The organism is Duganella sp. Root198D2 (assembly GCF_001428585.1).
Lineage (GTDB): Bacteria > Pseudomonadota > Gammaproteobacteria > Burkholderiales > Burkholderiaceae_D > Rugamonas.
The window spans coordinates 115344-172263 of record NZ_LMIC01000007.1 but is presented as its reverse complement, the minus strand read 5'-3'; the positions used below and the strand labels follow the sequence as shown (position 1 = coordinate 172263).

Below are 56920 nucleotides of genomic sequence, written 5' to 3'. Positions count from 1 at the left end.
ATTCCCGCTGGTGCACATCGACACCGGCCATAACTTCCCGGAAGTGATCGAGTTCCGCGACCGCCGCGTGGCCGAACTGGGCGAACGCCTGATCGTCGGCTCCGTCGAGGATTCGATCAAGAAGGGCACCGTGCGCCTGCGCAACCCGGCCACCGATTCGCGCAATGCCGCGCAAGCCGTGACGCTGCTGGAAACCATCGCCGAACACGGTTTCGACGCCTGCATCGGCGGCGCCCGCCGCGATGAAGAGAAGGCGCGCGCCAAGGAGCGCATCTTCTCCTTCCGCGACGAATTCGGCCAGTGGGACCCGAAAGCCCAGCGCCCGGAACTGTGGGACCTGTATAACACCCGCGTCCACCCAGGCGAGAACATGCGTGTGTTCCCGATCTCGAACTGGACCGAGCTGGATGTGTGGCAGTACATCGCCCGCGAAAACCTGGCGCTGCCGTCGATCTATTTCGCGCACCAACGCCAGGTGATCCCGCGCAACGGCCTGCTGGTGCCGCTGACCGACCTGACCCCGGCCCGTGAAGGCGAGACCGTCGAAACCCAGGTAGTGCGCTTCCGCACCGTGGGCGACATCTCCTGCACCTGCCCTGTGTCTTCCGACGCTGCCGACGTGGGCGCGATCATCGCCGAAACCGCAGTGACCCAGATCACCGAGCGCGGCGCCACCCGGATGGACGACCAGACCTCCGAAGCCTCCATGGAAAAACGCAAGAAGCAAGGATACTTCTGATGAACGCACTGAACGAGAACCTGAACGAACGCAACCTGCTGCGCTTCATCACCGCCGGCTCCGTCGACGACGGCAAGAGCACCCTGATCGGCCGCCTGCTGTTCGACAGCAAGGGCATCTTCGCCGACCAGCTGGCAGCCGTGTCGCGCGCCAAGCATAAGCGCACCGTGGGCGACACCATCGACCTGTCCCTGCTGACCGACGGCCTGGAAGCGGAGCGCGAGCAAGGCATCACCATCGACGTGGCCTACCGCTACTTCGCCACGCCCAAGCGCAAGTTCATCATTGCCGACACCCCGGGCCACGAACAGTACACCCGCAATATGGTGACCGGCGCCTCCACCGCCGATGCCGTGATCCTCCTGGTCGACGTGTCGAAAGTGAAGCTGCGCGAAGACGGCGGCGTAGACCTGCTGATCCAGACCAAGCGCCACTCCACCATCGCCCACCTGCTGCAGATCGAGCACGTGGTGGTGGCAGTGAACAAGATGGACCTGGTGAACTACGACCAGGACGTGTACGAGCGCATCGTCAAGGCATACGGCGAATTCGCGGCAACCCTGGGCATCAAGGACGTGAAGACCATTCCGCTGTCCGCGCTGGCCGGCGACAACGTGGTCGAGCAATCCGGCAAGATGCCTTGGTACCAGGGTCCTACCCTGATCGAGCTGCTGGAAGACCTCCCGGTGTACGACGAATCGCACAACTCCGCCTTCCGCTTCCCGGTGCAGCTGGTGGCGCGCCACAACGGCCACGAAGCCAATGACTTCCGCGGCTACATGGGGCGTATCGAAGCCGGCAACGTTTCGGTCGGCGACAAGCTGGTGGTGCAGCCTTCCGGCCAGAGCGCCACGGTCAAGGAGATCGTCACCTTCGACGGCTCCCTGCAAAGCGCCAGCGCCGGCCAGTCCGTTACCATCGTGCTGGAGGAATACGTCGACGTATCGCGTGGCGACCTGCTGGCCTCCAGCGCGCAGCCGGCAAACCTGCTCAAGCAGGTGAACGCGGACGTGTGCTGGCTGTCCGAAGAACCGCTGGACCTGCGCCGCAAGTACTGGATCAAGCATGGCACCAGGCAGAGCGCTGCAAAAGTGAGCAAAATCGACTCCATCCTTGACATCAACACCCAGCAGCGGCACGATGCGGATGCGTTGAAGCTGAACGACGTGGCGCGCATCGCGCTGACCGTGCAGCAACCGCTGGCGGCCGATGCCTATTCGGATATCCGCGCCACCGGCGCCTTCATCCTGATCGATGAAGTCACGCACCAGACAGTAGCCGCAGGCATGATCCGCCTCGGCGAATAAACTTCGCCAGACAGGAGCCTGCGCATGCCATACGGGAAAGTGTATTTGATTGGGGCTGGACCGGGGGCGCAGGATTTGATCACCATGCGTGGCGCACGGCTGCTGGCGCAAGCCGACGTCGTGCTGTACGACGCGCTGGTGACCGAAGAAATGCTGGCGCTCTGCCCGCAGGCGGAGAAGATCTCGGTCGGCAAGCGCGCCGGCCAGCGCTCCACCGCCCAAGGCGTCATCAACCAGCAACTGGTTGAATGCGCAGCGCGCTACCGCATGGTGGTGCGCCTCAAAGGCGGCGATCCGATGCTGTTCGGCCGCGCCGACGAGGAATTGACGGCGCTCGAGCAGCACGGCATCGAGGTCGAAGTCGTCCCCGGCATCACCACTGCGGTTGCCGCCGCCGCCGCGGCGCAGCAGCCGCTGACCAAACGCGGCGTGGCGCGCAGCGTGGCCTTCTTCACCTCCTCCACTGCTCCGGGCCATCCGGAAGAACTCACCATCCCGTCGACCGACACGCTGGTGCAGTACATGGGCGGGCGCGAAGCGATCGCCACCGCCAACAACCTGCTGTCGCAGGGCCGTTCGCCGGACACCCCGGTGGTCGTGATCGAAAATGTCAGCCGGCCGGACCAGCGCCTCGAACGCATCACCCTGGCCGAGCTGGCGCACGGCCTGCCGGCCGCGCATGGACCGGTACTGGTCATGCTGGGCAAGGCAATGGCGCCGCGGCCGCAGCAAAAAAGGTAAAATATCGTCCTCTTGCAATGAGAGGAACAAGATGAGCCAAGCCCACGAAGTCCTGGAGCGCGCCCGCAATGCGCGCCTGGCAGGCAAATACGAAGATGCCCTGCGCGACCACCTGTGGTTCCACGAACATGCGATCGAGGACGACCCGACCCTGGCCGGCGTTCGCCTGTCCTTTGCCCTGCGCGACTGGATCTACCTGGCCGAGCAATTCCCGCTGGCGCGCCGCGCACTGCAGGCGATCCGCGACCGCGACACCCAGCGCATCCTGAACGGCAGCGCCACGCTGGGCCGCTTCCATGACGTCAGCGCCATCAACAGCGCGCTTGGCGAGGAACGCGCCACCCACGACCTGTTCACCCAGATCGACGCCCAGCTGCCGGAACTGGCCAAGGATTGCGCCGAACTGGCCCTGCCGGCCCTGGTGGCCGTTGAAGATTTCCAGCTGGCGCGCCGCTACCTGCCGGACCCGGTGGCCCGCATCGCCGCCCTGGCCAAACGCGTCAACGACTTCGCCGAAGACCTGGCCAGGCGCGGCAACACCTCTTCCGCCCCGCAATTGCTGGCTTTCGTGCTGAATTACACCAAGGAAGTACGCCTGGTAGTGGAAGTATTGCGCCGCCTGGGTGAAGATGAGGAGCTGGCCAGAGCCAGTGCCGCCGCAATCGAATCGCTGAAGTCGGAAGCCCTGCGCGACGCCGTGCAGCGCGAATTCGACAACCCCGGCAGCACGATTGCCGCCATGGTGGCTCACGCCAAAGGCAGCGACGACAAGCAGTAATCGGTCATCGCGCGCAGCACGGTGGGGTCCTCCCCCACCGCGCCGACGGCGCGAATCGCCACGCCGGGATGCGCCAGGCGCATTTCATCGAGAAGCAGCGGCAGGTCGCGCAGCACATGCCCGCCCTGTCCCAGGAACACCGGCACCACGGTCACATCGTCGATGCCCTGCGCGGCAAGCGCAGCCACCTGCTCCGGCAGGCGCGGCGACATCAATTCCAGGAAAGCCAGCGAAACATCGGCATCCGGCGCACGCGCCGCGACCATGTTACGCAGCTGCTCGAACGGCGCCGCCCAACTGGCGGAGCGGGCGCCATGCGCGAACAGCACCAGAGCGCGGCCGCCCATGCTAGTGGCGCTCCACCCAGTAAAGGGCTCCCAGCGCCAGCATCAGGTAGAGCAGGCTTGGCATCAGCGCCGTCAGGAACGCCGGAAGCGCCGACAGCAGGCCGATATGCGAGAACAGGGTATTCACCAGCAGGAAGCTGACGCCGATCATGATGCCGATGAAGATCTTCAGGCTCACGCCGCCGGCGCGCGTATGCAGGTAGGCGAAAGGCAGCGCCAGCGCCATCAGCACGAAAATGGCCAGCGGGTCGAACAGCTTCTTCCAGAAGGCGATCTTGAAGCGCTCCGTGCCCTGCTTGTTTTCCTGCAGGTGGCGGGTATACACGGCCAGCTCATTGACCGACATGTGTTCAGGATCGGAGGCGGACACCGACAGGATCTTTGGCGTAATCTCCGAAATCAGCTCCTTGCTGGCATGCCGCCTGATCTCAACCAGGCTGGTTGCCTGCGCATAGTTATTGGCCAGGTTGGCTTGCGCCCCTTCCACCGCCAATGCCGGGTTGCTGAAGATATTCTCGGTCACCTCGTTCAGGAGCCAGGTGTTATTGCCCTTGAACGAAGCCGTCTTGGCGTAAGTCAGCGTACGCAGGCGAAAGCGATTATCGAAGTCGTACAGCTTGACATCCGCCAGCTGTCCATCCGAGCGTACTTCGCGCACGTTGAAAAAGCGCGTACCCTGCACCTCGCCGGTCATGCCTTCGCTCTTGATAATATCCTTGGTCCACATGCCGGAGCGGAATTCGGACGACACGGTGGCGCCTCGGCCCATCAGGCGAACTTTTTCCGCCACCGGCGCCAGGCGCGGCGTAATCAGTTCTCCGAAGATGAAGGCAATCAGCACCAGCACCAGTCCGACCTTGCCCACCATGACCGCGGCCATGCGGGTAGACATCGACGAGGCACGCATGATCGTGAACTCGGAAGTCGAGGCGAACTGCGCCATGGTATAGATGGTGCCGATCAAGGCCGCCACCGGCAACACCTCGTTTACGTGCTGCGGCAGCATCGTCAGCGTAAACAAGGCGGCATGCTGCATGCCATAGCCGTTCTTGCCGACCACAGGCAGTTCGCCGGTCAAGTCGAAGAATGCCTGCAATCCAAGCAAAGCCGCCAGCGCAAAAGCGACGGCCTGCAGGATCGAAACGAAGAAGTAGCGTTGCAGAGTGCTCATTTGCGTACCCCTCGCTTGAATGCGGCCCACATCGCGCGAGGATGGTAGCGGTGATTTACGTTAAGGCGCCAGGCGAACAATATCAGCACTGCCAGCGCCATCGCCAGGTGCAGCGGCCACCAGCTCATGCCAAATTTGAAGTTGCCGCGCCGGATACCCGACTCGAACACGTTGATCAGGTTGTTATAAGTGAAGAAGATCAGCACTGCGAGAATCAGGTTGATCGAACTGCCCGCGCGCGGATTGACGAAGCCCAGCGGAATCGCCAGCATCGACAGCGCCAGGCAGGCCAGCGGCAGCGACATGCGCCACATCAGTTCCCCCTTGGCTGGATTGGTGCCGGCGGCGATCAGCTCCGTCGTCGGCAGCGTTTTGGTCTCCTTCTGGCTGTCGGACTCGGACGACTGCTGCGAAACGCGCATGCTGTATCGCTCGAACTCCATGCTCTGGAAATCGGCATCGCCCGGCTTGCCCTGGTAACGGCGGCCGTTCTTCAGTACCAGGTGGCGGTCGCCGGAAGGCAGCGTCTCGATCACGCCCTCGCTCGCCACCACCACGGACGTGCCCTTGGCATCGACCTGGTTAACGAACACGTTGCGCACCACGGCGCTGCTGCCCGTGACGCCTTCCACAAAGAAGATGCGGTTGGCCGACGAGGATTCCTTGAACTGGCCCGGCGAAACTTTCTGCAGGTCTTCACGCTTGGCGAAACGCTCAACGTAATCGGCGCTCTTCGAACGCGCCCACGGCGTCGCATAAAAACTCAGCGCGCCGGTCAGCAGGACCAGCGGCAAGACAAACATGAATACCGGCTTGACGAAACGCGTCAGGCTGACGCCCGCGGCAAACCAGACCACCATCTCCGAATCCTTGTAGATGCGGGTCACCACCATCAACACGGAAATAAAACTGGTGAAAATCAGGACAATTGGCAGATAATTCAGGGCTGCGAACGCGATAAGCGCGATGACATCGCTGGACGCGACCTTGCCGCCTGCGGCTTTGCCGAGGATCGAAATCAAGGTCCACGTCAGGAGGATCGAGAACAGTACCGTAAAGGAAGCCCCGGCAGAGCTGACCAGCTCACGGCGGAGGGCGCGATGGAAGATCATTCGACGTTTATAATTCGTTCTACAAAATTTAGGAGAAACCAAATGGACTTTAGCATAAAAGCACTCGACGCCAAGAACACCATCGCCAGCGCCAAAAGCGGCTGCATCGTGGTCGGCGTCTTCGAAAACAAGAAGCTCTCGAAAGCGGCTAAAGCCCTCGACGGCGCAGGCGAAATCACCGCCGCCCTGAAATCAGGCGACATCACCGGCAAAGCCGGCACCACCCTGCTGCTGCGCGGCCTGAAAGGCGCCGCAGCCGAACGCGTGCTGCTGGTCGGCCTGGGCGCCGACGAAGCTGTCGCCGAAAAAGCCTTCGGTTCCGCCATCAATGCCGCCATCAAGGCGCTGGGCACCGTGGCATCGGCGGACGCTATTATCGCACTGCCTCTGGAAGAAGTGAAAGGCCGCGACGCCAACTGGGCGATCCGCTGCGTGGTGCTGGCCGGCCGCGATGCCGTGTACCGCACCGACGCACAGAAATCCAAGAAAGACCCGGCATGGGCCGGTCCCGGGAAAGTGGCGCTGGCCGTGGCCAACAGCGCCGGCAACAAGCTGGCCCTGTCGCAAGCGCTCGCCACCGCCAACGGCATGGAACTGACCAAGGACCTGGGCAACCTCTCCGCCAACGTCTGCACCCCAACCTACCTGGCCAACGTCGCCAAGAAACTGGGCAAGGACTTCGGCTTTGAAGTCGAGATCCTGGAGCGCAAGCAGATGGAAGCTCTGAAGATGGGTTCCTTCCTGTCCGTGACCAACGGTTCCGAACAGGCGCCCAAGTTCATCGTCCTGAAGCACAAAGGCGGCAAAGCCAAGGATGCACCGACCGTCCTGGTGGGCAAAGGCATCACCTTCGACACCGGCGGTATTTCGATCAAGGCCGGTCCTGGCATGGACGAGATGAAATACGATATGTGCGGCGCAGGTTCGGTACTGGGCACCTTCCGCGCGATCGGCGAAATGGGCCTGAAGTCCAACGTGGTCGGCATCGTGGCCGCATGCGAAAACATGCCTTCCGGCCGCGCCACCAAACCGGGCGACATCGTCACCTCGATGAACGGCCTGACCATCGAAGTCCTGAACACCGACGCCGAAGGCCGCCTGATCCTGTGCGACGCCCTGACCTACGCCGAGCGCTTCAACCCTGCCGCCGTAATCGATGTGGCGACCCTGACCGGCGCCTGCATCGTCGCCCTGGGCCACCATAACAGCGGCGTGTTCGCGCGCGACGACGAAGCCGGCAATGCACTGATCGACGCCCTGATGGCATCGGGCAAAGCGACCGGCGACACCGCATGGCGCCTGCCGATCGGCGAGCAGTACAACGACCAGCTAAAGTCCAACTTCGCGGACCTGGCCAATATCGGCTCGCCAGGCGGCGCGTCCTGCACCGCGGCCGCCTTCCTGGAAAACTTCACCCGCAAGTATCCATGGGCGCACGTCGATATCGCCGGCACCGCATGGAAGTCGGGCGCCGCCAAAGGCGCCACCGGCCGTCCAGTGCCGATGCTGACCAATTTCCTGATCGGCCGCGCAGGCTGATATTTGGAGCAGTCAATAAAAAAGCCGGGGAAACCCGGCTTTTTCTTTAGTAGACCGACGATGTCGGCAGCTGCGGCGGCGCACCGCGCGCAGCAGCACCCTCCCCGCGTTGCAGGACGACCGTAATCGTGGAAGGCAAGTCAAAGCCGGCCCCCGTCTGTTTATCGACGATCTGGCCGGCTCCGAGGGTGAAGACGATATTGCCCCACTTGGAGGCATTCTGGCGCGCTTCGATCTGGTCATAAGCCCAGACATCTTCGCGGCGGCAGTCCACCACGAGCGGCTGGGTGCTCTTGCGCACGGTCACCCGCCCGGGGGAAGTCACGAACCAGCGCCCCCGGTCATTGGAGAGCACACAGCCGATGGCAGACACCTGCTGATGATCCAGCACGGTCTGCACCAGTACCGACTGCTCGGTCGAGTCGAACAAAGTGGCGCAGCCACCCGCCGCCGCTGCGCATAGCGCTGCGGACGCGAATCGACTCAGCCTGGTTGGCATGCAGTCAGGCTCAGTCGGCCGACTGGCCCCGTTTCTGGCGCAGGCCCTGAATGACGTGCATGATGTCGTCCATGCTGTTCGCACCAATGCCCTGGAACGCGTCCAGGACTTCGTTCAGGACTTCATTACGCACTTCGGCGTCAGCGACTGCAATAGCTTGCGGACGCTGGGTCGCTGCGCGTGCGCTTGCCTCGCGGGCGGACTTGCGGCCGGTAGGCGACTTGCCGTGTTCCAGTGCCGCTTGCCAGATCAGCCAACGACGTTGTGTCTCATACACCAGATACTCTTCTGGCTTGTCTTCGCGCCGACGGACGATTTGGCCGTCCTTCTGCGCCCATGCTTCGAATGCAGATCGCATGTGTATTCCTTTAGTTTGCAGTGCCCGTTAAATCGGAATTAGTTTCCCTATATTACCACTTATTTACCTACAACAACATTCAATTCGTTGTATATAAGCAAAAACACCCAGCTTCGCGGAAACAACTTCGATACCAACCGTTTAATTATATTGACGTTTACGGTTGTTGATAGCGTAATTTTAGTACCAATCTGATAACTTTGAAGCACTATTGGAAATTATTTTTACAGTGGCACCTTTTTGCGACAGGAAAGCACAATTTTGATGTCACCACAGAATCATTGTTTGGCTCAAATACGACAGCTTCCCATAGCATAGTGAGTATTGATAAGATCTGCCCCCACGCAACTTGAAAGCCCGACATGAAATTAGCCACTTGGAATGTTAACTCATTGAACGTTCGCTTGCCGCACGTTACGAAATGGCTGGGTGAAAATCCGGTCGATGTGCTGTGCATCCAGGAAACCAAGCTGACGGACGACAAGTTCCCGGTCAAGGAAATCGAAGCGATGGGCTACCAGGTCGTTTTCAACGGCCAGAAAACCTACAACGGTGTCGCCATCCTGTCGCGCCATCCGCTGCAGGACGTGGTCAAGAACAATCCGAAATACCCGGACGAACAGCAGCGCATCCTGGCCGCCACCATCAACGGCATCCGCGTGGTGAACGCCTATGTGCCAAACGGCCAGGCGCTCGACTCGGACAAATACACCTACAAGCTGGGCTGGATGGCCGGCTTCCGCGACTGGCTGGGCGAAGAGCTGGCGAACAACGCGCACCTTGCGGTGCTGGGCGACTACAACATCGTGCCCGATATCCGTGATACGCATGACCCGGCGATGGAAGGCGACATATTCTGCTCGGACAAGGAGCGCGCCGCCCTGCAGGCACTGTTCGACCTCGGCCTGCACGATTCATTCCGCCTGTTCGAACAGCCGGAAAAAAGCTTCTCCTGGTGGGATTACCGCATGCTGGGCTTCCAGAAGAACAAGGGCTTGCGCATCGACCACGTGCTGCTGTCTGCGCCATTGAAAGAACGCTGCCTGTCCTGCGTGATCGACCGCGCACCGCGCAAGTGGCAGCAGCCGTCCGACCATGCGCCGGTCATCGCGACGCTGGGCGCTTAAGCTGCCTGGCGTTCCATCATGAGCTGGGCGCGCACGCCCAGCACGGGTTTCGAGAACAGGTAGCCCTGGGCAAAAGTACAGCCTTGCGCGCGCAAGAGCTGGAACTGCCCTTCCGTCTCCACCCCTTCCGCCACCACCGATAGCTGCAGGCTGTCCGACAGCGCGATGATCGCGGCTACGATGGCGCGGTCTTCCGCGCTTTCTTCCAGGTCCTTGATGAAGGCGCGGTCGATCTTGATCTTGCGCACCGGGAAGCGCTTCAAATAAGCCAGCGAGGAATAGCCGGTGCCGAAGTCGTCGATCGACAGGCGAATGCCCATCGCATTGATCTGGCCCAGGATCTCCAGCGTCTGTTCGCCATGCTGCATCAGCGCCGTTTCCGTGATCTCGAATTCGATCAGGACCGGATCGATACCGGTTTCTTCCAGGGTGCGCCGGATCGAATCGACCAGGCCGCGATGCATGAACTGGCGCGCCGACAGGTTGATCGCCATCGGCACCGGCGCCATGCCTTGGCGCTGCCACTCCATGCTTTGCTCGCAGGCGCGGCGCAGCACCCATTCGCCGATCGGCACGATCAGGCCGTTTTCTTCGATCAGCGGAATGAACTGGTCCGGCATCACCAGGCCGCCGGCCGGGCGCCGCCAGCGCAGCAACACTTCCAGCGTAGCCAGCCTGCGCGTGGCGATATCCATGATCGGCTGGTAGTGCAGCTCGAACTGCCCCAGTTGCAAGGCTGAGCGCAAGGCGCTCTCCATCTCGAAATGCATGGCGGCCGCCATGTTCATCTCTTCGTTGAAGTACTGGTAATTATTGCGGCCGGAAGCCTTGGCGTGGTACATGGCCGCATCGGCATTGCGCATCAGCGTGGCAACGTCGCTGCCGTCATCGGGATAGGTGCAAATGCCGATCGACGGCGTGATATGCAGCAGGCGCCCTTCCAGCGGAATCGGCTCGGACAGCAGGTCGATGATCTTTTGCGCAACGTGGCTCGATTCGTCGGTGCTGTGAATGCCGGGCAGCAGCACCACGAATTCGTCGCCGCCCAGGCGCGCCACGGTATCGCTGGCCCGCACCGCACCCACCAGGCGCGCCGCCACCTCCTTCAGCAGGGCGTCGCCGGTCATATGGCCCAGCGAATCGTTGATGGTCTTGAAGCGGTCAAGATCGATGAACATCACGGCCAGGCGACACCCGGAGCGCTGCGCGGCCAGCATGGCGCGGTCCAGGCGATCTGCCAGCAGTGCGCGGTTGGGCAGGCCGGTCAGGCTGTCGTGGTATGCCATGTGGTGCACACGGGCCTCGGCCTGGCGGCGCTCCACGATTTCAGCCTGCAACTGCGCGTTCGCACCTGCCAGTTCAGCGGTGCGTTCCAGCACCCGCACTTCCAGTTCGTCGCGTGCACGGCGCACCGCCTCGGCGGCTTCACGGCGCGAGGTGACGTCGTCGATCAGCCATACCGAGCGGCCTTTGGGATCGGCCATGTCGAATGGACGTCCCGACAGACGCGCCCAGAAACTGCTGCCGTCCTTGCGCACAAGCCGGTATTCGTAAGCGCTGGCGTGACCGGCCAGGAAGTCTTTTTCGGTCGCCTTGCGGGCCGCGTCCCAGCCCGCCAGGTCGGGATAAAAGGTCTGTACGCTGACGCCGGCCATTTCACCCGGGCCGTAGCCGAACAGTTCCTCCATCTTGGCGTTGCAACGAAGGTTGCGGCCCTTCTCGCAAACGGATATGCCCATTACCGCGCTGTCCAGGATGGCCTGGTTCTCCAGCAGCGCATTGCGCAGCGATTCTTCGTCGTGCTTTTGCGCGGTGCGGTCTTCGATGATCCAGATCGTACCCTGGGTTGGGTCTTCCGGATTGACCACATAGCCGATCAACTGGGCCCAGAAGTCGCTGCCGTCTTTGCGGCGCATCAGCGTCTCGGAGTGGAAGTGCCGGCCCTGGCTAAGCAGCGGGCCGGCAATGGAGCCGACCCGGTGATAGGTTTCGTCGTCCGGATAAATGGCGCGGCCCGGCATGCCCAGCGCTTCATCGCCCTGGTAGCCGAACATGTCGGCAAAGCCCCGGTTATAGCGCGTGATCAGGCGGTTCTTGGTGAACAGGATGCTGATCGAGGCATTGGTCATGATGGCCTCGACTTCCATCTGGGTCTGGCGCGACAAGGTCACGTCCTCCAGGATCCAGATAGTGCCGCCGGCGTTGTGCGCCTGGTCCACCGCCTGGGCGCGCACGCGGCACCAGATGATGGCGCCGTCCTTGCGCACCAGCTGGCACTCGCGCAGTTCGAACAGGCGGCCTGCAGCGAGCAAAGGCCCGGCCTGCAAGCCGAAAGCCGTGTGCTGCGCGGCCTGTTCAAACAGGATCGAAGCATGGCGGCCGCGCAGCTGCTCCAGCGTATAGCCGAACATTTCAGCCATGCGCGGATTGACCGTCAGGATTTCCTGGTTCTTGGTGAAAAGGATGCCGACCGATGCATTGTCCAGGATCGCTTTCTGCTCCAGCAGCAGGCGCCCCATCGCTTCCGTCGCCACCCGCTGCTCATTGATATCTTCCAGGATGAAGACCGTGCCTTCGCGGGCATCGGACGGGTCCAGCGCACGGCCATTGGAGCGGCACCAGAACAGGCTGCCGTCGCGGCGGCGCAATTGCAGTTCCAGCGTCAGCGGCGTGCCCTGCGCCAGCACCGGAAAGTACTCGGTGCGCATGCGCAGCGCTTCTTCCGGGGTCGGGTACAGGATGTCGCTCGGCGCGCCCTCCAGCTCCTGGCGCGCATAGCCGAACATCTCGGCCGCGCGCATATTGCATTCGACCACGTAGCCGTTTTTGGCCAGGATGATGCCGACAGCCGCATTTTCCAGGATGGCCTGCTGCTCCAGCATGGCCTTGCGCAGCGCGCGCTGGTCGCGCTGGGCACTGCTGATGTCATTGAAGATGATGGTGGCGCCGCCATCGAGTCCGCCCGGCAGCGCCTTGACGGTCAGTTGCACGGCGATGTAATTGCCGCTGGCGTTGGTCAGCACGCTGTCCCACTTGGGCGCGGTGCGCGGCGCCATGTTCGGCAAGGCTGCGGAAACCACCAGCGCGGCATTCAACTGCGCATTCGCTTCGGCGCGCACATGGCGGGCAAACATCTCCACCACGTTGCGCCCGCGCGGGTCCGATTGCAGCAAGGCGTCGAATTCGGAGTTGGATGCAATCACCAGGCCGTCGGCATCGCAGGCGCAGGCCGGCATTCCGACCAATTGCAAGGCATTGGCCACAACTTCAACATTGCTCGAAACAGAATTCATGTACGCCTGGACTCCGGGGGTATCCAGCCGATCATAGCGTACAAAACTGGCGCGTCAAAGAAAACGCCGGGTTTGCTGGCCTTGTTACAACAAAGCCATGTGTTTTTGCCGACGCGCAGCATCAACCTCCTCTTTCAACCGTGCGTTGGCTCTCGGCGCAATTTGATATTCTTCGAAACTTTGTAAATTTGATAAGTGCACTCGGCGCACTTGTTCCCCCGGATAATTGATAGGAGTTGCCCGAATGTCGTTTGGTCCATTGGATGGCAAGACAGCGCTGGCGTCATCGCCCCGCGGCGAGGCGCCAGGCGTATCCGCGCTGGCCGGCAAACTGGCCGGCCAGGCACTACCCACCGCAGTAGACATGGCAACCCAGGGCAGGCTGCCGCCTGCTGCTGCGCAGTTGGCGCAAGAAGCGATTGGCGCCGGGCTTGGCGCTATCGGGAGCGCTGAAGCAGTGCCGGCACCGCTGTTGCAGGGCGCGCCCGCATTGGCAGCGCAAGGCCTGGGCGGCGCCCTTCCTGCTGTCAACGCGCTGGCGGCGGAAACGCACGCTGCGCACTCCCGCGCAGTCGAAGAGGCTGCGCCCGCCGCCACACCGGCCCTGGCCAAGGCGCTGCAAATCGAAGAACATCCGCTGGCCGGCCTGGCGATCGAGGACTTCATGTCGCCGGCGCCGGAATATGCGCCGGCTGTCATGAAGCCGCGCCTGGCAGCGCTGCAGCAGGCTGTCGGCAGCGGCCCGTTTGCCGCCCTGCACGAAGGCAGCCGCCTGCTGCGATTCTATTCGCCCCTGGAGGGCGACAAGGCCCTGCTGGTCGAAGCGGTGACCGGCGAATCCGCTCTATCCTCGCCCTACTGCTTCACCTTGCGCCTGCTCTCCAAGAGCTCCAGCATCGACCTGCAAGACCTGCTGGGCAAGAACGTCTGCGTCGGCGTGCGCCTGGCAGACGGCAGCGAGCAATTCATCAACGGCTACGTCAATGTCTTCGGGTTCACCCGTTCGGACGGCGGTTTCGCCTTCTACCATGCCGAAATCGTCCCATGGCTGGCCTTCCTGCAACGCCGCACCAACTCCCGCATCTTCCAGGACCTGAGCGTGGTCGATGTACTGACACAGATCTTCACCACGGACTACGGCAGCCTGGCGGCCTATGAATTCAGGACCGCCAAATCCTACCTGCCGGAAAACTACATCGTCCAATACGACGAAACCGACGAGCACTTCGTCAGCCGCCTGATGGAGAAGTACGGCCTGTTCTACTACTTCGAGCACAGCGAGGAAGGCCACGTCATGGTGATCAGCGACGATTCGCGCGACAGTACTTTCTGCCCGCCGCAGTCGGCCCACGCCGAAATCGACTTCAATGGCGGCAACCGCTGGCACGAGCGCGATGCAGTCACCGCCTTCACTGCGCGGCGCGTGCTGCAGCCGACCAAGGTTGCCCTCAACACGTTTGACTTCAAGTCGCCCAATACGGTGCAATACGTGGAGCTGCCGACTGCCGCGCGCCAAGGCGATGTGCCGACGCTCGAAGTCTACGACGGCAATCCGGCGTTCTCCTACAAAGACCGCGACAGCGGTGAGCGCGAGGCGCAACTGCGCATGGAAGCGATGGAATGGCAGGCCAAGCTGTTTGCCGGCGAATCCGACTGCCGCGGCCTGGTTCCGGGGCACACCTTCAAGCTGCATGGCCACCACTGGTTCGACGTGACCGACGAAAAGGACAACGACTTCCTGGTCATCGGCGTGCGGCTCGATTGCCGCAACAACTTCTTCGCCAGCGACCAGGACGACGTTTATCGCAACAGCTTCAGCGCGATCCGCCGCAAGATCCCGTATCGCCCCGTGCGCGCGCATCGCTCGCCGCGCATGCCCGGCCCGCAGACCGCCACCGTGGTCGGCCCCAAGGGGCAGGAAATCCACACCGACCAGTATGGCCGCATCAAGGTGCAATTCCACTGGGACCGCTACGGGCGCCGCGACGCGGCAAGCTCCTGCTGGATCCGGGTATCGCAGCCGTGGGCCGGCAAGGGCTGGGGCACGGTTTCCATCCCGCGCATCGGGCAGGAGGTCCTGATCGATTACCTGGAAGGCGATCCAGACCGCCCGGTGTGTACGGGACGCCTGTTCAACGCCGACCAGCCGGCGCCCTACGCCCTGCCGGACGGCGCCCACATGATGGGCTTCAAGAGCCGCTCCACGCCGGGCGGCGGCGGTTTCAGCGAAATGGTGATCCACGACTCCAAGGGGTCGGAGCTGATCAACATCCACGCACAGAAGGACATGGTCACGACCGTGCAGAACGCGCACGCGACCACCGTCAACGGCCCGCACCAGACCAATACGGTAAGCCAGGGCTACCAGCGCAACACGGTCAAGCAGCAGATCGAAATAGTGTCGGAGACCTCCTATATCGACCAGCGGGCAAAGCAGCATATCGCGCTGACCGCCGAAACCGAACATATTGCCCTGACCGCGAAGAAGCACGTCGAAGTGGTGGCGGAGACGGAGCACATCGGCGCCACGGCAAAGAAATTCGTGGAGCTGAAGGCGGAGACCGAGCATATCGGTGCCACGGCGAAAAAGCACGTCATGCTCAAGGCAGAAACCGAGCATGTTGAGGTGGGCGCCAACAAATTCGTCGACATCAAATCCGACACCCAGCATATCCACCTGACGGCCAGCACCGACATCACGCTGCAAGTCGGCGCCAGCAAGATCGAGCTGCGCGCCGACGGCACCATCACCATCCAGGGCAAGTATGTCGACATCGTCGGCAGCGACCGTATCGACCTGAACAAGTAGGAGCCTCAACAATGCAATACCACACCAATAGCGCCACGTTCGATCTGCCAGCGCCGCTCAAAGACAAATCGATGCACATGTTCGTGATGCGGGATGATGGGCCAAGTGAATTCAGCGTCGTCATTACCCATGCCGACGTGCTGCCGGAAGAAAGCCTGGCAGATTTCGGCGATCGCCTGCGGCAGGAACTGGGACGCGCCCTGCCCCGCTTCCAGCTGCGTGGCCTGAAGGAATGCCAGGTGGGCGCCTCCCCGGCCATCGAACTGGCCTACAGCTGGCGCAAGGACGGAAACTTCATGCACCAGCGCCAGGCCATCGTGCTGGTTGAGGGGCCAGCACCCGGCACGCGCCAGGCCATGATGATCGCGGCCACCTGCCTGAATGCCTTTACCGAAGAATGGAACGCAGCGTTTGACGGTCTTCTCGCCAGCATGACGCTGCGGAATCCTTTGAGCGTGGCTGCGGCCGCCCCCAAACGGAAAGTGGTGGCAGCTACTCAGCCATACACCTTCGCACTTTCTGCACGCCGGCGCAGCCTGCACGTCTACGCCAACCAAGCCGAGGCCTGCCGCAAGACCGACCCGCGCGAAGTGGAGCTGGAAACCTGGGCCTTCTTCGACGCTGCCGGCAACCGTTTGCAGCCGCATTTCACGGCGCCCAATTCCTACGATCCGGGCTTGCGCAACACGGGCATGTATCAATTGGCGGCCCATCCTGATCCCGACGCCACAAGCCTGCTCGACAACCTGCACCTGGCGGCCATCTACGATCCACCAATGGACGTTCCGGGTCTGCCGCATCTGGACGCGGTGCGCAATTTCCTCGAACAGCAGGCGGCCTAGCCATGGCACAAGCGGCAGCAAGGCTGAATGACCCGATCGGTCATAGCCCCACCATGAGCTGGCTGCTGGGCGGCCTGATCGCCGCCGCGGCTATCGCGGTGGCGGCGGTGGCCGTCGTCGGCACTGGCGGCCTGGCCGCCGCCGCCATCATCGGCGGCGCAGCAGCAGCCGGTGGCGGCATCGGTGAAGTGATGAGTACCATGAGTTGGGCGCCCAAAGAGGAAGTGGGCAACATCACCACCACAGGCTCACCCAACGTCTTCACCAACAGCCTGCGTGCAATCCGCGCCCACCTCGACACAGCGAAGTGCGACAAGCATACGGATACTGAAAAGGTGGCGACCGGCAGCGGCAAAGTCTTCATCAATAGCTGGCCCGCCGCACGCGTCGACGACAAGACCACCTGCAGCGCCACCATCACCAAGGGTTCTCCCAACGTGAATATTGGTGGCGAGACCGTGCAGACCGACGATATGCACGCCGAAGACCTGGTGCCGACCTGGGTGCATGTCGCACTGTTCGTCGTCGGCGCAGGCGCAGCTGTGGTGCTTGCCGGTCCCGTCGTCGCTGCCGGCGGGCTGATTGGCGGCATCCTTGGCGGAATGGGCGGGGGCTGGGTTGGCGGGAAAATATTTGGCGAAGGCTCGGACGGCCAGAAGTGGTCGATGCTGGGTGGCGGCCTGCTTGGAGGCTTCCTCGGCGCCAAAGGTGCCGGTCTGTGGAAGCCGACGTCGGTTTCCCCTAAAGCCGCCGCCCCGGGGGATGATGTTCACCCGAATGCGGACGTTGGCAGAAATCCCTTTACGCGTACGGGGTTACCAAGGAATACGGACCGCCTGGTGCTGAACCAGGGACAAAAGCCAACTTGCGGCCAGAACTCGATGGCCATGATAATGGATACTCTCGGTAAGCCTGTCGAAGTTGGCGCGCTCATTGATCGAGTACCGCCGGCCGGTGGTGGCACTACCATGCCGCGCATGGTCAGTTTGTTCCGCACCGAGGACGTTAAGGCTATGGCATGGACTGGCCGCAACGTGAATGACGTAGCAAAATACACGTCGAAAGGCGTGCCGATCATGGCGGTGATTGCAGATAATCCGAAGGCCAATCCCCCGGGATTCCTGCACTATGTTGTGGTTGACGGCGTAACTACGCGAAATGGCGTACGCGTTGTGGCTATCCGTGACCCGCATGGTAAGCAGTATTTTCAGCCCGTCAGCAAATTTGAACAGCATTTCACCGGCGAAGTCATCGTGCCGCGAAATGTCAGTGTCCCAAGGAGAAAGTAGTGAGTCTGTACCTGCATATTAATCTGCCAAAGAATCTCATTTCGGAAGAAATGATCCGGCAAAAAAACATCCCTTGCTTTTGCAAGGTAGCCAAGGAATTCGAAATCGAATTCCTGGACCCATTACCGGAAGCGACAGGTGTTGTGCAAGGTTGGGATTGGAAGCTGCTCCACGAGCGGGCTATTTCGGGCGTAGGCGGCATTTATACCCACTACACCTTCGGGATGGTGTCACTGGAAGCTGCGCAGCCGGGCGTCTACAAGGTCATCGACCTCGCCATGTTCGACACAAGCTTTGGCTGGTGCCCGGTGTTCCAGAACGGGGAATATAGCCCGCCCGGTAAATTCTATGACGATGACGACGAAGACGACGATATCAGGCGATGATGACGCGGAAGGCCTGCATGCGTCCAGGCGCGCAAGCGTCCGGCCGTCAAGCCGAACGCATAGCCTGGCGCATCAGGCGGCTGGCACCCTCACCCAGCCTTCCATCAGGACCCGCGCGCTGCGGCTCATGATGGCTTTCTTCACGGTCCACTCGCCATTCTCCTGCGTGGCCTGGGCGCCAACACGCAGCGTACCGGAAGGATGGCCGAAACGCACCGCTTCACGTTCGCCGCCCCCGGCTGCCAGGTTGACCAGGGTGCCGGGAATGGCGGCAGCCGTGCCGATTGCCACTGCTGCAGTGCCCATCATCGCGTGGTGCAGCTTGCCCATCGAGAGGGCGCGCACCAGCAGGTCGATGTCGCCGGCCTGCACCTGCTTGCCGCTGGATGCGGTGTAGCCGGTTGGCGGCGCGACGAAGGCCACCTTTGGCGTGTGCTGGCGCGTGGCCGCTTCCGACACGTCCTTGATCAACCCCATGCGCACCGCGCCGTGGGCACGGATGTTTTCGAACTTCGCCAGTGCGGCGGCGTCGCCGTTGATCGCATCCTGCAGCTCCGTGCCGGTGTAGCCGATGGCATCGGCATTGATGAAGATGGTCGGAATGCCGGCGTTGATCATGGTTGCCCTCAGTGTACCGACGCCCGGGACTTCCAGATCGTCGACCAGGCGGCCGGTGGGGAACATCGAACCTCCCGCTCCCTCCTCTTCCGCCGCCGGGTCAATGAACTCAAGCTGCACTTCGGCGGCCGGGAAGGTCACGCCATCAAGCTCGAAGTCGCCGGTTTCCTGCACTTCGCCATTGTTCATCGGAATATGCGCGATGATCGTCTTGCCGATATTGGCTTGCCAGATGCGCACCACAGCCATGCCGTCGCGTGGCACGCGGGCTGGAGCTACCAGTCCGCCGCTGATGGCGAACGCCCCGACCGCTGCGGAAAGGTTGCCGCAGTTGCCGCTCCAGTCGACAAAAGCCTTGTCGATGCTAACCTGGCCGAACAGGTAGTCCACGTCATGGTCGGAACGGGTGGAAGCGGACAGGATCACCGTCTTGCTGGTGCTCGAGGTCGCGCCGCCCATGCCGTCAATCTGCTTGCCATAAGGGTCCGGGCTGCCGATCACGCGCAGCAGCAAGGCGTCGCGCGCCTTGCCTGGCACCTGGGCCGCTTGCGGCAGGTCCTGCAGCCGGAAGAACACGCCCTTGCTGGTGCCGCCGCGCATATAGGTGGCGGCTATCTTGATTTGCGGTGCGTGTGCCATCATGCCGCCTTTGCCGATTCAAGGAAGTCCTGCGCGAAACGCTGAAGCACGCCGCCTGCTTCGTAGATCGATACGTCTTCCGACGAATCGAGGCGGCAGGTGACCGGTACTTCAACGCGTTCGCCGTTCTTGCGGTTAATGACCAGGGTCAGGGTGGCGCGCGGTGAGCGCTTGCCGATGACATCGAAAGTCTCCGTGCCGTCGATGCCAAGGGTCAGGCGGTTCACGCCCGGCTTGAACTCCAGCGGCAGCACGCCCATGCCCACCAGGTTGGTGCGGTGGATGCGCTCGAAGCCTTCGGCCACAATGGCCTCCACGCCGGCCAGGCGCACGCCCTTGGCGGCCCAGTCACGCGAGGAACCCTGGCCGTAGTCGGCGCCGGCGATCACGATCAGCGGCTGCTTGCGCTCCATATAGGTTTCGATGGCTTCCCACATGCGGGTCACCTGGCCTTCCGGCTCCACCCGGGCCAGCGAACCGGCCTTGATGCTGCCGTCGGCATTGCGCACCATTTCGTTTTTCAGCGTCGGGTTGGCGAACGTGGCGCGCTGCGCGGTCAGGTGGTCGCCGCGGTGGGTGGCGTAGGAGTTGAAGTCCTCTTCCGGCAAGCCCATTTTGTGCAGGTATTCGCCTGCAGCGGAATCCATCATGATCGCATTCGATGGCGACAGGTGGTCGGTGGTGATGTTATCGCCCAGCACGGCCAGCGCGCGCATACCGCTCAGGGTACGCTCGCCTGCCAGCGCACCTTCCCAGTACGGCGGACGGCGGATGTAGGTCGATTGCGGACGCCAGTCGTACAGCGGCTCGGCACGTTCGGCGGCTTCTTCGCTGCGCGCGAACATCGGGATGTAGACTTTGCGGAAGTGTTCCGGCTTGACGGAAGAAGCGACGATGGCGTCGATTTCTTCGTCGCTCGGCCACAGGTCCTTCAGGGTGATGGCCTTGCCGGCGGCGTCATGGCCCAGCACATCCTTCTCGATATCGAAGCGGATGGTGCCGGCGATGGCGTAGGCCACCACCAGCGGGGGCGAAGCCAGGAAGGCTTGCTTGGCGTACGGGTGGATACGGCCGTCGAAGTTGCGGTTGCCCGACAGGACGGCGGTGGCGTACAGGTCGCGCTCGACTACTTCCTTCTGGATCACGGGATCCAGCGCGCCGGACATGCCGTTGCACGAGGTGCACGCATATGCGACGACGCCGAAGCCCAGCTTTTCCAGTTCAGGCATCAGGCCCGCTTCTTCCAGGTATAACGTGACAGCCTTGGAGCCTGGCGCCAGCGAGGACTTGACCCATGGTTTGCGCAGCAAGCCCGCCTTGTTCGCATTGCGGGCCAACAGGCCGGCGGCGATCATATTGCGCGGATTGTTGGTGTTGGTGCAGCTGGTGATGGCGGCGATGATCACGGCGCCGTCAGGCATCTTGCCCGGCTCGTTTTCCACCACGCCCGAAATGCCGCGTGCGGCCAGCTCGCTGGTCGGCACGCGCTTGTGCGGATTGGACGGACCGGCGATATTGCGCACCACGCTCGACAGGTCAAACGTCAGCACGCGCTCGTACTCCGCGGTGGCCAGGTCGTCCGACCACAGGCCGGTGTGCCTGGCGTAAGTTTCCACCAATTCGACCAGGTCGTCGTCACGGCCGGTCAGCTTCAGGTACTTGATGGTCTGCGCGTCGATGGAGAACATTGCCGCGGTGGCACCGAATTCAGGCGCCATATTGGAGATCGTTGCGCGGTCGCCCAGGGTCAGCGCGGTCGAACCTTCGCCATGGAACTCCAGGTAAGCCGAGACCACTTTTTCCTTGCGCAGGAATTCAGTCAGCGCCAGCACGATGTCGGTGGCGGTGATGCCAGGCTGCGGCTTACCGGTCAGCTCAACGCCGATAATGTCCGGCAGGCGCATCCAGGAGGCGCGGCCCAGCATCACGGTTTCCGCTTCCAGGCCGCCCACGCCGATTGCGATCACGCCCAGCGCGTCCACCATCGGGGTGTGGGAGTCGGTGCCGACCAGGGTGTCCGGATACGCTACGCCGTCGCTCACCTGAATGACGGGCGACATGCGCTCCAGGTTGATCTGGTGCAGGATGCCGTTGCCTGGCGGGATCACGTCGACGTTCTGGAACGCCTTCTTGGTCCAGTTGATGAAGTCGAAGCGGTCTTCATTACGGCGGTCTTCGATGGCGCGGTTCTTGTTGAACGCATCCGGATCGAACCCGCCGCATTCCACCGCCAGCGAATGGTCGACCACCAGCTGCGTCGGCACCACAGGGTTGACCAGGGCTGGGTCGCCGCCCTGCTCCGCGATCGCGTCGCGCAGGCCTGCCAGGTCGACCAGCGCGGTCTGGCCCAGGATGTCGTGGCACACCACGCGCGCCGGGAACCATGGGAAGTCCAGGTCGCGCTTGCGCTCGATCAGCTGCGACAGCGACGCGGTCAGCATGGACGGGTCGCAGCGGCGCACCAGGTTTTCCGCCAGCACACGCGAGGTGTACGGCAGCGTAGCGTAGGCGCCCGGCTTGATCGCATCGACAGCTTCGCGCGCGTCGAAGTAATCCAGCCTGGTGCCTGGGAGTTGTTTGCGGTATTGGGTGTTCATGATTACTTGCGGTCCTTCAGTGGTACGAAGGCCAGGTCTTCAGGGCCGACGTAGTTGGCGCTTGGACGAATGATCTTGTTGTCGATGCGCTGTTCGATCACATGGGCAGCCCAGCCCGAAGTACGGGAGATCACGAACAACGGGGTGAACATGGCGGTCGGGACACCCATCATGTGGTACGACACGGCGGAGAACCAGTCCAGGTTCGGGAACATCTTTTTGATTTCCCACATCACGGATTCCAGGCGCTCGGCGATGTCGAACATCTTCATCGAACCGGCTTCCTGCGACAGGGAGCGCGCCACTTCCTTGATCACCACGTTGCGCGGATCGGAAATGGTGTATACAGGGTGGCCGAAACCGATCACGACCTCCTTGTTGGCGACGCGGTTGCGGATGTCGGCTTCGGCTTCGTCGGCGTTTTCGTAGCGCTGCTGGATATCCAGCGCGACTTCGTTGGCGCCGCCGTGCTTCGGTCCGCGCAGCGCGCCAATTGCGCCGGTGATGGCGGAGTGGATGTCGGAACCGGTGCCGGAAATCACGCGGCTGGTGAAGGTGGAGGCGTTGAACTCGTGCTCCGCGTACAGGATCAGGGAGGTGTGCATCGCACGCACCCACGATTCGGACGGCTTTTCGCCGTGCAGCAGGTGCAGGAAGTGGCCGCCGATGGTTTCGTCGTCGGTTTCCACGTCGATGCGCTTGCCGTTGGTGCTGAAGTGGTACCAGTACAGCAGCATGGAGCCGAAGGAGGCCATCAGGCGGTCGGCGATGTCGCGCGCGCCGGCGATGTTGTGATCATCCTTCTCAGGCAGGCAGCAGCCGAGCACGGACACGCCGGTGCGCATCACGTCCATCGGGTGGGCCGATGCCGGCAGCGCTTCCAGGGCGGACTTCACGCCTTGCGGCAGGCCGCGCAGGGACTTCAGCTTCTTCTTGTAGCCTTTCAGTTCAGCCAGGTTAGGCAGCTTGCCGTGCACCAGCAGGTAGGCGATTTCTTCAAATTCGCAGGTGGTGGCGACGTCCAGGATGTCGTAGCCGCGGTAATGCAGGTCATTGCCGGTCTTGCCGACGGAGCACAGGGCGGTATTGCCGGCGGCAACGCCGGACAGGGCGACGGATTTCTTGGGCTTGAAGGCTGGGGCTTGTTCGGTCATGGCGGTCTCTCCTCGGATTATTTCTTGGCCGCTGCGAACAGCGCGTCCAGTTTTTGCTCGAAATCGTGATAGCTGATGCGCTCGTACAGTTCGGCGCGGGTCTGCATGGTGTCGACCACGTTCTGCTGGGTGCCATCGCGGCGGATCGCGGTGTACACATTCTCGGCAGCCTTGTTCATGGCGCGGAAGGCTGACAGCGGGTACAGCACCAAACCCACGTCGGCGGACTTCAGCTCTTCCACGGTGAACAGCGGGGTCGAGCCGAATTCGGTGATATTGGCCAGTACCGGCACTTTAACTGCCGCGGCGAACTGCTTGTACATGTCCAGCGAGATCATCGCCTCCGGGAAGATCATGTCGGCGCCGGCTTCCACGCAGGCCACGGCGCGCTCGATGGCCGCATCCAGGCCTTCCACGGCCAGCGCATCGGTGCGGGCCATGATCACGAAGTTTTCATCGGTGCGCGCATCCACGGCAGCCTTGATGCGGTCGACCATCTCGCCTTTGGACACGATTTCCTTGCCCGGACGGTGGCCGCAGCGCTTGGCGCCGACCTGGTCTTCGATATGCATCGCTGCGGCGCCGAACTTGATCATCGACTTCACGGTGCGCGCCACGTTGAAAGCAGAGGAGCCGAAGCCGGTATCGACGTCCACCAGCAGCGGCAGGTCGCATACGTCGGTGATGCGGCGCACGTCGGTCAGCACGTCGTCCAGGTTCGAAATGCCCAGGTCCGGCAGGCCCAGCGAGCCGGCCGCCACACCGCCGCCCGACAGGTAGATCGCCTTGAAGCCGGCGCGCTTGGCCAACAGGGCGTGGTTGGCGTTGATCGCGCCGACCACCTGCAGCGGGGATTCTTCTTGCACGGCCTTGCGAAAGGCGGCGCCTGCGGAATATTGGCTCATGATGTCCTTAACAGTTATGGAGAGTTTGCCGACCATAGTGCAAGTGGCGTGCCAGCCGCGCCGGTCCAGCAAAATCAAGTACTTGCAACGCCGGCGCCAGAGTATAATGTTCCAAATTGAAACACGTGCAACGTTTCAGGTGAAACATGCGACATTCCACTCCCCTGCCCTTCGACCCGGCCGACAAGCCTGTGATCTGGACCGTTTCAGTCTCGCGCCTGTCGGAACTGTTCCGCGATATCACACTGGAATACGATGCCCTGGCCGATATCGAGCCGATCAACCTCGGCTTCGACGAAGCCGCGCGCCACATCCGCGAACGCCTGGCGGCCGAGCGCTGCGATGCGGTGATCGCGGCAGGTTCCAATGCGGCCTACCTGAAAGGCCGCCTGTCGATACCGGTGGTGATCGCCAAGGCCAGCGGTTTCGACTTCATGCAGGCCCTGGCCCGCGCCCGCAAAGTATCGGACCGCATCGGCGTGATCACCTACCAGGAGGACATGCCCGCGCTGGCGGAGTTCGCAGCCACCTTCGGCGTGCCGATCGAACAGCGCACGTACGCGACCGAAGAAGACGCGCGCGCGCAAATCAACGACCTGAAAGCTGCGGGCATCAAGGCCATTGTCGGCGCAGGCTTGATTACCGACCTGGCTGAAGAAGCCGGCTTGACCGGCGTGTTTGTCTATTCCGCCGCCTCGATCCGCCAGGCCTTCGACGATGCACTGGAACTGGCGCGCCTGGCGCAGCTCGAAACCAATCGCAGCCGGCGCCACGTGGTGGCCGACACCCTGCGCGCCAAACATGGGCTGGCCGACCTGCGCGGTGAATCCGAGGCGATGGAGCGCGTGCGCCAGGCGGTCGTGCTGTACGCGAAGTCGCCCGCCACAGTGCTGATCCAGGGCGAAACCGGCAGCGGCAAGGAACTGGTGGCGCAGGCCATCCACCGCGAATCGCCGCGCACCCTGGGCGGCGCCAACCGGCCGTTTGTCGCCGTGAACTGCGGCGCCATCGCCGAATCGCTGCTGGAATCGGAATTGTTCGGCCACGAAGAAGGCGCCTTCACCGGCGCGCGGCGCGGCGGCCACGCGGGCCTGTTTGAAGCAGCCAACCGCGGCACGCTGTTCCTCGACGAGATCGGCGAAATGCCGCTTGCGCTGCAGACCCGGCTCCTGCGCGTACTGGAAGAACGCGAAGTGGTGCGGGTCGGCGGCACGCGGCCGATTCCCGTCAACGTGCGCATCATCAGCGCCACCCATTGCGACCTGGAGGCACGCGTGCGCGAAGGCCGCTTTCGCGCCGACCTGTTCTACCGCCTGGCCGTGCTGCGCCTGTCGCTGCCGCCGCTGCGCGACCGTCCAACCGACATCCAGCCGCTGGCCGAATGGTCATTGCGCACCGCACTGGCCAGCCTGGGCGCACGCGCCCACCCGAACCTGCCGGCCGAACTAGCCGCCTGCGCCCCGCTGCTGCTGCGCTACGATTGGCCGGGCAATGTGAGGGAACTGCGCAACCTGACCGAACGCCTGGCGCTATTCCTCGCCGCCGAACCGCTGCAAGCCCTGACACCAAGCTTCGTCATCGGCGTTGCGCCGGAACTGGGCGCGTCCTCGCACACGGCACCGCAACTGGCCGCACCGTTCGCATCGGCGCCACGCGCGAGCGCACCGGAACGCGTCACCGAAGTACTGGCACGTTTCGGCGGCCGCCGCGACGCCGCGGCTGACTACCTGGGCGTCAGCCGCACGACGCTCTGGCGCCGTTTGCGCGAAGAACAGGAAACCTAGTGCGCCTGCGGCATCGAAACCACATAATATTGCATCAATTACAATGCCGTAGTATCGTCTTGCCTTGATTTCAGGGGCAATTCATGGAATATCGCAGGGAAATTGATGGTCTACGGGCGGTTGCCGTCCTGCCGGTAATCCTGTTTCACGCAGGGTTCCAGCTGTTCGGCGGCGGCTTCGTTGGGGTCGATATTTTCTTCGTCATCAGCGGCTACCTGATCACGACGATCCTGATCCATGAACTGCAAGCCGGCCAGTTCTCGATCCTGAATTTCTACGAAAGGCGGGCGCGCCGCATCCTGCCCGCGCTATTCCTGCTGCTGCTCGCCTGCCTGCCGTTCGCCTGGTTCTGGCTGGTGCCCGATGATTTGAAAAGCTTTGGGCAAAGCCTGCTGGCCGTCACTGTCTTTGCATCGAATATCCTGTTCTGGCAACAGAGCGATTATTTCGATTCTTCCGCCGAATTCAAGCCGCTGCTCCACACCTGGAGCCTGGCGGTGGAAGAACAGTTCTACCTGCTCTTCCCCCTGTTCCTGATGCTGTTCTGGCGCCGCGACCAACGCGTGCTGCTTGCGGTGCTGGCAGGTACGGCGCTCGCCAGCCTGGCTGCAGCACAATGGGGCGTTGCCAAGGATCCGACTGCCACCTTCTTCCTGCTGCCCACACGCGGCTGGGAACTGGCCATCGGCGCCCTGTGCGCGTATTACATGTCGCGGCCGGGCGCCGGAGAGTATGCGCAGCGCACCCGCGAACTGGCCAGCCTGGCGGGGCTTGGCCTGATCGGCATCAGTATTTTCGCCTTCGACAAATACACGCCCTTCCCCAGCGTATATGCGCTGCTGCCCACGGTTGGCGCTGCAATGATCATCCTGTTCGCGGCGCCGCCGACTACGGTCGGCAAGATCCTGGGCAGCAGGATCCTGGTCGGGGTGGGCCTGGTCAGCTACAGCGCCTACCTGTGGCACCAGCCGCTCCTGGCGTTCGCGCGCCATCGCAGCATGGAAGGCCCCAGCACCGCGTTGATGGCCAGCCTGGTTGCGTTGACCATGGTGCTGGCCTACCTTAGCTGGCAGTTTGTCGAAAAGCCGTTCCGCAACCGCAGCAAGTTCGGCCGCCCGCAAGTCTTCGCGTTTGCCATCGCCGGCTCGCTGCTGTTTTTCGGCATCGGCTTGGCCGGCCACAAAACCGATGGTATGCGAAGCGTGAAAACTACGCCACAGCAGCAGGAGGTCCTGCGTACCGTCACTGCAAGCCCAGAGCGGGCTGTCTGCCATACCAAAGGGCTGGACTACCGCAAACCCCAGGACGCCTGCGCTTTCAATGCAACTGGCGGCGAATGGGCTGTATTCGGCGACAGCCATGCCATCGAACTGGCTTACGCGCTGTCAGTGGAGTTGAAGGACAGCCACCAGGGAGTGCGCCAGTTCAGCTTCAGCGGCTGCTCGCCTTCCTATCAGCGCGCAGACCTCAATCCCGGCTGTAGCGACTGGACGCGCGAAACGGTCGACTTCATCGCCGGCGATCCCCATATCAAGGAGGTAGTGGTCAGCTACCGCCTTCACAGCGCGCTGTTCGGCGACCATGAAGGCATTTACCCGCGCTTGCCGGACGAATTCTCCGATGCCAAGCGCAGCGCCATCTGGGCATCGTACAAGACGATATTGAACCGCTTTGTCGGCGCAGGCAAACGCGTGACCGTGGTATTGCAAGCGCCGGAACTGCCGCGCCAGGTGGACAAGCTGATACGCCAGGCCGAGGATCCACGCACCGTTGACGGTGTCACCCTGGACTGGTGGCGCCGTCGCAGCGCCTATGTCGAGCAACGGTTGGGCGAATTGCCTGCCGGCGTGCGCATCGTGCGGCCGGAATCGTTGTTTTGCGATGCAGCGCGTTGCTACGCCGTCAAGGACGCCAAAGCCCTGTATTTCGACGACGACCATATGTCCGTCTACGGCGCGGGTCTTGTCGCGCACGGTATCCTGGCGGGACAGGCGCGCGCCTGCGAAACCGGCTGCTCGCTAAAATCGACGGCATGGACGAGCACACCGAACAAGAGACACTAAAAGAACAGATGGGCCGCATCATTGAAGAGGCGCGCATGATACTGCCAGGTATCCAGGCACTGTTCGGCTTCCAGTCCATTGCCGTCTTCAACGACCGCTTCGAGAAGCTGCCGGTCTACGCCCAGGACTGCCATGCCGCCGCCCTGGCGCTGGTGGTGGTGGCCATCGCACTGGTCATGCTGCCTGCTGCCTACCATCGCCTGGCCGAACCGGGCCAGGTCTCCATGCATGCGATCAAAATTTCTTCGCGCGCCATCTGCTACGCCCTCGCACCGCTTGCCGCCGGCCTGGCGCTGGACATCGCCGTGGTCCTGTATATGGTCACAGGAAGCGACATGGGAAGCGCAGCCGGCGGCCTGGCCGCCTTCCTGCTGCTGATTGGCACCTGGTTCATTTTCCCCTTGCGCGCCCGCGGTCGCTCACACCGCCCCTGAGCAACCGCCTGTCATCCGATCCGACCACTCGTCATATCGCCGGAACGGCATCCTTCTGCGTGCGTTATGCTTCCATTCCATGAAAAGAGCACACTATTTTTGGCCGCTGCAAGTCACTGGCTGGGCCGGCGTCGCGCTGTTCGTCGCCCTGGTCAACCGGCTGGAAATCATCCTGTTCCCGCTATCCGCCTGGTGCGGCTTGAGTGGCCTGGCCTTGAGCTGCGCGTGGCGCCAACTGTGCAATACCAGGCAGCGCCGCGGCAAACACCTCACCTGGCCGGTTGCAGTCGGAGCGGCGATCCTGCTGGGAGTCATCCAGAGCGTCGGCAATCTCGAAATGGACCGTTTCCTGACAGGTCCCGGCTGGCAAGGCGGCGGGTTGCCGTGGAAATTGATCCTGCTGTCGTTCTGGAGCGGCGTCATGCTGGCATGGAATGTCTGCTACATGGCCGCACTGTCGCTGCGCAGCAACCAGCGCCTGCCGCTGCAAGAAGAACTGAGCGCCGTGAACGCCTACCTGGCGATCGAGAAAATTCGCTTCGAAGAACGGCTGCAATTCGCTATCGACATAGGCAAGGACATGGAAGCGATCATGGTCCCGCCGATGGCGCTGCAAACGCTGGTGGAAAACGCTGTGAAATACGGCGTCGAACCGTCCTCGAGCGGCAGCGCAATCAGCATCCGCGCGCAACGTACCGGCGGAACTGCCATCATCGAAGTAGCAAACCGCGGCCGCATCCTGGCAGGCGGCAAATCGGCCGGAGTTGGCGTGAGCAATGCACGCAAGCGTTTGGCGCTATCCAAAGGCGAGCATGCCACCCTCGATCTTGCTGAAATCGACGGCTGGGTGCGCGCAACCTTGCGCTTTCCGGTCGCAGCATAAAGGATTCCACTACATGGACCACAACCGCGCCCCCGTCTCCCGCCTTGGCTGGTTCTCTGCGCTACAAATCATTGGCTGGGGAACGCTGTTCCTGTTGATCATCCTCGGCAACAACCGCTATACGAATGCCAAGATACTGGCCTCATTCATCCTGGTTTTTGGCAGCGGCTGGATGTTCACCAGCGCATGGCACCGCATCTTCAAGGCATGGCGCTGGAACCGCCATGGCAACGATTGGCGGCTGCCAGCTGCCGCAGTGCTGGTACTGGCACCCTTGCAGACTGCGATCTCGGAGCTGGCAACCTACATCTTCGCGCCTCACCTGGCCGATGTCGGCCGTCCGGAGCGCATTTCAATAGAACTGGCCTTCTGGTGCGCCGTCATGCTGGGATGGACCATCTGCTACATGGCGGCGGTTGCGCTGCGCCGCGCCTCGAGGCTCGAGGCCGAAGCACTTCGACTGGAAGTGCTGGCAAAGGACGCCGAACTGCGGGCCTTGCAATCGCAGGTCAACCCGCACTTTTTCTTCAATAGCCTGAACAGCGTCCGCGCCCTGATGTACGAAAACATCGACAACGCCGCCCATATGGTCGACCAGCTTGCTACCCTGATGCGCTACACGCTCATGTCCACGTTCAGCGATTGCGTGCCGCTGAAGCAGGAACTGGATGCCGTGCACGCCTACCTGGGCATCGAGAAGCTCCGCTTCGAGGAACGCTTGCGCGCGCATTTTGAGATCGGCGACGGGATGGCGCACGTGACGATTCCGCCAATGACTTTGCAGACCCTGGTTGAAAATGCGGTCAAATACGGCGTCGAGCGCCGTACCGACGGCAGCGAGATCCGCATCACCGCACGCCAGTCGGGCGGCCATGCAGTGATCGAAGTCGCCAACCAGGGCTCGCTGCTCGCCAATGCCGGCTCGACCAAGGTTGGCATGGGCAATGCACGCAAACGGCTGGAACTGGCAAAGGGCGGACAATCCAGCCTGGACTTGAGCGAACACGATGGCTGGGTGACGGCTACCTTGCGTTTCCCGCTCGCCGCCTGAGATAGAGCGCAATGAATAAACTTCGTACACCGCTACTTGCGCGCATCAACTGGTACTGGATCCTGCAAGGACTGGGCTGGAGCGCCATCACTGCTTTCATCATGCTGGTCAACGGCCCCTTCCTGGAAAAGCCAGGCGCGGTCCTGGCCTGCATCCTGGATGGCGTCAGCGGCCTGGTGCTGACCGACTTATGGCGCCGGTACATGAAGCTGCGCGAATGGAACTCGCGCAAGGCGGACTGGCGCCAGGTCGCCGTGGCCATCTTCATCCTCGGTCCATTGCAACTGGCTGCCGTCACTTTCATCGCGCGCACACTGGTTGGCGTGGCCGACGGCGGTAGCTGGCTGCCGATGCTGATCCTGTTCTGGTCCGGCATCATGACGGCGTGGCAGGTGTGCTATATGGCTGCCACGGCCTTGCGCCGCGCCAACCGCTTCGAATCGGAGGCGCTGCGTCTCGACGTGCTGGCCAAGGAGGCCGAACTGAAGGCACTGCAGGCCCAGGTCAACCCGCACTTCTTTTTCAATAGCCTGAACAGCGTGCGGGCGCTGATCTTCGAGAACCCGCACTCGGCCGCGCAGATGATCGACCAGCTGGCAACGCTGATGCGCTATACGCTCGCTTCCAGCTATGCCGACACCGTACCGCTGAAAGAAGAAATGGAGGCAGTGCAGTCATATCTCGCCATCGAAAAGATCCGTTTTGAAGAACGCTTGAATGTCGCCATCGACATCGCCGGCGAGATGGGCGCGGTGACGATCCCGCCAATGGCCGTGCAGACGCTGGTGGAAAACGCGGTCAAATACGGCGTCGAGCAAAGCAGCGTTGGAACGGAAATCCGCATCAGCGCCAGCCAGGCCAATGGCCGCGCACAGATCGAGGTAGCCAACCGTGGCACGCTGGCCAAGCTTGGCAATTCGACCCGCGTCGGCCTGGCCAATGCCCGCAAACGTCTGCTGCATGCCAAAGGCGGAAATTCCAGCCTGGACCTGGTGGAGCGCGATGGCTGGGTGCGCGCCACTGTTACCTTTCCTTTGTCATCATGATGCGCGTGCTGGTCGTCGACGATGAACGGCTGGCGCGCAAGGAACTGCGCCGCCTGCTGGCTGGCCACGCGCATTTCGAAATCGTCGGCGAGGCGGCGGACGTTGGCGACGGCATTGCCCAAGCCGCCGCTTTGACGCCGGAATTGATCCTGCTGAATGTTCAAATGCCGGGCGGCAGCGGCTTCGACCTGCTCGACGCACTCAACGAGGTACCGGAGATTATCTTCACTACAGGCCAAGGCCCCTGCCCGGCCGACTACCTGCTCAAGCCCATCCACCCGCAACGCCTTGCAGCCGCATTGGAACGCGCTGCAGTGCGAGCCGGAATGGGCGGGAAGCCGGGCAAGCTTTTCATCCGCGACGGCGACCGATACTGGCTCGTGCGCCTGATGGATATTCGCCTGTTTGAATCGGAAGGCCAGCAAACACGCGCCTATTTCGACGGCGGCTCGCCGCTGATTGCACGCCCGCTGCCGCAGTTGGAGAAGCTGCTCGACCCGCAGCAATTTCTCCGCGCCAGCAGCCGCCATATCGTCAACCTTGCCGATGTCGATCGCATCGTCCAGACAGCCGGCGGCTCCCTGGCGTTGAAAGTAGGCGGCGTCGCGGTGGAGATCACGGGCGCTAACCAGCCCGTTATTTCATGATGTACGACGATGCAGAATGGATGTATGCTCGCACCGACCAATTCCTCCACTAACCGCTCCTATGACAGAACTCCGGCGTCCTTTGTTGGCAAGGCTTAACTGGTACTGGATCATGCAAGGCCTCGGCTGGACACTGATCTTCCTCGTTGTCGCGGTAATTTACAGCCATTTCCTCAACTTGCCCGGCGTGCTGGCCACCTGCGTCTGGACCGCGGCCAGCGGCGCCTTGCTGTCGGACCTTTGGCACCGTTTGATCAAGGCCCGCAGCTGGAATACCGGCACGATCAAGTGGCGCATGTTCGTAGGCCCGTCGCTTTTGTTAGGACCGCTGCAGGCGCTGAGCGTAGCGGCGGCGATCTATTTCTTGCAGGGGAAATTCGACAGCAGCTGGGCATGGATGGCGCCTTCGGCTACCCTTTGGAGCTGCGTTTTCGTCGGCTGGCAGCTTGCTTATATGGTGGCGCTGGCTATCCGCCGCGCAAACCAGTTCGAAGCGAGCGCCCTGCGCATGGAGGTGCAGGCCAAGGACTCCGAATTGCGCGCGCTGCAAGCCCAGGTCAATCCGCATTTCTTCTTCAATAGCCTGAACAGCATCCGCGCGCTGGTCTACCAAGAACCCGATTCGGCCTCGCAGATGATCGACCAGTTGGCGAGCCTGATGCGCTATACCCTGCAGACAGGCGAATTGCACAAGGTGCCGCTGCAAAAGGAACTGGAAGCAGTCGAAGCCTACCTGGCCATTGAAAAAATCCGCTTTGAAGAGCGCTTGCGCGCCAGCATCACCGTCGAACCGGGGCTGGAACAGGTCATGGTTCCACCCATGTCATTGCAGACTCTGGTGGAAAACGCCGTCAAGTACGGCGTGGAGATGAGCAAGACCGGCAGCGACATCCTGATCACCGCCCGCCGTGCCGGCGACAACGCCCTGATCGAGATCGCCAACGCGGGCGCCATCCGCTCGTTCGGCAACTCCACCAAGGTTGGCCTTAGCAACACCCGCAAGCGCCTGGCCTTGTCCTTAGGCGACGAAGCGAGCCTGCAATTGAGCGAGAACAGCGGCTGGGTACGCGCCACCTTGCAATTCCCGGTGGCCGCATGATGCGCATCCTGGTCGTCGACGACGAACGTCTGGCGCGCGCCGAATTGCGGCGCCTGCTGGCCTCCCATCCCGGCGTCAGTATCGTCGGGGAAGCGGCCAATGCCGCCGAAGCGGCCAATGCCGCCGAAGCGGCGCTGCAGATCGCAACCCTGCAACCGGACCTGCTGCTGCTGGACGTGCAGATGCCGGGCGGCAGCGGCTTCGACCTGCTGGCCACACTGGACGAGGCGCCGGAAGTGATCTTCACCACCGCCTTCGACCAGTACGCCCTGCAGGCCTTCGAAGCCAGTGCGCTCGATTACCTGATGAAGCCCATCGAACCGCAACGCCTGGCCGCGGCGCTGGAGCGAGCCGCCGCTCGCCTGGGCCTGGCGCCACCGCCCAGCGCCGCGCCACGCAAGCTGTTCATCCGCGACGGCGAGCGCTGCTGGTTCGTGCGGCTGGAAGACATCCGCCTGTTCGAGTCGGAAGGCAACTACACCCGCCTCTACTTCAACGGCGCCGCACCGCTGCTGGCGCGCTCGCTGCTGCAAGTCGAGCAGCGCCTCGACCCGCAGCAGTTCTTCCGCGCCAGCCGCCGCCACATCGTCAACCTGGCCGCCGTGCAAGGCGTCGAGAACGGCGAAGGCGGCGCCTTGTCCTTGCGTATCGCCGGTATGACGGTGGAAGTTTCGCGCCGCCGCGTGGCGGCCCTCAAGCAATTGCAGGAATTCTGAGCGAAAAAAAACCCGCCCAAAGCCGGGCGGGTTTTCGCAAGCGGAGCACCGCTTATTCGACTTCAACGGTCTCCGGGGGTGGCGTAGGCGCCGCATCCGGTTCCGGGAACTCCAGTTTGATGGCTTCGGCTTCGTCCAGGTCCACGATCACGCGGCCGCCGGACACCAGCTTGCCGAACAGCAGTTCGTCGGCCAGCGCCTTGCGGATCATGTCCTGGATCAGGCGCGACATCGGGCGCGCGCCCATCAAAGGATCGAAGCCCTTCTTCGACAGGAACTTACGCAGTTTCTCGCTGAAGATCGCTTCCACCTTTTTCTCGTGCAGCTGCTCTTCCAGCTGCATCAGGAACTTGTCCACCACGCGCAGGATGATTTCCTCGTCCAGTGCGCGGAAGCTGATGGTCGCGTCCAGGCGGTTGCGGAACTCCGGCGTGAACATGCGCTTGATGTCCGCCATCTCGTCGCCTGCTTCCTTGCTGTCGGTGAAACCGATCGAACGCTTCTGCAAGCTTTCCGCACCCGCATTGGTGGTCATGATGATGATCACGTTGCGGAAATCGGCTTTACGGCCGTTGTTGTCGGTCAGCGTGCCGTGGTCCATGACCTGCAGCAGGATATTGAAGATGTCAGGATGCGCCTTCTCGATCTCGTCCAGCAGCAGCACCGCGTGCGGCTTCTTGGTGATTGCTTCGGTCAGCAGGCCGCCCTGGTCGTAACCCACGTAGCCAGGAGGCGCGCCGATCAGACGGCTCACCGCATGGCGCTCCATATATTCCGACATGTCAAAGCGGATCAGCTCAATGCCCAGAATGAAGGCGAGCTGCTTGGCCACTTCGGTCTTGCCGACGCCGGTCGGACCGGAGAACAGGAAGGAACCGATAGGCTTGTCTTGCTTGCCCAGGCCGGCGCGCGACATCTTGATCGCGGAAGCCAGCGCTTCGATCGCAGGATCCTGGCCGAACACCACGTTGCGCAGGTCGCGGTCGATGGTGGCCAGCTTGCTGCGGTCGTCCTGGTTGACGGTCTGCGGCGGGATGCGCGCGATCTTGGAAATGATTTCCTCAATCTCGGCCTTGCCGATGGTTTTCTTCTGCTTCGACTTCGGCAGGATACGCTGCGCGGCGCCCGCCTCGTCGATCACGTCGATCGCCTTGTCCGGCAGGTGGCGGTCGTTGATGAAACGCGCCGCCAGTTCGGCCGCAGTCGACAGCGCCGACGACGAATACTTCACGCCATGGTGTTCTTCGAAACGCGACTTCAGGCCGCGCAGGATCTGCACGGTTTGCTCCACGGTCGGCTCGTTGACGTCGACCTTCTGGAAGCGGCGGCTCAGCGCATGGTCTTTTTCGAACACCCCACGGAACTCAGTGAAGGTGGTCGCACCGATGCACTTCAGCTGGCCGTTGGCCAGGGCCGGTTTCAGCAGGTTGGACGCGTCCAGCGTGCCGCCCGAGGCCGAACCGGCACCGATGATGGTGTGGATCTCGTCGATGAACAGGATGCCGTTCGGGTTGTCTTTCAGCTGCTTCAGCACCGCCTTCAGGCGCTGCTCGAAGTCGCCGCGGTACTTGGTGCCGGCCAGCAGCGCACCCATGTCCAGCGAGTAGACCACAGCGCTCGACAGCACTTCCGGCACGTCGCCCTGGGTGATGCGGTAAGCCAGGCCTTCCGCAATGGCGGTCTTGCCCACGCCAGCCTCGCCCACCAGCAGCGGGTTGTTCTTGCGGCGGCGGCACAGGACCTGGATCACACGGTCCACTTCGTCTTCGCGGCCGATCAGCGGGTCGATCTTGCCCTCGGCGGCCGACTTGTTCAGGTTCTGCGTGAACTGGTCCAGCGGCGATTCCTTGGCCTGGCCTTCCGGCACGCTGCCCTCTTCCACGCCCTCGGAGGCCTTGCCGGACTCCATCTGCTGGTCCTTGCGCACGCCGTGCGAGATGAAGTTGACCACGTCCAGGCGGGTGACGCCCTGCTGGTGCAGGTAGTACACCGCGTGCGAGTCTTTTTCACCGAAGATGGCCACCAGCACGTTGGCGCCGGTCACTTCCTTCTTGCCGTTGGAAGCCGACTGCACGTGCATGATCGCGCGCTGGATCACGCGCTGGAAGCCCAGGGTAGGCTGGGTATCCACTTCGCCGGTGCCAGGCACGGTCGGGGTGTTATCGCCGATGAAGTTGGTCAGCGTTTTGCGCAGGTCCTCAATATTCACTGCGCAGGCGCGCAGCACCTCGGCTGCCGATGGATTGTCAAGCAGCGCCAGCAGCAAGTGCTCCACGGTGATGAACTCGTGTCGTGCCTGCCGCGCTTCGACAAACGCCATATGCAAACTTACTTCCAATTCCTGCGCAATCATACTTCCTCCATCACACATTGCAGGGGGTGCCCCGCCTTGCGTGCATGCGTTAAAACAAACTCCACTTTGGTTGAAGCTATATCTTTAGAGAAAACGCCGCACACGCCTTTGCCGTAGCGATGGACACTCAGCATAATTTGTGTGGCCGTCTCCCGGTCCTTATTGAAATACTCCTGGATGATGGCGACTACAAACTCCATCGGAGTGTAGTCGTCGTTCAAGAGCGCCACCTGGTACATAGGTGGCGGCTTTATTGCCTGCCGTTCCAGGACGGTTTCGGTGTCATGCTTGGTTGCCATACGCTTATATTCTAATGCTTTCAGACTAGTTGCAACGCCCATTTAAGAGGGCCATTTCCACCAGTACTCATCTTACGCGTTTTCGCCGATTGCCGCAGATGGCGGTCAGGTTGGCATAAATCAAGGGGCCTCAAAAATAGCTGTTGCAAAAAGCTCACCGTGTGCTAGTGAAAGCGCTTGACATTAAAAATTGTTCCGCCAACAATGCGATATCGACATTGTGCAGTTCTGTACATGCCGGTAAGAAGTGAGTTGTCGAGGAGGGGGCAGGAAGCTTCTTGCTTTTATGGCTCGTGTGATTCGTTTTTAATGAAGGTTTTTTTAATATGGCAACTGGTACCGTTAAGTGGTTCAATGACTCCAAAGGTTTTGGCTTCATCACTCCTGATGATGGCGGTGAGGATTTGTTCGCGCACTTTTCCGCTATTAACATGAACGGCTTCAAGACCCTGAAAGAAGGTCAAAAAGTGCAGTTCGAAGTCACGCAAGGCCCTAAAGGCAAGCAAGCTTCCAACATCCAATCCAGCTAACCCTGGCCTCGGATCAGCAAAAGCCCCGCCCTGCGGGGTTTTTTTTCGCACCTTGCCCGGCAACTACTATGCTGATTTCGTCATGCAAATACGCACTCTCAGCCTAGCCGACACGCCAGCCCTGCTTGCGTTCGAGCTCGCCAACCGCGATTGGTTCGAATCGCAGGTCGATGCGCGAACGCCCGACTTTTACAAGCTGTCCGGCGTAGCGGCACATATAGAGGAATACCTGGCCCGCTATTCGGCCGGCAGCCTGCATCCCTGCCTGTTGATTGAAGACGGGGGCATTCTTGGCCGCTGCAACCTGAAAGATATCGACCGCATCGGTGGCCGGGCCGAAGTCGGCTATCGCATTGCAGCGTCCGCCATTGGCCGCGGCCTGGCGGGTGCCGCGCTGTCGCACCTGATGGAACTGGCATATGGCCGCTGGGAGCTGGCCGGCCTCGACGCCCACGTCACCATTGCCAACGCCGCCTCCGCCCGGGTCCTGGAACGCGCCGGCTTCGCGCTGGCAGGCCCGTCCCCCATTACCGCCGTGGTCGGCGGCGCGCAACTGGCCTGCCTGCATTACCGGCATAATTAAAGCAGCCCCCGCCAGCATTCCCATGATTTGGCGAATCAACGCGGGAATTTTTGTGCGCTGGGGTAAGATAGACTTATCTTTAGGATAAGTTTTTCATATGCATAAGCCGCGCAATCTCACCGCCACCGTGGAATCAACAAGCTACCAGGTCGAAAGTCATGAACGGTTGGCAAGCGGGGCGATCCGAAAGGCACTGGAAGAACCCGACAATCCGCACCAATACAGCCTGCTGGCAGTACCCAGCCACCTGGCCCGGGGACTGCTGCAGCGCTACGCTCGCGGCGACTCGCTCGACTTGCTGCGTCACCACTTCCATGGTGACTACCTGCCCTTACTTCAGCAGGCGGCAGACTTGTGCGCCAAGCTGTTTCCCGATCATCGGCTGCGCCTGCAGGTTGACCAAACAGCTAGCTGGATGCTGCTGTTCGCCTTGGTCTGCTTCGATGACGATGGTGCGCAGGTGACGCATCTGGACAACTGGTTCACGCCGGGCGGCAATCCAGTCCTGTTTACGATGGTGCGCAAAGCCTTCGCGCCAGGTGAGCGCTACCCGGCTGATCTCGATATTGAGCATAAGGCGATGCCGCACGAGGAGCAGCTGGTGGGTGCGCTGCTGCAGCCGCCCGCAACCTGGCCGCAGGCATTTGCCACCTACATGAAGCAGTGGCCCAGGCTGATGAAGGCTTTCGGCTACCGCGAGCAGGTCGGGGACGGCAAGTCGGCATTCGAATATTTCCCGCTGCACCTGGGCCTTGCCGTTTGTGCCTTCGATGTCGACGACAGCGCGTTCCGCCACCTGCCCTACTATCCGCACGAACTGGTCGACTACTACCGCACTCACGTTCGACCAACGCGCGACGCCTGGCGCAGCTGCGTGCGGGACCCGGCTGAGGGCTTGCCCGCTACCGCCAGACCAAAACCCAAGCGTGACTATGTCCTGACCAAAGCCGAAGCGTACGCCCGCTGGATCGAGCTGGTGTGCGGCGAGCAGCCTGCCCTAACCGACGCCGCCAGGCAGGCGCTGGGCAAGCGCAAAACCATGCCGCCTATCCATACGCTGATGGCGACGTTGGCAGCGCGTGGCCTGGCGCTGCACGCCGATTTGAAGGATGACGCCACGTTGGCCGCCCAGGCAACGGCCCTGTGCGAAGCATGGCAATTACCCGCAGCAGGGCTTGCCAATACGGCGCAGCAAGGAACGGCCGCCGTCACCACGATGCTGAATGCGCTGCAAGACCGTGCAAACGACAACGAACGGCGGCTGGCCGTCTTCGACGACGGCGGCGATAACTGGAATGCCCTTCTATACAGCTATCACCATGAAGCCGAATTCACGACGCTATGTGAGCAACTTGGCCTCAAGCGCCTGAACCATAGCCAGTGGCAATAACTTAACAAACAAAAGGAAAATAAATGTCGACATTCGAATTGCATACAACGCACCGCCTGCTGGCTGCCCTTCTGTTGGCGGCAGGCGCATTAACTAGCGAGACAAGTCTGGCGGCGCCCATCGAATTGCCGCCACTGGGCCTGTACCGCATCGATACCGACGGTACGATGGCCTTCAGCGGCAACCCTACCCAAGTCCGCTTGACCACCGAGGGTGAGCACGGCGATACAACCGCACGCTGGCAAGCCGGCGCAAATAGCGCCACGCGTGAGTTCAAGGGCAGTGCTCCGGTCACGCATTGCGTCAAGGCCGTGACCGGCGGGACGCTGCCCTTGCCGCCGCAAGCCGAAGCTTGCACGGTGCAGTCGATAACCAGAATCAAGGATGGCTTTACCCAGACCGCCAATTGCTCTTTCGGCAGGCTTGACTTGACCGTGCACCAACTCGACAAGGAGCGCTGGGAATTTCTATCGGATATGACGATGGTGACGACCGGCGCCGCGCCCAATATGTCAGTCCTGTCGCCTTTGCTCAAACAGCAGGCCGAGCATGGTGAGACGCCCGAGATCCGTGCACGCGCCAAACAGCAACTGGCCGAGCTGCCGGGCATGCAAAAGCAGAGCGACGCGACTTACGCCGCCACCATTGCACGCATGAAGGCAGAAATGGAGAATAGCACCGACCCAGAAGAAAAAGCCGGCATCCGCATGGCGCTCGACCGCATGCAAGCGGGCACGCCGACCATGAAAACCCGTTCGCGTACCGTCTGGACGCGTATCTCGCATACCTGCGATAGCGGCAAGTAGTCAGCTTGCGCCAACGTTGAAGGGCTGCCCCAGCCGAGAAAAATAAAAACCCCATGTCCTCGCGGAAATGGGGTTTGGCTTGAAGCCGGATCGATTACATCTGTTCGATCATCACGTCGCCGAAGCCGGAGCACGACACCTGGGTCGCGCCTTCCATCAGGCGGGCGAAGTCGTAGGTGACCTTCTTGGAGGTGATGGCCTTTTCCATCGCGGAGATGATCAGGTCGGCAGCCTCGGTCCAGCCCATGTGGCGCAGCATCATTTCAGCCGACAGGATCAGCGAACCCGGATTCACGTAATCCTTGCCTGCATACTTGGGCGCGGTGCCGTGGGTCGCTTCGAACATGGCCACGGAGTCGGACAGGTTGGCGCCCGGTGCGATGCCGATGCCGCCCACTTGCGCCGCCAGCGCATCGGAGATGTAGTCGCCGTTCAGGTTCAGGGTGGCGATCACCGAGTACTCCGCAGGACGCAGCAGGATCTGCTGCAGGAAGGCGTCGGCGATCGAATCCTTGACGGTGATCTCGCGGCCGGTCTTCGGATTCTTGAACTTGCACCATGGGCCGCCATCGATCAGCTCAGCACCGAATTCCTTCTGCGCCAGCGCGTAGGCCCAGTCACGGAAGCCACCTTCGGTGTACTTCATGATGTTGCCCTTGTGGACAATGGTCACGGACGGCTTGTCGTTGTCGATCGCGTACTGGATCGCCTTGCGCACCAGGCGCTCGGTGCCTTCGATCGACACCGGCTTGATGCCGATGCCCGAAGTTTCAGGGAAGCGGATCTTCTTCACGCCCATTTCCCTGGTCAGGAATTCGATCAGCTTCTTGGCGCCTTCCGAGCCTTCCTGCCATTCAATGCCGGCGTAGATGTCTTCCGAGTTCTCGCGGAAGATCACCATATCGGTCTTCTCAGGCTCGCGCACTGGCGATGGCACGCCTTTGAAGTAGCGTACGGGGCGCAGGCAGACGTACAGGTCCAGCTCCTGGCGCAGGGCCACGTTCAGGGAACGGATGCCGCCGCCGACCGGGGTGGTCAGCGGGCCCTTGATCGACACGACGTAGTCCTTCAGTACCTTCAGGGTTTCTTCCGGCAGCCATACGTCCGGGCCGTAGACCCTGGTCGACTTTTCGCCGGCGAAGATTTCCATCCAGCTGATCTTGCGCTTGCCGCCGTACGACTTGGCAACCGCCGCGTCCACCACCTTGATCATCACCGGGGTGATGTCGACGCCGGTGCCGTCGCCTTCCAGGTAAGGGATGATCGGGGTGTCAGGCACGCTCAGGGAATAATCGGCATTAACGGTGATTTTCTGGCCGTCGGCAGGTACTTTGATATGTTGGTACATCGTGTTCTCCGAAGAAGGGGTTTGGCAGTCTTCTATAAGACATAAGACACTGGCGTTCCACATTATGCACCAGTATTTTACTGGGCGCTATACTACCAACCTATGCCCCTGATACTTTTTAATAAACCTTTCCAGGTATTGTGCCAGTTTTCCCCCTCCGGGGATAAGGAAACCCTGGCCGATTACATCAAGATCCCGAACGTCTACCCGGCCGGCCGCCTCGACTATGACAGCGAGGGGTTGATGCTGATGACCGACGATGGCAAATTGCAGCACAAGATTGCCCACCCCGATCGCAAGGAAGCCAAGACCTACCTGGTACAGGTGGAAGGCGTGCCGGATGCCGACGCCATGGGGCGCCTGCAGGCGCCGCTCGACCTGGGCGACTTCACCACCCTGCCCTGCAAGGCGGTACGCATCGCCGAGCCGGCCTGGCTGTGGCCGCGCAATCCGCCGATCCGCCAGCGCGCCGGCCAGCCCACGTCCTGGCTGGCGATCACCCTGCAAGAAGGCAAAAACCGCCAGGTACGGCGCATGAGCGCCGCCATCGGCCACCCTACCCTGCGCCTGGTGCGCTCGGCCATCGGCGCCATATCGCTGGCCAGCCACCCGCTGATGCCGGGCGAATGGATGGAAGTTTCAGCGGACGACCTGAGCACGCACTAAATAAGTCAACCAGGCAAGTCGCGGCAGCGTTGATGAATCAGGTTCACCAGAACCTTCATCCACTATAAAAGGAGTTCGCCATGTCTAAGACTACTGTCGCGCTGCTTGCCTCCCTGCTTTCCCTCTCCGCCTTCGCTGCCGACCACCACCTGAAAGGCTCGGCTTCCGCCTCGGCTTCCGCCGCAGCATCCGCTGCCTCGATGGCATCCGCCGCACCAATGGCTTCCGCCGCATCGGCCGCTTCGGCCGCCGCTTCGGACGCGGCCTCCGCCAAGAAATCGGCCAAGAAAGCCAAGAAAGCCGCTTCTGCCGCGGCCTCTGCTGCCGCATCGGCAGCCTCCGCCGCTTCCATGGCTGCTTCGATGAAGTAGGCGCAAAGTGAAAAACCCGCTATGGCGCAATGCCATGCGGGTTATTCCGGTACACCTGTTCGGTACACCTGTTTGGCGGCTAATGCCGCCAGCACACGAACTTAGGCGGACAGTGCCTTCAGGGCAGCTGCCAGACGGCTCTTGTGACGAGCAGCCTTGTTCTTGTGGATGATTTTCTTGTCAGCGATCGAGTCGATGGTCGACACGGAAGCCTGGAAGATGGTGGTAGCAGCAGCTTTGTCGCCAGCCTGGATCGCCTTGCGAACAGCTTTGATCGCGGTGCGCAGGGTCGAACGCTGAGCGGAGTTGTGAGCGTTTTGCTTAACTGCTTGACGAGCGCGTTTGCGCGCTTGTGCGGTATTTGCCATTTGAGAATCCTAATTCGTTGTCAAAGTTCGTTTGCAAACAATAGCGTTTGCCAAACCGGTGCGGTGTTTTCAGAGCCGGCTGAACGTCGCTGCCTGCCATACTGAATTCTGTACAGCCTTAAATTATAACGGGGTTTTGCTGCCAGGGCAATTCTAAATGTCGGGGCGTTGCTGCTTTCGCTATAATCAGCGCCCATGAACTTGCTCAAGACCCTCGCCGCTATTTCAAGCATGACAATGTTGTCCCGCATTACGGGGCTGCTCCGTGAAGTCCTGTTCTTCCGCGCTTTCGGCGCGGGCGGCATGACCGACGCGTTCTACATTGCCTTCCGCATTCCCAACCTGTTGCGCCGCCTGTTCGCGGAAGGCGCTTTTTCGCAGGCTTTTGTGCCAATGTTGGCAGAATACAAAAACAGGCAGGGTGAAGAGGCTACCCGTTCCCTGGTCGACCATGTGGCGACCGTCCTGGTCTGGGCCACGCTGCTCACCAGTGCGGTGGGGATTATAGGCGCTCCGCTGTTCATCTATCTGATTGGTTCGGGCTTGAGCAAGGATCCGGCATCGTTTGACGCCGCGGTGTGGATGACGCGCCTGATGTTCCCCTATATCGCTTGCATGTCCTTCGTCGCGCTCTCCAGCGGCGTACTGAATACCTGGCGCCAGTTCAAGATCCCGGCCTTTACCCCGGTGCTGCTGAACATCTCCTTCATCTCCGCTGCCCTGTTCCTGGCTCCGCACTTGAAGCAACCGGTTTATGCCATGGCGATCGCGGTCGTGGTGGGCGGCGTCCTGCAGGTTGCGATCCAGGTGCCCTCGCTGGTGAAGATCGGCATGCTGCCACGCTTGTCATGGAATCCGCGCGTCGGCCTGGCCGATCCGGGCGTGCGCCGCATGCTGAAAAATATGCTCCCTGCCCTGTTTGCAGTGTCGGTGGCGCAAATCAGCCTGATGATCAACACCACGTATGCCTCCTGGATGCAGGAAGGCAGCGTGTCCTGGCTGACCGCCGCCGACCGCCTGATGGAATTCCCCAACGCCTTGCTCGGCGTGGCGCTGGGTACCATCCTGCTGCCTAGCCTGTCAAAGGCCAGCCAGGAACAGGACCACGACGAATATTCGTCCCTGCTGGACTGGGGCTTGCGCCTGACCTTCCTGCTGGCCATGCCGGCGGCGGTAGGTATTGCTGTGCTGGCGTTGCCGCTCATGGCAACCCTGTTCCACAACGGTAAGTTCACCGACTTCGCGGCCGTGATGTCGGCGCAGCCCTTGCTGGCTTATGCGGTCGGCCTGGTCGGCATCATCCTGGTCAAATCGCTGACGCCGGCATTTTATGCGCGCCAGGATGTGCGCACGCCGGTGCGCATCGGTGTCATCACCCTGGTTGCGACCCAGGTAATGAACCTGGCTTTCGTCTGGCAGTTCAAGGTCGCCGGGCTGGCGCTGTCGATCAGCGTGGCGGCGCTGCTGAACGCCGCCTTGCTGTACCGGGGCCTGCGCGCGAAGGGCATCTACAATCCGCAACCGGGGTGGCCAAAGTTCCTGGCCCGTTTGCTGGCGGCGGTAGTCCTGATGGGGCTTGCCGGCTGGTGCGGTGCGCAGCAATTCGACTGGCTGGGCATGCGCCAACACGCTTTCCTGCGCGCCGGCGCGCTGTTCCTGGTGATCGGCGCCTGCGCAGTGGTGTACTTCGGCACCCTGTTCGCGCTCGGTTTCCGCCTGCGCGACTTCAAGCGCCGCGCCAAGTAAAGGCGCCAGGCTTCAGCGGCGCGATGGCGGCGGTGGCGCCTCTTCGCGCGGCTGCTCGCCGGACTGCTCCGGCGCCGGCTCTGGTGGCGGCTCCTGCGGCTCCTGCGGCGGCTCTGGCGGCTCCTGCGGCGGTTCGGCAGGCTGCGGCGGCTCTTGCGGAGTGCCCGGCTTGCTGCCAGGCTGCGTGCCGCTCAAAGCACCGGGCTGGGTGCCGTTCATGCCGGTCAGCGGACTGCCCGGCTGCATGCCCGATCCGGGTTTGGCCGGCTGTCCCGGCTGCTGGCCGGGCTGCTGGCCGTCCGCGCCCTTGGCGCCAGCAACCTGCACGCCCTCGCCGCTGAATTTCCAGTCGGCCAGGCTGGTCTTGCCTTCAAAAGCCACGAAGCGCGGCGGGAAATTCCCGATCTTGATCGGCGCCGCTTTCGACAGGCTGTATATGGCCAGGATGCCGCCATTCTCGTTTGCCTTCACCAGGCCCCATTCGGCCTTGCCCGTCATCGGGTCGACATAGACGCGGCGCAAATGGCGGCGCAGTTGCGGGAAGCGCGGGTCCTTCAGCAGTTCGGCGAAAGAATTGGGATAGTTGGGCTGCCCCTGCGGCGTGGCGGCGGCATAGCTGGCCAGGGCGTTGCTGTACTCCATGCCGATGTCGAGCAGGGCCTGTTCAGCGGCCGCGCGCTGCATGGTTGTGCCAAGGCGCAGCGACATGGCGCCAACCAGGCCGATAATCGCCACCAGGATCACTACGCTGGCGTAGGTGAACCCGTGCTGCCTACCACTCGGAATAAGGCTTGCCGCTGCGGTCATTGCCGGGCGCTCCGCTCTTGATGTCTGCCACGCCGCCTTTGCTGACGTCCTCCGGCGGCACGATAGTCCAGCTATCGCTCTTTTCCGTGATCGGGTCGATCGGGACGGCACGCAGGTATTTTTTCTCCACCAGCTGCTCCAGGCTGTCCGGGAAGCGGCCAGTGTCGCCGTAGAACTGGTCGATGATGGCGCGCGTGCTGCGCAGGTTATCGGCCAGGATGGTTTCCTTGGTCTTGTCCACGCTCGGGAAATAGCGCGGCACGGCGAGCGTCAGCAGCAAGGCGATGATGCCCAGCACGACCAGCAGCTCGATCAGTGTGAAGCCCTTCTTGTTCACCATTTCTTGTAAGGCACGCCGTTCAGGCCTACCTGCTCCGAAGTCGAAAACACGTCAAAAACATCCTCGCCTTCGCGCGGATCGTCGGCGTCGCTGGCGTAGCTGCGCTTGCCCCAGCTTTGGCCATTGCTGGCATTGGAATCCGGGTTGAAGGGGTCGCGCGGGATGCGGCGCAGGAAGTAGATCTTGCTGCGCTTCGGGCTGCGTACATCGACCACGCCTTCCACCAGCACCTCCAGCGTGCGCGGATAGCCGTTGCCGGTGATGGACTTGGCAATGCGCCCCTCATCGTAGGCGGTCTTGTAGTCGTCCAGCGCCTTGCGCATCACGTGCAGCGCGCTGCGCAGCTCCTGCTCGTTGCGGCGCTGGACCACGGTCTGCCCGACCGGGATCGCCAGTGCGGCGAGCAGGCCAAGGATGGCCAGCGTCACCAGCAGTTCGATCAGGGTGAATCCGCGCGCGCGCATGCTTACTCTTTACGCTCCGTGCTGGCCGGCGGCTGCACGGTATTGGCGGGGGCCGGTGGCGGCAGCGGTTTGGTCACGCTGGAAGCCGGGCCGGGCTGGGTATTCGACAGCGGCAGTTTCTGCGGCGCGGGCTGGTCCGCCGGTGCGGCGGGTGCGGCGGGTGCGGCGCCTGGCGTCGGCACGGCCGTCGTGACGGCATCCTGCGCAGCAGTCGCGCCGGCTGGGCGGGCGCCCGGCAGCACCACGGCCTGGCGCGGTGCGACGTCAGGCTTGCGGCGGAAGTTCGCTTCGGTACCGGCCGAGAATTCGGCAACCGAGGTTTCCGGGCGCTGCAGGTTGCGCACCAGGTGCGGCGTGATCGACAGCACGATCTCGGTCTTCTGCTTGTCATCCGTCTGCGTGCCGAACAGGCGGCCCAGGATCGGCAGGTCGCCCAGGCCCGGCACGCGGTTGCCCGTACTGCGCTCCTCGCTATTGATCAGGCCCGCCAGCACCTGGTTCTCGCCATCCTTCAGTTGCAGGAAGGTGGAAGCCTGGCGCGTGCCGATCTGGTAGGCGGTGGTGCCGCTGGCGGTCGTCACGCGGTCGATCAGGTTCGATACTTCCAGCGCAATGCGGATGCCCACTTCGTTGTTCAGGTAGATGATCGGCTCCGCATTCAGCGTGAGCCCGACATCGACATAGCTCACCGATTCGGAGGCAAAGCCGCCCGTGCCCGGCGAAATGGTGGTGGTAATCACCGGTACCTTTTCGCCGATCACGACCTTGGCCTTCTCCTTGTTGCGCACGCGGATGCGCGGGCTGGCCAGCAGGTTGGTGTCGCCGTCGGTCTTCTTGATATTGAGGGTCGTGGCAAGCGCCGAGACGCCGATGTTGTCGCGGTTGATGTTGTCGAGGTCGCGCAAAGTCAGCTTGGTTGCGTCGCGGGCACTGCCCAGCACCGACAGGCCGACCTGGTTCGGCCAATCCACGCCAAGCTTCATCAGGCGGCTGCGCTTGACCTCCAGGATCTCCACGTCCAGCATCACTTCGGGCTCGGCCTGGTCTTGCGTTGCAATGATCTTTTCCGCCAGTTTCACCGCATCGGCACTATCGCGCAGGATCACCAGGTTGAGCTTTTCATCGGCCACCACGTCGCGCGACTTGAGGATGGTCTTGAGCGTGTTGGCGACGGTTTTGGCTTCCGCGTTCGACAAATAGAAGGTGCGCACCACCGTTTCCTGGTACTCCTTCAGCTTGGCCGCCGTGTTGGGGTAGACCAGGATGGTATTGGCATCCATCACCTGCTGCTCCAGCTGGTTCGTCATCAGCAGGAAGTAAATTGCCGATTCCACCGTGCTGTTCTTCAGCATGATGGTGGTGCGGGCGTCGCTCTTCACATCCTTGTCGAAGATGAAGTTCAGGCCCGAACGGCGCGAAATGATGTCGAATACCTGTTTCAGCGGCGCTTCGCGGAACTCGATCGTAATCGGGGTCTTGTAGGCTTTGGACAGGCCCGATTCGGCCGGCGGCTGCGGCGTCTGCTCATTGATCTCGCGCATCAGGGCGCGGCCGGCCGCGTGGTCCGGCTTCTCGGCCAGCACCGTGCCGACGCGGCTCTTCGCCGCTTCGAATTCCTTCTGCTCCAGCGATGCACGGGCTTGCGCCAGCAGCTTGTCGTGGCGGTCAGCCATTTCCAGCGCACGCAGGCCGGCGCGCGCGCGTTCGTTTTGCGGGTCCATCGACAGCACGCGCTGGAAATTCTGCGCGGCAGGGAGGTATTTTCCCTCATTGATGAACTGGTCGGCCTGCTCCAGCAGGCGGGCGCTGGCCCGCTCGCGCGTGTCGAGGTAGGCGGAGCGATACAGGGCGCTGTCCGGGTTGCGCTTCATCGCTTCCTGGTATTTCAGCAGGCCCGCTTCCACCTGGTCTTTTTCAACCAGGCTGCGGCCATCGCGGTAGGCCATATCGGCCGCGCAGCCGGACAGTGCCAGTACCAGCACGGACAGCGACAGCGTTCTCAGATTTGGCTTCACTCAATTACTCCAATATTTAACTGCTGCACCTGGTTCATGGGCAGGTAGGTCATGGTCAGGGTTGGCGGTGCGATGGCATCGACGCGGTACGTGCCGTCGATCTGCATGCCTTTTTTCACGACAAAAGTCTGCTCGCCGCGGCCAAGGTACACCTCCCACTGGCCATCGGCGGCTGCCTTGCCCAGGAACTGGAACGGCAGCGGCGGCGCTGTCGGCGGCGGCGGCGGCGGCGGTTTCAGTTCCGCAGCCGTGGGCGGCGGCGGCGGTGGATTCCAGTTCTGGCCGCCGAATACCCCGTCCTTGCTCTTGAACGAGCCTTCGCCGACTTCGCCGATCAATTCCTCGCGCGGCACCAGGCGCAGGATCGAGGTCTCCCCTGCCGCCGCATGCGCCACTTTCACCGCCGGCGGCGCGCTGGCGGCCGGCGCGCGCGCCGGCTTGCGTTCGACCGCTTCCGCCACCGTGTCGTTGGGGGCCTTGTCGCCGAACAGCACCAGCGCTGCGGCGCACAGCAGCGCCGCGCCCATCAGCATATGGCGCGGCTTCATGGCTTCTCCTTCAGGTACAGCGTGAAACGCATGCGCGCCTCGACCACCGGCTCGGTAATGGTTTCGCGGCGGAAGGCAATATCGTCCAGCGCCGCGAACGGGATCGCCGACAGGGCCTGCATGCTGAACTGCCAGATATTCTGGTAGGCGCCCTTCACCGGCAGCGTGACCTGGTAGGCAGAGACGCCGCTGGCCTTATCCAGGCTGAATTTGTATTCGCCCTGCTCCAGCGCCAGGCCGGTCTTGGCCGCGATGTCGAACAGCTGCTTGACCTGCTGTTCGGCATGGCGTTTTTCGCCCAGGGAGGCATAGAAATGGGCCAGGTTCTCGTTGGCGGTCGGCGGCGGCGCCGCTTGCACCAGCTGCGCCGGCGCGGGCGGCAAAGGCTGGGCCGCCTCTTGGCGCGCTTTCAGCGACCATGACAGCAGCGACGCTCCGGCCAGCAGCAGCGCCAGCGCAACGCAGCCGGCTATGCCAAGGCGCATTGCCGCCAGGCGCAGGCGCAGCATCAGGGCCGCCGCGTTCATCGCGCCCTCCATTGCACTTCGACCTGGAAGCGCAGCGGGCGATTCGGGTCCTGGTCGTTGATTTCATGGCGCAGCAGCGCAGCGCCGGCAAAGAATTCCTGCTGCTTCAGCTGCTCGATGTAGCCGACCATATCGTCGCTGTTCTTGGTCTCCGCCGTGATTTTCAGTGTCTGCTTGCGCGGATCAGGGTCCAGCGCCAGCAGCGCCACAGCCGGCGTATTGGCGGCGGCCACCGCATCCTGCAGGTCGCGCCATGGCAGGTTCAGTTGCAGGATGGCGGCGTTGACCGCCACCGCCTGGGCTTCCGGAATCACGGTTTCCGGCTTGCGCTCAGGCGCGCGCACGGCGGCGGCTTGCTTGCGCTGCTGGGCGCGCAGGTTTTCTTCGCGCGCCGCTTGCTGCTGCGCAGCCTGCACGCCGAAGACGCCCCCCGCCGTCAGCAACGCCAGGCCCAGCACGCCGGCAGCCAGCGCCAGCGGGTGGCTGCGATACAGCGTGCGGCGCCAGCCGGCAGCGGCAAAATCGATCTGCATAGGCCTCATGCTGCAGCTCCCAACGCGGCAGTGGCGATATGCTTGTCGCTGCTGGCCGGTTTTGCCAGCGCCGGCGGCACCTCGCCGCTGAGCTGGATCAGGGCCGGCGCCTGCAATCCGAGCAGCAAGGCCTCGCGCTGCGCCGCCTGCGTCAGCCAGTAATGGTCGGCGCCGGGCGGAATGGCGACATGGCGCAAGGCGCGCAGCTTGCCGCCTTCGCAGGCGGCCAGTGCCAGCACATTGGCCTGCGCAACGCCGAACCACGCATCGTTCTTCAAGGCGCCGGCATGGCGGTTCCAAGCTGCCACGAAATAGGGAACGATGGCGCTGACGACCAGGCCATGCTGGGCGGCGGCGTTTTCGATGGCGGCCTTCAGCAAGCGCGGAATTGCCGCTGCCATGAAGGGGGCGGCGGCGTTCCAGTCCGCGCTGACGTGCCAGGCGGCCGGCGTTTCGCCGTACAGCGTGTGGAAACGCAGCGCCGCGGCGCCTTCCAGGTCGGCCAGGCGGGCGGCCTGCGCCGGCGGGCTGACTTGCCACAGGCGCAGCAGTTCATCGGACAGGACAAAACTGGCGGCCATGCCGGCAGCGCCCTGCCCTGCAAGCAGCGCGCCCAGGGCCAGCGGCAAGGCAGCGGCCGGCGCAGCCGCCAGCGCCTGTTCGGCCAGCAGTTCCGGTGCGGCCGAGCCCCAGCGCGGCACGCGCAGCAGGCGTATGGCGTACGGCGTGACTTCGATGCGCAGCGATTGCGTCAGATTTTTAAGCATGCAAGGTCACCCGCTTGATTTCCGCCAAGGTCGTATCGCCGCGCCGCACCACGTCCAGCGCCGCATGGCGCAGGCTGCGCGTGCCGTTGGCATAGGCTGCCGCCTTGATCTGGCGGATCGGCCGCTTTTCCACGATCAGTTCGCGGATTTCATCGTTCAGGGTCAGGATCTCCGCGATCGAGCGGCGGCCCTTGTAGCCGGTGCCGCGGCAATCGCCGCAGCCCTTGCCTTCCTTGAAGTTGTATTCGTAGACGTCGGCGCGCGCCAGGCCGACGCTGGCCAGCTCCTCGTCCGACGGCGTCACCTCGACCGCGCAATGCGGGCAGTTGATGCGCACCAGGCGCTGCGCCCAGATGCCGTTCAGTGCCGACACGAAGGCATAGGGATCGATGCCCATATGGGTAAAGCGCCCGAACACGTCGAACACATTGTTGGCGTGGACGGTGGTCAGCACCAGGTGGCCGGTCAGGGCCGACTGCACCGCGATTTCCGCCGTTTCGCGGTCGCGGATTTCGCCCACCATGATCTTGTCCGGGTCGTGGCGCAGGATCGAGCGCAGGCCCTTGGCGAAGGTCAGGCCCTTCTTCTCGTTGACCGGGATCTGCAGGATGCCCGGCAGCTGGTATTCCACCGGGTCTTCGATGGTGATGATCTTTTCGCGGCCATTGTGGATTTCAGTCAACGCAGCATACAGCGTGGTGGTCTTGCCGGAACCGGTCGGCCCGGTCACCAGCAGCATGCCGTAAGCCTCCTGCGCCAGCGCACGCAAGGTCGACAGCGAAGCGTCGTCGAAGCCCAGCGCCTCCAGCGTCAGCGAGCCATAGGACTCGATCATGGCGCGCTTGTCCAGGATACGGATCACCGCGTCTTCGCCATGGATGGACGGCATGATCGATACCCGCAGGTCGATCTCGCGCCCCATCGATTCGACCCGGAAGCTGCCGTCCTGCGGCACGCGGCGTTCCGCGATGTCCAGCTCGGCCAGCACCTTCAGGCGCGAAATGATCTGCTCCGCCACGTCGATGCCGTTGACGGCCGTGGCATGGTCCAGCACCCCGTCCACCCGGTACTTGACGGCCAGGCCGCCGGCAGTCGATTCCAGGTGGATGTCGGAGGCGCCGGCTTTCAAGGCGTCATACAAGGTCGAATTGACCAGCCGCACGGCCGGGCTGGCGCCCTCCGACACCGAGGCAAACGACAGCACCGCCGCCGTCTTGCCGTCGCGCCGCGTGCCCTCCGCGCCCGACACCAGGGTATCGACCGCGCGCGCCGACTCTTCCTGCTTCGACAGGTAGGCCTGGATGTCGGCCTGCAGCGCCAGTCGCAGCTGCAGCGGCGCGGCTGCCGAGCAGCGCGCCTGCGTCGCCAGCCAGGTCTGCAGGTCGAGGTCGAACGGATCGGCAATCACGCCCACCGCCGCCCCATCGTGGGAGCGCAGCAGCACGCAGTGGCGCGCCATGGCCTGCGACAGCGGCAGCAGGTCGAAAGCCGTCTCGAAAGCCAGCATGTCGGCCGTTTCCAGCACCGCCAGGCCGAAAGGCTGGGCCAGCGCCCGCACCGCCATGCGCGGTTCGATGCCGGACAGCTCTTCCAGCTCCTCCACCAGGCTGCGTTTGGACAGCGCGCCCTGCGCGCGCGCCTTGGCCAGCAGGGTTGCATCAAGCACCGGCAGCGTCATGCCATTTCTCCGGCCAGGTCAAAAATCGGCATATACAAAAGCACCACGATAGCGCCCACCACCAGGCCGATACCGGCCATCAGCAGCGGTTCAAAAGTACGGGTAAAACGGTCGATCCAGCGCCCGATCTCGCCGTCGTAGAAGGCGGCCGACTGCGTCAGCATGGCCCCCATTTCGCCGGTGCGCTCGCCCACGCGCAGCATGCGCAGCGAAATCGGCGTGGTCAAGCCATTGGCTTCGAAGGCCGACGACAGCGGCAAGCCCGCCTCGATCATGGCGCGCGCGCCCTGCAAGCCTTCTTTCACATTGGCGGACACCATGGCCTGCACCGTGTCCACCGCATTCAGGATGGTGATGCCGCCCTCGCTCAGCATGCCCAGCGTCAGGTACAGGCGCGATAGCTCATAGATCTTCACGCGCTCGCCCACGCCCGGCAGGCGGGCCAGCAGGCGCGCCAGGCCGCCGCTGCGCAGCAGGTGGCGCACGCCGAACACCGCGCCGCCGATCGCAGCGGCCAGGCCGGCCACCAGCGGCAGGGTATGCGCCGCGGCAAACTGGCCCCAGCTCAGCATCAGCTGCGACATCCACGGCAGGTTGCGCCCCGCGCCCTGGTACACCTCGGCAAAGCGCGGCACCACATAGGCAATCAGGAACAGCGACACGCCGCCGCCCACCAGCAGCAGGATGCAGGGATAGATGGCGGCGCTGACCAGCTTGGCGCGCACCAGGTCGACCCGCTGCTGGTAATCGATGAAGCGCTCCAGCGAGCGTGGCAGGTCGCTGGTGCCTTCGGCAGCCTTGACGATGCCCACATACAGGGGCGGGAACAATTGCGGCTGCTCGGCCAGCACGGTGGAAAAGCGCTGCCCTTCGCGCAGGCCTTGCAGCAGGCGCTCCAGCACGCCGCGCGTGGCCGGCGCCGATTCCTTTTCCAGCAGCGCTTCCAGCGCCTCCACCACGCCCAGGCCCGCGTTCAGCAGCGCCAGCAGCTCCTGGCTGAACAGCACCAGCGAGAGCGCCTTGGCTTTGCCCGCGCGCAGGCCGGCACTGCGCGGCGTGATGGCGCTGACGAACAGGCCGCGCGCCTCCACCTGGCGCCGTGCATCGGCCTCGTCGCGGCCATCGACCACCAATTGGCCGATCGCCATGTCCGGCGACAGGGTGCGAACATCAAACTGCATTGCTTAAACCACGCTGTCTTTATTGGGCGCCGATGTCGGCGTTCTCGCCTTCGCCGCCCGGCTGGCCATCCTTGCCGAGGGAGATGATGTCGTATTCAGCCTTGGCGCCGGGCGCCTTGTACTGGTATGGGCGGCCCCATGGATCGGGCGGCACGCCCTTTTTCAGGTAGGGGCCATTCCACTTGGTGCCTGCCGTGGCCGGCGCCGCCAGCAATGCAGGCAAGCCTTCCTCGGTGCTCGGGTAGCGCCCGACATCCAGGCGGTAGGTGTCGAGCGCCTTGTCGAAGGCCTCGATCTGCGCCTTGGCGATCGTGACTTCGGATTTACCGAGCTGGGAAAAGTATTTCGGGCCGACATAGGCGGCCAGCAGGCCGATGATGACAATCACCACCAGCAATTCGAGCAGGGTGAAGCCGGCGGCGCGGCGCGAACCTTGAAACTGTGCTACTTGCATCCGGACGACTCCTATGATGACCGCTGAAGAACTCGCAAGACTACCACGCAGTTTAAGTATTCAACAACATTTTGATTAATAGTGTGTGTCTTTGCAGTCATTCACAAAAAAAAACCGCCCGGACGGCCTGCGCCCGGGCGGTTTTTCACCTTGCAAGCTGCGCTTAGTCCTGCAGCTTGGCTTGGGCGCGGTCCGATTCCGGCGCCGGCACGGTAGCGCTGCCGGTGTTCACATTGACCAGGGTGGTCGCTTGCACCGTGCCGCTCAGGTCCTGGAACTGTACGCCGCCGACATAGCTCTGGTTCTCATCCAGGCCAGCCCAGCTGACGCCCACCGTGGTGTTGGTCCCGCTGTACACGCGGCCCGGCAGGGCCGCAGTGAACTGGCCGCCGCTGTCGCCCGGGGTCACGATCCACGACGCCAGCTTGTGGTTCATGGCCTCAGGATTCTCGCCGCCATAGGCCACTACGCACACCTTGTAGTTGCCGGCCGCCGGCGAAGCCACCTGCACCGCTTCGCTGGTGCCGTCATGGCCGGAATAATTCCAGCTGCCGTCCGGTGCCAGCATGCCCAGGTCATGGTCGTCGCTGGCCGTGCCGGTATCCTTCTGGAACAGCGCGAAGCGCGCCGCTACCGCCCCGGCCGGGATGGCGACGTTATAGACCTTGATGTTGGCGGTGTCGGCGCCGGTGGCGCAGGCATCCTTCAGGGCCGCCGAGCTGACCGCCTTGGCCGCCAGCGTGACGCTGTCGCCGAAGACAGGCGCTTTCAGGCCGCCCTTCAGTGCCGTCAGGCGGCCGCTGAAGGTGGTGCGCACGGTGAACAGGCGGGTGCCGGCCGGCTTGTCGCCCGACGCCAGTGCCGGCGCAATGACCGGCTTGGCGGTACGGGCCTGGATCGGGCTGCGCACCACGTGGTTGCCATCGGACCAGACCAGGCTGCCGAACTGCCACACGGTTTCAGGCGCCGTGGTGCGGGTCAGCTTGACGGTGAAGCTGCCGCTGGCGCCAGGCGCCAGGGTCAGCGTGGCTGGCGTGACCACGGTGCTGAAGCCGGTCACCGCAGCGCTGGCATTGTAGGTGGCCGTTGCGCCGCCCACATTGGTCACCTTGCGCTTGATGGTGACGCTGTTCTGGATCGCACCGGCGGTGATCGATGCCAGGTTCAGGTTGTAGGTCTCGTCCAGCGTGCCGTAGGTGATGCAGTCGGAAGCCGGCTGCACCAGCGGGCGGTTCACCTTGCACTGGTAGGCCACCAGGTCGGCCTTGCCCATGTCGTATACCAGGCCAGGATCGTTGGCCTTGTTCGGTGCTACATGGCCGGCGCCCTGCGCCCATGGCAGCTTGCCGTTCTGCGCGCCTGGCAGGGCGTCGTCCAGCGTATCGTAGGCGGTGGTCATCAGCGCCGACTTGATGGCCGCTGGCGACCACTCCGGATGCGCCTGGCGCAGCAGCAGGCCCAGGCCGGCCACGTGCGGGCTGGCCATGGAGGTACCCTGGATCGAAGCGTAGGCTTGCTGGCCCGGCGCGCCGGCCGCCACTGCCGCCGTTTCGGCAGGGTTGAGGGCTGCCGCGTAGCTGGCGATGACGTCCACGCCCGGCGCGGTGACGTCCGGCTTCAGGATATTGCTGTCGCCCTGGTTCGGGCCGCGCGAGGAGAAGCCGGCCATGATCGGCGCCGGCTTGGTGCCGGGGTAGAAGGCGCTCAGGGAAGCCGTCGCTGCCGCCTGCGCCTTGGCGTAGGCCTTGATCGCGCTGCCGTCGGCGGCGCTCACGTGCACCGTCGGCACCGAGTGGATTTCGCTCACCAGGCCGGCGCCATTGTCGCTCAGCACCATGCCAACGCCGCCGGCATTCAGCACTGCCAGGCTCTTGTCGACGCGCGCGTTATTGCCGCGGGTGCAGACCACCACCTTGCCGGCCACCTTGGCCGGGTCCAGCAGGACCTGGCCGGCTGGCGGCGCGGCGCTGAAGCACAGGCTGGCGTTGCCGCCGCCCACGCCTGCATCCTCGGCGCGGATCAGGGCCGTATCAGGCAGGCTGCTCAGGTTGTTGGAGGCGCCGTAATACTTGGCGCCGCTGCCCAGCTTGACATCGGCCTGGAACTTGCGGTCATGGGTCGAGGCGCCGACCGTGGTCAGCCATGGGCTGAGGTGGGCCACGGTATTGGCCGGGCCGGCATTGCCGGCCGATGCGGCCACGAACACGCCGGCCAGCGAGGCGCGGTAGAACGCCTGTTCGACGGCGTCGCCGGTACCGGTCTGCGAACCGCCGATCGAGAAGTTGATCACGTTGACGCCATCCTTGACGGCGTCGTCGATCGCCTGCACCGAGTCCGAGTTGTAGCAGCCGTTGTTGACGTTGGTGCCGTCGGCGGCGCCCTCTTCAGCCGTGCTCCAGCACACCTTGTAAGCGGCAACACGGGCGCGCGGCGCCATGCCGGAGGTCAGCCCCATCGGCACGCCGCCGATGGTGGCCAAGACATTGGCATTGCCGGCGGCGGTCGAAGCGGTGTGGTCGCCGTGGCCGCCATGGCCGATCGCGTGGCCATCGGTGCCGGAGCTGGAATCACGCGGCGAAAAGTACTCGGTCCAGTGCTTCGGCTTGCGGGTGGAGAGGAAGCCGGCATTGTAGAACTTGGCGCCCACCAGCTTGTTGTTGCAATGCAGGGCCGGCTCAAAGCCCTCGCCCGCCACGCAGCCGCCCTTGAAGGTGGCTGGCGGTGCGCTGAAGGCCAGCGTGCCGGCCGGGTCGAAGGTTGGCACATCGTTGGCATCGACACGGTCGGCAAAGGCCGGGTTTTCCGGCCAGATGCCGCCGTCGATCACGCCGATCACCAGGTTTTCACCCTTGACCTGGCTGCCGCCGGCAAATTGCGACCACAGGCCATTGATGGTGCTCAGGCCCAGGAAACCGGTGGTGGACACGGTGTCCATGCGGCGCACGGCATCGGCCTGCACGTCGGCCACGGCCGGGTTGGCCTTGAGCGCCAGCACTTCCGCCTCGGTCAGCATCACGGTAAAGCCGTTCAGCACCACGTCGTAATTGCCGACCACGGTCGGATTGCCGACGCTGGCCAGCACTTCATCTTTCTTCGTGCCCAGGTAGCTGACATAGTTCTGTACCTTGGGCGAGCGGAAATCAAACACTTCGCCCTTGGCCGGCTGGGTTGCC

The 56920-nt window shown here is 62.9% G+C and carries 52 protein-coding genes (2 of these 52 only partly in view); 26 read left to right on the top strand and 26 right to left on the bottom strand.

Annotation, left to right across the window (positions count from 1 at the left end; all coding sequences use genetic code 11):
- The 4 genes in view from cysD to ASE26_RS09690 are tightly spaced (at most 31 nt apart) and all read left to right on the top strand, a layout consistent with a single transcriptional unit that may run on beyond the window.
- Positions 1-739, top strand: the 3' portion of a protein-coding gene (gene cysD, locus ASE26_RS09705) for a sulfate adenylyltransferase subunit CysD (protein WP_055937470.1). Its footprint begins 185 nt before the window's first position; 739 of the gene's 924 nt are visible here — the last part of the coding sequence; its start codon lies beyond the left edge, outside the window; it ends in the stop codon at positions 737-739.
- On the top strand, positions 739-2046 hold the full coding sequence (locus ASE26_RS09700; protein WP_057246119.1) for a sulfate adenylyltransferase subunit 1: 1308 nt from the start codon (positions 739-741) through the stop codon (positions 2044-2046). The genes cysD and ASE26_RS09700 overlap by 1 nt, the downstream gene beginning before the upstream one ends.
- Positions 2047-2070: 24 nt before the next feature.
- Positions 2071-2787, top strand: a complete 717-nt coding sequence (gene cobA / locus ASE26_RS09695; RefSeq protein WP_055937463.1) for a uroporphyrinogen-III C-methyltransferase — start codon at positions 2071-2073, stop codon at positions 2785-2787.
- A 31-nt stretch (positions 2788-2818) separates the two neighbouring features.
- Positions 2819-3565 carry a hypothetical protein gene (locus tag ASE26_RS09690; RefSeq protein WP_055937459.1) on the top strand — a complete coding sequence of 249 codons (747 nt, stop codon included), beginning with the start codon at positions 2819-2821 and terminating at the stop codon, positions 3563-3565.
- On the opposite strand, the gene ASE26_RS09685 is transcribed toward ASE26_RS09690, so the two are convergent.
- Genes ASE26_RS09685 through lptF form a run of 3 tightly spaced genes read right to left on the bottom strand, consistent with a single transcriptional unit; the run spans position 3535 to position 6195 of the window.
- Positions 3535-3912 carry a sirohydrochlorin chelatase gene (locus ASE26_RS09685; protein WP_055937456.1) on the bottom strand — a complete coding sequence of 126 codons (378 nt, stop codon included), beginning with the start codon at positions 3910-3912 and terminating at the stop codon, positions 3535-3537. The two genes, ASE26_RS09690 and ASE26_RS09685, sit on opposite strands and share 31 nt — an antisense overlap.
- Before the next feature lies 1 nt (position 3913).
- Entirely contained in the window at positions 3914-5083 is a 1170-nt protein-coding gene (lptG, locus tag ASE26_RS09680; RefSeq protein ID WP_055937452.1) for an LPS export ABC transporter permease LptG, read from the bottom strand.
- Entirely contained in the window at positions 5080-6195 is a 1116-nt protein-coding gene (lptF, locus tag ASE26_RS09675; RefSeq protein ID WP_055937448.1) for an LPS export ABC transporter permease LptF, read from the bottom strand. The genes lptG and lptF overlap by 4 nt, the downstream gene beginning before the upstream one ends.
- A 42-nt stretch (positions 6196-6237) precedes the next feature.
- Here lptF and ASE26_RS09670 point away from each other — a divergent pair, with 42 nt between their 5' ends.
- Positions 6238-7734: a leucyl aminopeptidase gene (locus tag ASE26_RS09670; protein ID WP_055937445.1), complete on the top strand. Its 1497-nt coding sequence runs from the start codon at positions 6238-6240 to the stop codon at positions 7732-7734.
- Between the two features lie 46 nt (positions 7735-7780).
- On the opposite strand, the gene ASE26_RS09665 is transcribed toward ASE26_RS09670, so the two are convergent.
- Positions 7781-8164 (bottom strand): hypothetical protein, encoded by a 384-nt coding sequence (locus ASE26_RS09665; protein WP_229207295.1) that lies wholly within the window; start codon positions 8162-8164, stop codon positions 7781-7783.
- Between the two features lie 79 nt (positions 8165-8243).
- Entirely contained in the window at positions 8244-8591 is a 348-nt protein-coding gene (locus ASE26_RS09660; RefSeq protein ID WP_055937442.1) for a hypothetical protein, read from the bottom strand.
- 362 nt (positions 8592-8953) lie between these two features.
- Between ASE26_RS09660 and xth the strand changes: the two genes are divergently transcribed.
- Entirely contained in the window at positions 8954-9718 is a 765-nt protein-coding gene (xth, locus tag ASE26_RS09655) for an exodeoxyribonuclease III (RefSeq protein ID WP_055937439.1), read from the top strand.
- On the opposite strand, the gene ASE26_RS31940 is transcribed toward xth, so the two are convergent.
- Positions 9715-13011, bottom strand: a complete 3297-nt coding sequence (locus ASE26_RS31940) for a bifunctional diguanylate cyclase/phosphodiesterase (protein WP_057246117.1) — start codon at positions 13009-13011, stop codon at positions 9715-9717. The genes xth and ASE26_RS31940 overlap by 4 nt on opposite strands.
- Before the next feature lie 244 nt (positions 13012-13255).
- Between ASE26_RS31940 and tssI the strand changes: the two genes are divergently transcribed.
- Genes tssI through ASE26_RS09630 form a run of 4 tightly spaced genes read left to right on the top strand, consistent with a single transcriptional unit; the run spans position 13256 to position 18337 of the window.
- Positions 13256-15820: a type VI secretion system tip protein TssI/VgrG gene (gene tssI, locus ASE26_RS09645; protein WP_057246111.1), complete on the top strand. Its 2565-nt coding sequence runs from the start codon at positions 13256-13258 to the stop codon at positions 15818-15820.
- Between the two features lie 11 nt (positions 15821-15831).
- Complete coding sequence (locus tag ASE26_RS09640; protein WP_057246109.1) at positions 15832-16662, top strand: DcrB-related protein; 831 nt, start codon at positions 15832-15834, stop codon at positions 16660-16662.
- 2 nt (positions 16663-16664) lie between these two features.
- Positions 16665-17951 carry a PAAR domain-containing protein gene (locus ASE26_RS09635; RefSeq protein WP_055937428.1) on the top strand — a complete coding sequence of 429 codons (1287 nt, stop codon included), beginning with the start codon at positions 16665-16667 and terminating at the stop codon, positions 17949-17951.
- A complete protein-coding gene (locus ASE26_RS09630) occupies positions 17951-18337 on the top strand; it encodes a hypothetical protein (protein ID WP_200960802.1) in 387 nt (128 codons plus the stop codon). Before ASE26_RS09635 ends, ASE26_RS09630 begins: the two co-directional genes overlap by 1 nt.
- 72 nt (positions 18338-18409) lie before the next feature.
- Here the strand turns inward: ASE26_RS09630 and prpF are convergent, their stop codons facing one another.
- Genes prpF through prpB form a run of 4 tightly spaced genes read right to left on the bottom strand, consistent with a single transcriptional unit; the run spans position 18410 to position 24250 of the window.
- Entirely contained in the window at positions 18410-19594 is a 1185-nt protein-coding gene (gene prpF, locus ASE26_RS09625; protein ID WP_055937583.1) for a 2-methylaconitate cis-trans isomerase PrpF, read from the bottom strand.
- Positions 19594-22191 carry a Fe/S-dependent 2-methylisocitrate dehydratase AcnD gene (acnD, locus tag ASE26_RS09620; RefSeq protein ID WP_055937426.1) on the bottom strand — a complete coding sequence of 866 codons (2598 nt, stop codon included), beginning with the start codon at positions 22189-22191 and terminating at the stop codon, positions 19594-19596. The genes prpF and acnD overlap by 1 nt, the downstream gene beginning before the upstream one ends.
- A 2-nt stretch (positions 22192-22193) precedes the next feature.
- Positions 22194-23345 (bottom strand): 2-methylcitrate synthase, encoded by a 1152-nt coding sequence (prpC, locus tag ASE26_RS09615; protein ID WP_055937423.1) that lies wholly within the window; start codon positions 23343-23345, stop codon positions 22194-22196.
- A 17-nt stretch (positions 23346-23362) separates the two neighbouring features.
- Positions 23363-24250 (bottom strand): methylisocitrate lyase, encoded by an 888-nt coding sequence (gene prpB, locus ASE26_RS09610; RefSeq protein ID WP_055937420.1) that lies wholly within the window; start codon positions 24248-24250, stop codon positions 23363-23365.
- A gap of 146 nt (positions 24251-24396) precedes the next feature.
- Here prpB and prpR point away from each other — a divergent pair, with 146 nt between their 5' ends.
- The 9 genes from prpR to ASE26_RS09565 all read left to right on the top strand — a co-directional run bounded on the left by prpR (position 24397) and on the right by ASE26_RS09565 (position 33973).
- The gene (gene prpR, locus ASE26_RS09605) at positions 24397-26034 is read left to right on the top strand and encodes a propionate catabolism operon regulatory protein PrpR (protein WP_057246107.1); all 1638 of its coding nucleotides are present in this window, start codon (positions 24397-24399) and stop codon (positions 26032-26034) included.
- Positions 26035-26117: 83 nt separating this feature from the next.
- On the top strand, positions 26118-28097 hold the full coding sequence (locus ASE26_RS29790; protein WP_082507569.1) for an acyltransferase family protein: 1980 nt from the start codon (positions 26118-26120) through the stop codon (positions 28095-28097).
- Positions 28067-28531 carry a DUF6328 family protein gene (locus tag ASE26_RS09595; RefSeq protein WP_055937414.1) on the top strand — a complete coding sequence of 155 codons (465 nt, stop codon included), beginning with the start codon at positions 28067-28069 and terminating at the stop codon, positions 28529-28531. Before ASE26_RS29790 ends, ASE26_RS09595 begins: the two co-directional genes overlap by 31 nt.
- A gap of 79 nt (positions 28532-28610) precedes the next feature.
- Complete coding sequence (locus ASE26_RS09590) at positions 28611-29414, top strand: sensor histidine kinase (protein WP_055937412.1); 804 nt, start codon at positions 28611-28613, stop codon at positions 29412-29414.
- Positions 29415-29427: 13 nt separating this feature from the next.
- Positions 29428-30465 (top strand): sensor histidine kinase, encoded by a 1038-nt coding sequence (locus ASE26_RS09585; RefSeq protein ID WP_055937409.1) that lies wholly within the window; start codon positions 29428-29430, stop codon positions 30463-30465.
- 11 nt (positions 30466-30476) lie between these two features.
- Positions 30477-31511, top strand: coding sequence for a sensor histidine kinase (locus tag ASE26_RS09580; protein ID WP_055937406.1), 1035 nt, complete (start codon positions 30477-30479; stop codon positions 31509-31511).
- The gene (locus ASE26_RS09575) at positions 31508-32158 is read left to right on the top strand and encodes a LytTR family DNA-binding domain-containing protein (protein ID WP_229207294.1); all 651 of its coding nucleotides are present in this window, start codon (positions 31508-31510) and stop codon (positions 32156-32158) included. The genes ASE26_RS09580 and ASE26_RS09575 overlap by 4 nt, the downstream gene beginning before the upstream one ends.
- Positions 32159-32243: 85 nt before the next feature.
- A complete protein-coding gene (locus ASE26_RS09570) occupies positions 32244-33257 on the top strand; it encodes a sensor histidine kinase (RefSeq protein WP_229207293.1) in 1014 nt (337 codons plus the stop codon).
- A complete protein-coding gene (locus tag ASE26_RS09565) occupies positions 33254-33973 on the top strand; it encodes a LytTR family DNA-binding domain-containing protein (protein ID WP_229208132.1) in 720 nt (239 codons plus the stop codon). The genes ASE26_RS09570 and ASE26_RS09565 overlap by 4 nt, the downstream gene beginning before the upstream one ends.
- A 52-nt stretch (positions 33974-34025) precedes the next feature.
- Here the strand turns inward: ASE26_RS09565 and clpA are convergent, their stop codons facing one another.
- Together clpA and clpS are read right to left on the bottom strand one after the other, a co-directional pair.
- Positions 34026-36326: an ATP-dependent Clp protease ATP-binding subunit ClpA gene (gene clpA / locus ASE26_RS09560; RefSeq protein ID WP_055937400.1), complete on the bottom strand. Its 2301-nt coding sequence runs from the start codon at positions 36324-36326 to the stop codon at positions 34026-34028.
- Positions 36323-36625 (bottom strand): ATP-dependent Clp protease adapter ClpS, encoded by a 303-nt coding sequence (clpS, locus tag ASE26_RS09555; protein WP_055937573.1) that lies wholly within the window; start codon positions 36623-36625, stop codon positions 36323-36325. The genes clpA and clpS overlap by 4 nt, the downstream gene beginning before the upstream one ends.
- Before the next feature lie 326 nt (positions 36626-36951).
- Here clpS and ASE26_RS09550 point away from each other — a divergent pair, with 326 nt between their 5' ends.
- From ASE26_RS09550 to ASE26_RS09535, 4 genes are all read left to right on the top strand, one after another.
- Positions 36952-37155: a cold-shock protein gene (locus ASE26_RS09550; RefSeq protein WP_055937397.1), complete on the top strand. Its 204-nt coding sequence runs from the start codon at positions 36952-36954 to the stop codon at positions 37153-37155.
- 82 nt (positions 37156-37237) lie between these two features.
- Complete coding sequence (locus ASE26_RS09545) at positions 37238-37738, top strand: GNAT family N-acetyltransferase (protein ID WP_055937570.1); 501 nt, start codon at positions 37238-37240, stop codon at positions 37736-37738.
- Positions 37739-37835: 97 nt separating this feature from the next.
- On the top strand, positions 37836-39128 hold the full coding sequence (locus ASE26_RS09540; RefSeq protein WP_055937392.1) for a PoNe immunity protein domain-containing protein: 1293 nt from the start codon (positions 37836-37838) through the stop codon (positions 39126-39128).
- 23 nt (positions 39129-39151) lie between these two features.
- Positions 39152-39934, top strand: coding sequence for a hypothetical protein (locus ASE26_RS09535; RefSeq protein WP_055937389.1), 783 nt, complete (start codon positions 39152-39154; stop codon positions 39932-39934).
- 94 nt (positions 39935-40028) lie between these two features.
- Here ASE26_RS09535 and icd read toward each other — a convergent pair whose 3' ends face one another.
- Positions 40029-41282 carry an NADP-dependent isocitrate dehydrogenase gene (gene icd, locus ASE26_RS09530; RefSeq protein ID WP_057246105.1) on the bottom strand — a complete coding sequence of 418 codons (1254 nt, stop codon included), beginning with the start codon at positions 41280-41282 and terminating at the stop codon, positions 40029-40031.
- Between the two features lie 102 nt (positions 41283-41384).
- On the opposite strand from icd, the gene ASE26_RS09525 reads away from it, so the two are divergent.
- Both ASE26_RS09525 and ASE26_RS09520 read left to right on the top strand, forming a co-directional pair.
- Positions 41385-41948 (top strand): pseudouridine synthase, encoded by a 564-nt coding sequence (locus tag ASE26_RS09525; protein WP_055937383.1) that lies wholly within the window; start codon positions 41385-41387, stop codon positions 41946-41948.
- Positions 41949-42028: 80 nt separating this feature from the next.
- On the top strand, positions 42029-42319 hold the full coding sequence (locus ASE26_RS09520) for a hypothetical protein (RefSeq protein WP_055937380.1): 291 nt from the start codon (positions 42029-42031) through the stop codon (positions 42317-42319).
- Between the two features lie 101 nt (positions 42320-42420).
- Here the strand turns inward: ASE26_RS09520 and rpsT are convergent, their stop codons facing one another.
- Positions 42421-42687, bottom strand: coding sequence for a 30S ribosomal protein S20 (rpsT, locus tag ASE26_RS09515; RefSeq protein ID WP_055937377.1), 267 nt, complete (start codon positions 42685-42687; stop codon positions 42421-42423).
- Between the two features lie 195 nt (positions 42688-42882).
- Here rpsT and murJ point away from each other — a divergent pair, with 195 nt between their 5' ends.
- The gene (gene murJ, locus ASE26_RS09510; protein WP_055937375.1) at positions 42883-44433 is read left to right on the top strand and encodes a murein biosynthesis integral membrane protein MurJ; all 1551 of its coding nucleotides are present in this window, start codon (positions 42883-42885) and stop codon (positions 44431-44433) included.
- 12 nt (positions 44434-44445) lie between these two features.
- On the opposite strand, the gene ASE26_RS29785 is transcribed toward murJ, so the two are convergent.
- The 12 genes from ASE26_RS29785 to ASE26_RS09450 form a co-directional block, all read right to left on the bottom strand.
- Positions 44446-45240 carry a type II secretion system protein gene (locus ASE26_RS29785; protein ID WP_156398184.1) on the bottom strand — a complete coding sequence of 265 codons (795 nt, stop codon included), beginning with the start codon at positions 45238-45240 and terminating at the stop codon, positions 44446-44448.
- Positions 45206-45580: a type II secretion system protein gene (locus ASE26_RS09500; protein WP_055937369.1), complete on the bottom strand. Its 375-nt coding sequence runs from the start codon at positions 45578-45580 to the stop codon at positions 45206-45208. The genes ASE26_RS29785 and ASE26_RS09500 overlap by 35 nt, the downstream gene beginning before the upstream one ends.
- Positions 45574-46044 carry a type II secretion system protein gene (locus ASE26_RS09495; RefSeq protein ID WP_055937365.1) on the bottom strand — a complete coding sequence of 157 codons (471 nt, stop codon included), beginning with the start codon at positions 46042-46044 and terminating at the stop codon, positions 45574-45576. The genes ASE26_RS09500 and ASE26_RS09495 overlap by 7 nt, the downstream gene beginning before the upstream one ends.
- Before the next feature lie 2 nt (positions 46045-46046).
- Complete coding sequence (locus ASE26_RS09490) at positions 46047-48059, bottom strand: secretin N-terminal domain-containing protein (protein ID WP_057246103.1); 2013 nt, start codon at positions 48057-48059, stop codon at positions 46047-46049.
- Complete coding sequence (locus ASE26_RS09485; protein WP_055937360.1) at positions 48056-48607, bottom strand: hypothetical protein; 552 nt, start codon at positions 48605-48607, stop codon at positions 48056-48058. Before ASE26_RS09485 ends, ASE26_RS09490 begins: the two co-directional genes overlap by 4 nt.
- The gene (locus ASE26_RS09480) at positions 48604-49134 is read right to left on the bottom strand and encodes a hypothetical protein (RefSeq protein ID WP_082591324.1); all 531 of its coding nucleotides are present in this window, start codon (positions 49132-49134) and stop codon (positions 48604-48606) included. The genes ASE26_RS09485 and ASE26_RS09480 overlap by 4 nt, the downstream gene beginning before the upstream one ends.
- Positions 49131-49676: a hypothetical protein gene (locus tag ASE26_RS09475; protein ID WP_057246098.1), complete on the bottom strand. Its 546-nt coding sequence runs from the start codon at positions 49674-49676 to the stop codon at positions 49131-49133. The genes ASE26_RS09480 and ASE26_RS09475 overlap by 4 nt, the downstream gene beginning before the upstream one ends.
- Complete coding sequence (locus ASE26_RS09470; protein ID WP_057246096.1) at positions 49673-50434, bottom strand: hypothetical protein; 762 nt, start codon at positions 50432-50434, stop codon at positions 49673-49675. The genes ASE26_RS09475 and ASE26_RS09470 overlap by 4 nt, the downstream gene beginning before the upstream one ends.
- Positions 50427-52112, bottom strand: a complete 1686-nt coding sequence (locus ASE26_RS09465; protein WP_055937349.1) for a GspE/PulE family protein — start codon at positions 52110-52112, stop codon at positions 50427-50429. Before ASE26_RS09465 ends, ASE26_RS09470 begins: the two co-directional genes overlap by 8 nt.
- On the bottom strand, positions 52109-53293 hold the full coding sequence (locus tag ASE26_RS09460) for a type II secretion system F family protein (protein ID WP_057246093.1): 1185 nt from the start codon (positions 53291-53293) through the stop codon (positions 52109-52111). Before ASE26_RS09460 ends, ASE26_RS09465 begins: the two co-directional genes overlap by 4 nt.
- Before the next feature lie 19 nt (positions 53294-53312).
- A complete protein-coding gene (gene gspG / locus ASE26_RS09455) occupies positions 53313-53747 on the bottom strand; it encodes a type II secretion system major pseudopilin GspG (protein WP_055937343.1) in 435 nt (144 codons plus the stop codon).
- Positions 53748-53910: 163 nt separating this feature from the next.
- Positions 53911-56920, bottom strand: the 3' portion of a protein-coding gene (locus tag ASE26_RS09450) for a S8 family serine peptidase (protein ID WP_057246091.1). It continues 161 nt past the right edge of the window; the window shows 3010 of its 3171 coding nt (coding positions 162-3171); the start codon falls outside the window, past its right edge; the stop codon is at positions 53911-53913.

Bases quoted from the DNA above. Each gene is read 5' to 3' on its own strand.
- ASE26_RS09700 (WP_057246119.1), top strand. From the start codon at position 739: ATGAACGCACTGAACGAGAACCTGAACGAACGCAACCTGCTGCGCTTC.
- cobA (WP_055937463.1), top strand. From the start codon at position 2,071: ATGCCATACGGGAAAGTGTATTTGATTGGGGCTGGACCGGGGGCGCAG.
- ASE26_RS09690 (WP_055937459.1), top strand. From the start codon at position 2,819: ATGAGCCAAGCCCACGAAGTCCTGGAGCGCGCCCGCAATGCGCGCCTG.
- ASE26_RS09685 (WP_055937456.1), bottom strand. From the start codon at position 3,912: ATGGGCGGCCGCGCTCTGGTGCTGTTCGCGCATGGCGCCCGCTCCGCC.
- lptG (WP_055937452.1), bottom strand. From the start codon at position 5,083: ATGAGCACTCTGCAACGCTACTTCTTCGTTTCGATCCTGCAGGCCGTC.
- lptF (WP_055937448.1), bottom strand. From the start codon at position 6,195: ATGATCTTCCATCGCGCCCTCCGCCGTGAGCTGGTCAGCTCTGCCGGG.
- ASE26_RS09670 (WP_055937445.1), top strand. From the start codon at position 6,238: ATGGACTTTAGCATAAAAGCACTCGACGCCAAGAACACCATCGCCAGC.
- ASE26_RS09660 (WP_055937442.1), bottom strand. From the start codon at position 8,591: ATGCGATCTGCATTCGAAGCATGGGCGCAGAAGGACGGCCAAATCGTC.
- xth (WP_055937439.1), top strand. From the start codon at position 8,954: ATGAAATTAGCCACTTGGAATGTTAACTCATTGAACGTTCGCTTGCCG.
- ASE26_RS31940 (WP_057246117.1), bottom strand. From the start codon at position 13,011: ATGAATTCTGTTTCGAGCAATGTTGAAGTTGTGGCCAATGCCTTGCAA.
- tssI (WP_057246111.1), top strand. From the start codon at position 13,256: ATGTCGTTTGGTCCATTGGATGGCAAGACAGCGCTGGCGTCATCGCCC.
- ASE26_RS09640 (WP_057246109.1), top strand. From the start codon at position 15,832: ATGCAATACCACACCAATAGCGCCACGTTCGATCTGCCAGCGCCGCTC.
- ASE26_RS09635 (WP_055937428.1), top strand. From the start codon at position 16,665: ATGGCACAAGCGGCAGCAAGGCTGAATGACCCGATCGGTCATAGCCCC.
- prpF (WP_055937583.1), bottom strand. From the start codon at position 19,594: ATGGCACACGCACCGCAAATCAAGATAGCCGCCACCTATATGCGCGGC.
- acnD (WP_055937426.1), bottom strand. From the start codon at position 22,191: ATGAACACCCAATACCGCAAACAACTCCCAGGCACCAGGCTGGATTAC.
- prpC (WP_055937423.1), bottom strand. From the start codon at position 23,345: ATGACCGAACAAGCCCCAGCCTTCAAGCCCAAGAAATCCGTCGCCCTG.
- prpB (WP_055937420.1), bottom strand. From the start codon at position 24,250: ATGAGCCAATATTCCGCAGGCGCCGCCTTTCGCAAGGCCGTGCAAGAA.
- prpR (WP_057246107.1), top strand. From the start codon at position 24,397: ATGCGACATTCCACTCCCCTGCCCTTCGACCCGGCCGACAAGCCTGTG.
- ASE26_RS29790 (WP_082507569.1), top strand. From the start codon at position 26,118: ATGGAATATCGCAGGGAAATTGATGGTCTACGGGCGGTTGCCGTCCTG.
- ASE26_RS09595 (WP_055937414.1), top strand. From the start codon at position 28,067: ATGGACGAGCACACCGAACAAGAGACACTAAAAGAACAGATGGGCCGC.
- ASE26_RS09590 (WP_055937412.1), top strand. From the start codon at position 28,611: ATGAAAAGAGCACACTATTTTTGGCCGCTGCAAGTCACTGGCTGGGCC.
- ASE26_RS09585 (WP_055937409.1), top strand. From the start codon at position 29,428: ATGGACCACAACCGCGCCCCCGTCTCCCGCCTTGGCTGGTTCTCTGCG.
- ASE26_RS09580 (WP_055937406.1), top strand. From the start codon at position 30,477: ATGAATAAACTTCGTACACCGCTACTTGCGCGCATCAACTGGTACTGG.
- ASE26_RS09575 (WP_229207294.1), top strand. From the start codon at position 31,508: ATGATGCGCGTGCTGGTCGTCGACGATGAACGGCTGGCGCGCAAGGAA.
- ASE26_RS09565 (WP_229208132.1), top strand. From the start codon at position 33,254: ATGATGCGCATCCTGGTCGTCGACGACGAACGTCTGGCGCGCGCCGAA.
- clpA (WP_055937400.1), bottom strand. From the start codon at position 36,326: ATGATTGCGCAGGAATTGGAAGTAAGTTTGCATATGGCGTTTGTCGAA.
- clpS (WP_055937573.1), bottom strand. From the start codon at position 36,625: ATGGCAACCAAGCATGACACCGAAACCGTCCTGGAACGGCAGGCAATA.
- ASE26_RS09550 (WP_055937397.1), top strand. From the start codon at position 36,952: ATGGCAACTGGTACCGTTAAGTGGTTCAATGACTCCAAAGGTTTTGGC.
- ASE26_RS09545 (WP_055937570.1), top strand. From the start codon at position 37,238: ATGCAAATACGCACTCTCAGCCTAGCCGACACGCCAGCCCTGCTTGCG.
- ASE26_RS09540 (WP_055937392.1), top strand. From the start codon at position 37,836: ATGCATAAGCCGCGCAATCTCACCGCCACCGTGGAATCAACAAGCTAC.
- ASE26_RS09535 (WP_055937389.1), top strand. From the start codon at position 39,152: ATGTCGACATTCGAATTGCATACAACGCACCGCCTGCTGGCTGCCCTT.
- icd (WP_057246105.1), bottom strand. From the start codon at position 41,282: ATGTACCAACATATCAAAGTACCTGCCGACGGCCAGAAAATCACCGTT.
- ASE26_RS09525 (WP_055937383.1), top strand. From the start codon at position 41,385: ATGCCCCTGATACTTTTTAATAAACCTTTCCAGGTATTGTGCCAGTTT.
- ASE26_RS09520 (WP_055937380.1), top strand. From the start codon at position 42,029: ATGTCTAAGACTACTGTCGCGCTGCTTGCCTCCCTGCTTTCCCTCTCC.
- rpsT (WP_055937377.1), bottom strand. From the start codon at position 42,687: ATGGCAAATACCGCACAAGCGCGCAAACGCGCTCGTCAAGCAGTTAAG.
- murJ (WP_055937375.1), top strand. From the start codon at position 42,883: ATGAACTTGCTCAAGACCCTCGCCGCTATTTCAAGCATGACAATGTTG.
- ASE26_RS29785 (WP_156398184.1), bottom strand. From the start codon at position 45,240: ATGACCGCAGCGGCAAGCCTTATTCCGAGTGGTAGGCAGCACGGGTTC.
- ASE26_RS09500 (WP_055937369.1), bottom strand. From the start codon at position 45,580: ATGGTGAACAAGAAGGGCTTCACACTGATCGAGCTGCTGGTCGTGCTG.
- ASE26_RS09495 (WP_055937365.1), bottom strand. From the start codon at position 46,044: ATGCGCGCGCGCGGATTCACCCTGATCGAACTGCTGGTGACGCTGGCC.
- ASE26_RS09485 (WP_055937360.1), bottom strand. From the start codon at position 48,607: ATGAAGCCGCGCCATATGCTGATGGGCGCGGCGCTGCTGTGCGCCGCA.
- ASE26_RS09480 (WP_082591324.1), bottom strand. From the start codon at position 49,134: ATGAACGCGGCGGCCCTGATGCTGCGCCTGCGCCTGGCGGCAATGCGC.
- ASE26_RS09475 (WP_057246098.1), bottom strand. From the start codon at position 49,676: ATGAGGCCTATGCAGATCGATTTTGCCGCTGCCGGCTGGCGCCGCACG.
- ASE26_RS09470 (WP_057246096.1), bottom strand. From the start codon at position 50,434: ATGCTTAAAAATCTGACGCAATCGCTGCGCATCGAAGTCACGCCGTAC.
- ASE26_RS09465 (WP_055937349.1), bottom strand. From the start codon at position 52,112: ATGACGCTGCCGGTGCTTGATGCAACCCTGCTGGCCAAGGCGCGCGCG.
- ASE26_RS09460 (WP_057246093.1), bottom strand. From the start codon at position 53,293: ATGCAGTTTGATGTTCGCACCCTGTCGCCGGACATGGCGATCGGCCAA.
- gspG (WP_055937343.1), bottom strand. From the start codon at position 53,747: ATGCAAGTAGCACAGTTTCAAGGTTCGCGCCGCGCCGCCGGCTTCACC.